We start from the raw sequence: 57671 nt of genomic DNA on the forward strand, positions 1-57671 counted from the left end.
GTCACTGACCACGATCTGGGCGACGGGCCGTCAGATCTGGGCAGCGGGGTGTTGGCGGGAACCATGTCATCGTCCACACCCGCCGTCGATGAGGCCTACTTCGATTCCCTTCGGACATTCATCAAGACCGCCAGCGAGTTCATCGAAAAGTATGGATTGCCCGTTGAAGGGAGCCAGAAATTCGATAAAACCCGGTCAATTAAGGAACTGACAGGTTCAGTGAAATCGTCGGTCACTGGTGTGTCCGTGGACGAGATGAAAGCTTGGCGCGACAAGCCGATTCGGGCGTGGCGGCTGCTGCGCCTCGCAACGCAGGTTTGGGATGACGCGGCCGACGCCGACGCCTGGATGCACCACCCGCATCCCGAACTCGGTGGCAAGACGCCGTACGAGGCCGCAGCGACTGATGCTGCCGGCGCCGCGTTAGTGGAAACTCTCCTCGGGCGAATTTTCTATGGGATCCCGACATGAGTTGCCATCGCAGTCGGGGCCGCTTCGTAACTGGTCCGCACCGTGTCTTCTCGAACCTGGAGTGCAGGAAGCTCGACACCGCGATGAACGTGATCGACGGAACACTCGGCTCGGCCCGCGTGCGTCAATGCGCCAACCACGGAGAAAGCAGATGAGCCCAGAATTGGACGCCAGGCTGCGCGCCAACTACCCGCTGATCTTTACCTCGGAGCGAATTTCCGATCCGGGCGATCCAGATCTTCCTGCTATGCCTTCGGCATTTGCATCATGGGGCTTCGAGTGCGGAGATGGCTGGTTCGACCTGATCGACGCCCTCTGCGCGACGCTACAGAATGCTACCAAGAACGGTGCCCCGCAAGTTGTCGCCACTCAAGTCAAGGAAAAATTCGGCACTCTACGCTTCTACGCCAGTGACCACGACTCAGCACAGGACGGCATGATCGAACTCGCCGAAATGCTAAGCGCGCGCCTTTGCGAGCTGTGTGGCAATCGAGGCCGTCTTTATCGAGACGAGTGGATCATCAGGACGCGTTGCGCCGAACACCAGGGGGTTTCCTTTCTGACCAGACCTGCTCGGTAGACGATCACGGAGACCGCGCTGAGAACAGGAGGATCCCATGAGCACGAAAGCAACTCTTGCACACCATGATGGAGAAGGCGACGAACCGGACTGGCACCTCTATGAAGAGGTCTTCGAATCGGGCGTGGTCTACCTCGAGATCGAGGGTATCGGCGTGGAACTGCGGACGCGCGAAGCGCACTCCGGTGATAAGCGCGGCGCAGACGTGATCTTGCGACTGCCGATTGCCACCGCGGTGCAACTTGGGCTGCACTCCATTGTGCCGGCCGGACGCTGGGAGAGCGCCTGCGAAAGGGACAAGGGCGGCGGCCTCCGCTCGCTGCGTGGCTCTGTGACACGATATGACGATCCCACGGAGCCTATCGACGAGTAGGTGCTGTTTCCTCCCGACCGCAAAATGAACCTACCTGAAGAACTCTTTCGTGGCCCTGACCTTGCGCAGGCAAATCCGTCTGTGTTCCGCCGGATGACGGAGCGGCGTTAGCTGCGGCTCCTGGCGTTATTGTGAATTATTTGCTCGGGATGATTTCTGCGGCTCGGGTGCAAGCACGCTTTGCATTGACAATTACCATTCCCACGTCAGGGGCAATTGTCTCAGCAACGTCCAAGTGGGATTGTCCAGGCCAATTGGCGGCCGCCCATTGCCGCGCTTCGGATAGTGCGGCTCGATCACTGCGGAAAGCTGCGTCCATGGCACGGTCGAATTCATCGTGTCGAGAAATTCGTCGCGCCGCGTGCGCTTGCGGTGAGTCTCGAAACCCGCTCCGCGATCGGCTGCCATCGCCAGCGTCTGCTGTTTCATTGTCTTTTTCCTTTCTCGTCGCATGTGCGCTCTATAATGCTTGACGCGCACAAGCGGCGGACTTAATCAGCATTGCCCTAACGCGAGACTTTCTTTGCCTCATCCGGAATCCTGCCAGACGATGTGTCCGTGCGGTCACCATTCTTATCGTTGAGTCGTGGTGCGGCTAGTGTCGGAGGTCGAAGCTGCTCCGGTCTGATCTTATAGGCCTGCTCGGCCCAACGAAGGGCTGCAATAATGTCGTCATGGAAGTGCGACCTCGAGAGAGGTTGCAACGCTTCGAGAAGATCGGTCGGATTTTCTACAAAAGGATGTCCGGCCAACGTCAGCACGTCTCGGATCAGCATTGAGTCGCCCTCATGCCTTGCAACGGCGGAATTGCCGGCGATGGCGGCTGCCACGACCGCGTATGCTTCTACCAGCCTGTCTACGCTCTGGAAATGGCTTTCTTCTTTATTGGTTTGCCCTTGGCCAAGCCCCTGCCCCAGTTCTTGCGCTTGTGCAGGCTCTTGCTCTTGCTCTAGTCGAGTGAGGAGGAAACCGGCTGCGTCCATCATGTCCGCGGCATCCAGACGAGACGCGACCGTCGCGTACGACCGCGCGAAATAGTTTCCGGGCGGATCGGTGCTTTCCTTTTCAGTCAGTGCACGGAGGAAAGTCGCCGCCTCCTTCACGCTCACTGTGTCCAACTCCGCTGCCACCTGTGCGTACGCCGCTACGTTGTTGACGGCCTGGTTGACGGCCTGGTAACGATCAACAGTTTGTTGTCCGATCCTTGCGCGCAGGAACGTCGCTGCGTCCTTCAAATCAGCGGGATTGGCGAGCCGCGCTGCCACTTGTGCGTAGCTCCTGGCGTCATTATCTTTTCCTTGTTTCAGTCGCATGCGCAGGAACGAGGCTGCATCAAGCATGTCACGGGTATCGGTAAGCCGCGCGGCCACTCTCGCGTACGCGTTCGGGAAATCGTTGACGACCATCCCACCAATATGCGCGGAATCGATGAGATCGAATACGCCGCGCAAGTTTGCGGCTGCGTCCTTTGCTTCGGCGGCGTCCAGACGCGCCACATCATCTGCGTACACGGTCGCAAGGTCCAGTACGGTGACAGCATCGCTCGTTTCTTTAGTCCAGCCTACTGTAACCCCGGCTGGTGTAACCCCGGCTGGTGTAACCCCGGCTGGTGTAACCCCGGCTGGTGGAACCCCGGCTGGTGGAACCCCGGCTGGTGTAGTCTCGTTTACATCTTTGTGTGCGATTCGCGCACGAAGAGCTGTGACTTCGTCCTTCAGATCAGCTGAGTTCAGCCGCGCAGCCAATTTCGAGTACGCATTTAAAATGTCGCCACCTTTGCCTTGTTCGATTAGTGTGCGGAGGTGGCTGACCTCGTCCTTCAGATCCGCTTCGCCCAGCCGCTCCGCGACCTTTCCGTATATCCCTTGGAGCACGTCGCGCGTGTTTGCATCTTTTCCTGAGAGCAGCACGCGCAAAAATCTGGCTGCATCTTCCAAGTCAGCTGGCTCAGTCAATTTCTCTGCTAGCCTCCCGTACGCAGTAGCGAGTTCGTTGGCGTCGATCCAGCCCCCGGTTGAGCTTTGCCCCTGAAGAAAGTTGGCTGCTTCCTTTATGTCCGCTGCTCCGAGCCGTGCCGCTACCTCCGAGTAGGCCGCTAATAACGGCCACGAAACCGGACGGTTAAAAAAATAGGGATCCCTTTTTAATTCAAGCTCTAGGCGCGCGCGCAGGAAAGTAGCTGCATCCTTCACGTCTCCTGCGCCCTGCCTCGCTGCCACCGATCCGTATCCTCTAAGAAGAATGTCGGCGATGGGCTTACTGACCGTCTCCTTCTCCATTCGCTCGCGTAAGAAGGTGGCTGCCTTCCTCACATCGGTTGGGCCGGTGAGCCGCGCCGCCAATTCCACGTACTGGCCCGTGAGGTTACCGACGATTGCCGAATCTCGCTCATGTTCTAGGCGCGCGCGCAGCGCTGTGATCGCCTCCAACACCCGAGCCTGTTCAAAGCCGGCGTAAGCTAGGGGCCATCGACTGCCTTTCGTTGCGTTTTCGAGTCGTGCATCGTTGTCCATTCGCAAGAGACTATAGACACGCAGTCTCACTGGCTCGGGTGCCCTCCAGAACTGCATCACGGCTTCATATTCACCACTGCCACCGAATCGGTTTATCAGCCGGTCGGCCTGCGCCGTGAGAACCCGGTCATGGTACCAAGTGCCAGTTGCCACGCAAATCAGCGCCAGGCACACCACGACAAATGCCGGCCTTATCGCGCTTATCAGTGCGTAGCTCGCTGCGTCGCCAAACCTGAGGCGCCCGCGGGCACGTTCCCAGCAGATCCGGACCAACGTGCTAACAGGAAGTATTGCCGCCAGCCGCCGTCGCCAATCCCCCACCGCATCGTCATAGCGGCGCTTTCCGTCGCGCAGAGCAACGGACCACCGGTCAGCCTGTCGCGCCTCGTTCAGGACTGCGCCGGCCAGATAGTCGTGGTCCAGTTGCCAGGCAGCGCTGACGCCAGTGCCCTCCGCTGGACGGACTATCTCGTCTCGCTCAAGTGACGCGAGGATGGATTGGGCGCGGCCTGTCCCACCGGCTAGCCTATCGAGGTCTTCCAATGACGCCCGGTTCGCCTTTGGAGGCTGATCAGGGCCGGCCGGTAGAATGAGGGCATTTAACAAGGCGCGCGCGATGCGCAAACCCTCCGGCCCGCCGCCTGCGGCATTGCTGGCATGGGTCAACGCCCGAAACACATACAACGTCTCGACGCCATGAAGCCCACCTGCTGCGCGATAGTGCCTTGGTGTCAGCAGCGGCAACTGTCTGAGGCCGAGCAGTACGATACGGACCTGCTGCATCAGAACCGCACCCTCAGCGTTCAGATCCCGCTCTAGGCGGTCGCGTAGATCGAACCAGCCGCCTTCCGGGTTACTGATGACGGGCGGATCAGCCTTTTCGGGTGCGATGTTTCGCAATAGGGGGCGCAGATAGTCAGGCGCAACGCGATCCAGAGGCCAGCCGTCTGTGCTGTCTTCGCCCGGAAATCGAACGCACGAAAGTCCAAGTGCAGTATCAGCCCTCGTGACTACCACCAGATGCAATCGTCCATCATGCAGACCGTCCCTGATCAACCGCCAGAACGAATTTGCCCGCGCGAGAACCCTCGGAGACAGCCAATTGCCCTTGCGTCTTATAAATCGATGTCGATGTTTCGTCTGGTAGTCGTCGAACTGATCCGCTATCAGTAAAGGCCGGCGGCCGAGGATGTCGACGACAGCTTGCAGGCGAGCGTTCAGTTCGGTTCTCAGCGACGGTTCATCTGCCGCCAGGTCGGGAGCAGCGTTCCAGGCGAGTCGATCCCGATTGGATTGTGGAAGCGCGTCGAACAATGCCTCCAGCGCAGCCGCTAACGGCCCCCGGACCCAGTCGTCACCCCAATCCCGGATTTCACAGGGCAACAGACCTTCGGCTGCCTTGAGTTTCGGCACCAATCCGGCAGCGAGTAAGGCAGATTTACCGCAACCGGACTCGCCGGCGATCAGGACGAGGCGCCTCCGTTTGACGATAGCAAGGAGGTTTTCTAGATCCCTTTCGCGACCGACTAGCGTCTCAGGCCCGGTAGGACGCAGGGTAAAAGCGTCAGGATTTTCTAGTCGGCTCGCGCGCGAAAATCGCCGGAAGCCTCGCCATAACAGGCCGAAAAAGAAAAGAACGGCGAGGCCAGCTCCAACGTTGGCCGTCCATTCCGGCAATACTGCGTGCAGTTCTTTCGAGACGCCTACCCAGATGGTCGTGGGCACGCCAATCAATGCGACAAGCTTGGTGCCGAGTCCTTCGGCTGTGGTTAGCCATTCGAGCAAGCGCTTGAGGTCCACGTCTCCGAACTCCAGTGTGATCACAAGCCAGTATGCGGCAGGATGGGTAAACGTCGCCCAACATCCCCTGACGTATTCTGATCCACCACTCCTTTTCGATCAACATTCAAGCGCGCCGTGGCTCAAAGAGAAAGTAATGGCGCGCATACGCGAGGCTGCGGCCCGGACCACAATCACGTAGCCCGGCAACGCAAGTAGCAAAACCATACCGACTGACGAGCGACTCGCACGGTACGTAGGGACGTCGACTAAGGCGCGCGGACTCAATCCGGCAAGTCGTCGGCCATGGCGGTCATGAGCGACGCGTTGCATTCCGCGCCCAGAGAATGATCTGTTCCGAGCGAAGCTTCGGCGGAGTCGACGCCACGCGGCCCATTCTGTCCCGAAGGTGAACGATCACCGTTAGAAATGCGTGGCGACTGGGTGCAAGCGAAGCATGCGTGTTGATGAGCGTGCAAAACTGACCCACTCGAGCTGAAAATTTGCATCGAAGATTGACCCGGATGTTCAATTCCTGCTTGGACGCCAAGCAGGAGAACCGGAGTGATTACGGTGAGCATGTTGGCCAAGATTCGGCGGATGCATTTCCGCGATGGCGTCCCGCTCAGGGACATACACGACGTACAGGGCTGTCGAGAAACACTATCCGTCGATGGTTACGTGAACCATCGACGGGCGAACCAAAGTACGCAAAACGCGTTGTCAGAAGCGTCGTTGACCCATGGGGTTCACGCGTCCTTCACCCGCGCCTGATCCAACGGCCGCTTCGGGTCGGGAGTGCGCGTTGACGACCGGCCGCTTTCGGGAAGCGAAATACGAATGACCGTACATGGACGCCCCCGGTTTTGCCAGGCTTTCAGTACGCGATGACTGGAAGGTAGATTGCAACCGTACATTCGGACTTTCGCTGCGGCTGCGCCGCTGTCCCTGATGGGTTTCGCTGGTCGGTTCCCCGTCGTCGCTTTGACGCACTCGGCCTCCATGCCAACGAGCGCCGGCGCCAGATTCGCAAAGAACGTCGCCATCTGTTCGCGCTTCATCTGCTTCTTCAGAACTACCTTGCCGTGCCCGTCGATACCGTGAAGCTGGAACACGTTTTTTGCTAGATCGATACCAATGGTTGTAGCCTTCATGATGGGCGCTCCCGTCCGTGAAGTGGTTGATATGCAACTCCACTTTGGCAGGCAGATGCCGTTTCGGGTGGGGGCGTCCATCCCATTGCTTTAAGGTACTCCAGTTCGCAAAACCGTGATTCGACTGACTGACCGCTTTGGAGGGGGGCGTCTGACCGTAGCGGGTCGACTAGAGCCGACCGCGTGGGGCAGCGGTCGGCCACTTTCGGCCGCTCACACGAGCCACTTCGTGGTCACTCGAACGGCCGGTCCACTCGGAAACCCGCCCGATGCGGGACGCACGCTTGATCCAACGACTTGGTCCGAAATCTTAGAGTCGGTGGGCGTCTCAATGGCCAGCTCTAGCCGGGGTATAACCTACTACCGCAACGCTCTAACGGTTAGTTGCGGTTACCTGGTAGTCGCGCGCCGAGGGCTCCCGGTTTGCCGCCGGGTTTAGCTAAGAGGTCGCGTTGGTCGTCCGTCAGCAGACGATCGAGCTGCGCAGCGATTTCCTTCGCCCGCTCCGGGCCCATGTGGGCGTCGAAAGCCTCGGGCGCCGACTTGCGTATGCCAAGCAAGGCGAACGGCGTCGCGGCGCCGAACGCCTCCAGCTTGGCTCGCTCTTCATCCGATAACGCCAGTCCGTCCAGAAAGCTGCTCATCGTCGTTCACGCGCCGAGCGAATAGGCTTCGGCACAATAGGCGTTGATATAGCTGTAGGGTATCGTGCCGTAGCCCGTCACGCCTACTACGGAATTGGTCGCCCAATAGCTATCCCAACTGTTGCGAATGATGAAGTGCCCGCCGCCGTTCGCGATATCGGTCGCATCATCCTCATAGCCGACGAAGCACATCGCATGACCCTCGGTTGTTGTTTCGCCGGGTATGGGGTTGGTGATAGCCCCGGTGCTTTGAACAGCGGGATTGTTCAGATACCAGGAGTTGTACACAGGAATCGAAAACGCAACGCAACGCCCGGCCGCGAGTTCCCCCTTGATGTCAGGAAGCGAGGTGGGCGGCAGTTGCCGGAAGCTCGGAACGACGTAGTTCGCCGCCTCCGTGGAGGCCCCGTCCGCGGGTGGGCTTTGCGATTCGTTACCGGGAATGATGGCCGGATCGTAAGGCCACGTGGTTTCGAGGCAGCACCCATCCGTCGTCAGACATTTCATGGCCACGGAAATCCAGGTGCCCGGTCCGTTGGGATCGTTATCGTTCTGTTTGCAATCCCAGTAGAGAAATTGGCGCGACAAGTCGATGGTCAACCCGCTTTGCATCCGGAAATAATGCTCGGCCACTGCGGTGCAAGCATGAGCGACACACGTACCCCGCTGACCTTGATCCCTGATCGGCTGCATCTGGTCGATCATGTTGACCGAGGGAGGCAATGAGGCTGCCAGTCCGGGCGGCCGCATCATCGCTGTCATCGGCGGGATGATACCCGTGAGCCGCGCACCTAGCGGCATGGCGTGAGTCACGCCCGCCGGCATTGCAGACGGGCCGGACGGCGACACCGAGCTGACGAGTTGGGTCAGGTCTTGGGGTGACGTTCCCAGATATTTCGCCAAAGCGTCCGGTGATGCGCGCAGCAGTCCTTCGAGCTGATCGAGTTGCGTGTACCCCAATGACGTCAGCTTCCTGGCGTGCCCGGCGAGTTCCGGTATTTCCTCGATTCGCTTGCTTGCTGGCATTTCGCTCTCCATGAAGAATCGTGATCGTCATGCGACAGCACGTTTCGAGACGCTTCATGCGGATTCGAAACTGTGTGTTCGCCGGGCCGACTGGAATCTAGATCACAATGCAACGAAGCTTCAAAATAGATAACACGTTATGTGACCTATCCCACTAAGCGTTTTGCCTGATCTGCGCGAAAGGTCACGGACGACCGCTTGACAGCATGGATGCGTCAACTACATTCCAGTCAAGGGCCGTGATGTCGCGCCGTTATCCAGCCATCCTGCCTGCCTGTTCGGATCCAACTTCTCGCATACAAGCCAAGTGAACAGACCCGCCAACAAGATTCCGTTAGGTATTCTTATTTTTCTTGTCGGCGCGCTTGCTTCTTCAATTGCGTGGTCGAACGTCAGAATATCTGGAACATCCCAATTCGTTGTCAATGATTGCGCAAACGACAAGCTAGTCCTGCGGCTCCTTTCGGACTCGAAAGCAACTATCGACGCTGTCCGAACAGTTGAAGTAATGGATTCAAACAATAACGCGAGTGGATGGACGTTCAACTGGGACAAGCCCGTTTTATCCGATGCGGCGATTTCGGAATACCAGAGCACTGCCACGATTCAGCAACGCTGTCCAGGATCGGGGACGTTCCGCGTCAAGCTCGAGGTGACCGCACAGGGCACTTCCTCTATGGTCGACATCGTCGTCATACGCCGGCCGGATCCCGTGCTCGACGCGCCTGCCACTGCAACATTAGTCATCAGGCAGCATCCGTTCGACTTGAGCCTTCTCGGCTTGAGCAACGACACCAGCGGGATGACGCTCTATGTTCGCGAGTCGACCGGCTCAACGCCCCTGAACCAGTTGTCCGCCTCAGTGGGGCAATTTGTCGACAGCTCGGGAAAGCAGACCCCGTTTCAACTTCGCCCTGCGGTCTCCTCGGTGGATATCGCCCCAGGCGAGATTGAACAGTTACATTTTCAGCCGCCCGCCGGCTTGTCGCCCGGTCCCTATACCACGCATACCAGTCTCAACAGTCCTTTTCTCAAGCAAGGCCAAAATGTCAATTTGAGTGTGTGGGTGAAGGTCTTCCCGGAATATCTTCTGCTAACAATCCTGCTCGGCATCGGGCTCGGCGTCCTGGTCAACGTCTACATGCAGAACAAGACGACTCTGGACGCGGCAAAGCTCGCCGCGCTTCGCACCGGCGACACGTATGCCCAGCGAGCAAGCGAGCAAAAAGACCCCGTCGTGCAGCAGCGGCTCATTGGCGTCGCATCGACCCTCAGTAACGCCGTCCACGATGCAAAAACGCTCGATGACGTGAACGCGGCGCTGAACGCCGCACAAGCGAGCGCCGGCAGTATTGAGGCACAAGCGCTCGCAACGGCAAACGCTTTTGACACGCTGCTGGCGAATCTCCGGGCCAAACTTCAACCTAATGGCTTACCGCCAGATGCGGATATTGCCGACCAACTAAGGCCGCTGAACGACACCCTGAATCGCGTCGAGCAACTGAATCAGAGCGGGCAGGTCGAAGACGCGCTCAACCAACTCCAGTCATACGGGCAAACGTTCCAGCAAACGGTCTTGCAGGCGATCCAGCCCTGGCTTACCGATGCACACCGGGCCATAGAAGAGCTTGGTGTCTGGAAGGCGCCCGCCGACGCATTGCAAAGCACTTGCAACGCGATTGACCAGAAGATCCAGACGGCCATTATCGTGCCGGATCCAGCGGCGCTCGTCAGCCAGGCGGATGGCATTGCACGCGATCTTCGCGTGGCTATCACGTTCACCGTGCCGCAATCCATGAGTACGGCATTTCGGGCGACTGCGACCATCCTGGCACAAGGCGACCGTGCGGACCTGGCTCACGCGATCAACGAACAGGCCCTATCGGTATTGCAGCCTCTCGCCGGAACCCCCACCCTGTTGGCCGCAATGGCCATATTCGCCGGGGTTCGCACGCGTACGGAAGCCCTCGTGCGAGGAGCAAGCCAATCCAGTGCGGCGGTCGCTACTGCGTTGAATCAAGGCGATTTCCCCGGTGCGGCACAGCTTGTGGTGACGCCCGCACCGCCGCCGGCCGCTGGGCCATTAGCCGTATCGGCACCGGTCGCTCCGTCATACGTGCGCGCCGCTACGGCACTGGCATCGGCCGCCACGCCAAGGGTTGGGTTGCGGGTCGTCGTCCCGCCTCAACTCCAGGTTGAACATGAAGCCCAAATCACGCTCTCCGGCATCAATGAACCCTTCGTTGGCGATGTGTCGTGGCAATGCCATCCACCCGAGGCGGGCGCACTGGCGAATTCCAGCTGGCAAGGCACAACGATTACGGCAATGCAGGCGGGATTCCTAACTATCAAGGTGGATGCTCCCGCCATGAACGCTAGCGGGAGCGCGCAAATCTACGCAGGATCCGTGTCGCGGACGAAAGTCTATGAAGATCTCGACAGGGAATCATGGGGTTGGCGCGCATGCACAACCGTGGTCACCGCATGTCTCACGACATTCGCAGGCTTCCAGATCTTTGCGCCGGCATGGTACGGAACACCTGCGGACTTCTTCTCGGCCTTCGTGTGGGGATTTTTCGGGCAGTTTGGCCTCGCTCGCGTGCGCGATTTGTCAAAGCCAATACTAAGCAAAGCGCTTTGACGGCATGCAACTCCCCTCTCCGAAGTCGGAAAACGCCTTCGCTAGTGATTGAACATCGGGTCGGTAATCTCGTCGACGAGTTCAAGCATGCATTGCCGCCACTGCTCGTAGTGGCCCAGATACTCATGAAACGGCCCTTCCCGCAAGTTTTCGTCCCATTTGCCAAGGCCTTTGAGCGCAAGGTGCAGCATACCTAGCCGGTCGAAACCGGCGAACGCCTGCGCGAGCGAACGTGCCGAGTCGAAGGTAGCGGGCAGTTGAGCGAATGGAGTCGTTAACTTGAAAGGCATCGCCAATCGCTCTAAAGGCAGTGCCCCATCAAATTCCATAAGCAGCAGATGTGCAAGCGGCACATACCACTGAGGTGTGGCCGGCCGCGCAATATGGCGGGCGAACAATACCCATGTCGGTACGCCCTTGCCCAAGCGCCTGCTCAGATACTCCGTTCCGACAACCGAAGCCGATTGGATTTCCTGCGCGAGCGAGACGACCTCCTGCCGATCGAAGCCAGGGTATGGCGTCGTATGCGCCAGCTCGATCAACATGTCGAGTTGAGAGCGGATCGAGTCCGTCACCTGCACGCCGGCGACCAGCCCGAGCCCTCCGAAGTCGCCGTTCGGCGTCAGCGCGACCAGCCAGAAGCGGTCGTTCAGGGAAAGCTCGGGGATCGACCCAATTTGTGCGGCGAACCGTTCGGGCGTCATCACGTAGGAGCGTGCGCCGGAATTGTAATAGCTGACCGCCCGCTCGAGCCGCGCGGCGGCGACGGCCAGTGGAGCGAGCGTGGGCAGCGGCAACTTCTCCGCCGCCGCCGCGTTGACCCTCTGCATGACTTCCGCCAGCACCGCCTCCGCGAGTGTACCGTTGACCTCCGGCCAGCGCTCGTAGAAGTCGGCAAACTCCAGAAGCGTACGCGTTTCAGTCGTTGAAATCTCGCTGGCGGGCCGGCTTTCAGCATACCGCTCATAGGCTTCTTTGACGAAGCCCGCCCGATCGAACACGCGCGGCGCGACTTCGAGCCGGAACGGCTCTGGCAGCAGCCGTTCATTGTTGGTGAAGAGCGTGAGCGCGCGCTCTGAATCACCGCGTGAAAGCGCCTGTTCGATCGAGTGCTGAACGTATAGCACCTGCACCGCTTGCGGGAGGATTGCATACTCGTCCGGCATCAGCACGCTGCCCAGCATCGCCTTCAGCGTCGCGCGCCCTGCTGCATCTTGCAGTTCGCCCACACACGACGCCAGTTCGTTGCGCGCCCATTGACTCCAACGTTCGGCCACCGCGTCCAGTCCGTAACCTCCCGCCAGGCGGTGATACAACTCCTCGATACGATCGCGCCTGAGCGTTTCGCCAAGCCCCTGCGCCTGACGATCCACGTAATACTCGACGGCGGCTGCATGCAGCGCGCGAACCTCCTCAGGCTTCTCTGCAGTCATCAACTCGAGCATTTGCGCACGCACGTCCGAGCGGTGCCAAATCGCGCCGGTTTCATCAATGTGGATCAGATCCTTCTGGTTGCGCAGCGCGTTGAGCGCGCGGCCGAGCTGCTCGTCGTCGAGAGGTGGCAGCCCGCGCACCGGCACGATCACCTTGCGAATCACGTCATTGTCGATGCAACGCAGCACGAGCCCTGGATGCACGAGCAGCCGCACGGTCGTGTCGCCAATATGTTCGAGTATCCGCTCATACAGTATCCCTTCGATGAGCCGTTGCTGGAACTTCGCGCGGAAGGAATCGGTGAATGAAATCTTCGTTGCCTGGACGCCGAACTCGCGCGCGAGGCGCGCGGCGAGCATCAGCGCGAGCGGGCGCCCGGTCACCTCGCGCGCGATCACCCGTGCGTCCTCGCGCTCCACGCCCCGTCGGACCAGAAATGCGCGGCGGCTTTCCTGGTCCGCAAACTCTTCGAGCGTGAGACGTTGCGCGCCGTCGAAAGAGCCTTCAGCCGAGTCGCGCCCAACGATCACCACGCGCAGATTGTCGAAGGCTTCGCGCGCAACATGCTCGAAGTTCTCCATCTGCGCAACCGCCTCTTGCCCCAAGGCCTGCGCTTCCTCAAAGGTGTCGATGACGAGCAGCACCGGTGTGTCGATGCCGACTTCCCGCAAACTGGAGACAAGTTCGCTCATGTATCGGCGAAGCGCACGGTCTCCGAGCAGCGGGATGTCCTGATCGCGCCAGTACCCGGAACGCTGTACGTCGCGTTGCTCGGCCATGGATTGACGGATGCGCTCACGCAACTGCTGGAGTGGCACCTGCAGCTCGGGATACTGCCAACCCAGTTGGCGCGCGATCTCGAGCAGGAGCGTCGCGGGTTGCGCTGCGGTGAGCGTCGAACGGTCAAGGTCGAGGTAGGTGAAAGGGAAATTCGCATCATTCGCACCCCTGTGCTGCAGTACGAATTTTGCAATCAATGTGGATTTACCAATCCCTCCAATGCCGGACACGATCAGCGTGCGCGAACTGCTACGGAACAGGCGGCCCGCGCCGCGGGTAAAGCGTTCGCCCAGGCTGCGCGACTCGAGCACATCGACGAACGCGCGCAGTCTGCGCAACTCCGCCTCGCGGCCAACGAACAGGTCTTCACCGGTAGCCGGGTCGTAGCCCGTCAGGAAGCGAAACGGCTCCAGAATCTCTTCGATTTCAATGCGCCTCAGCGCCTCGGCGGCATCGACCGGCAAGCCGCTCACCCCCTCGGGCAGCCAGCCGAGGACGGTTCGATAGTCGGCGAGCGCGTCGCGGGACAATGCGCTCGGATCGAGCAATTTTCCAGTAATCACGTTGCGGAACGTGCTCATCAGCCGGTCCGCTGGCGCGCCGGACTCTGCGAGCCGTTTGCGCACCACGTCGATCTCCGAAAGGAGCAACGTGAGGTGCTTCAGGCGCGGGAGCAGCCAGCGTCGCCGCGCGCCGGCCTTGAGCAGCCACCGGCTTGCCCGCCCTTCGGTGGCGACGGTGCAATCGCGGAGCAACTGGCGCAAGTCGCTTTCGGTCGCTTCGGGAAAGAGCCGCGAGGGGTCGAAGCCGCCAATGAGCGAAACAAAATTCGCGATGCGACTGTACGAGGGCGACGGCGACTCTTTCGATGACTCGGCCTCCGAACTGGCCTTCACATCGGAAATCAGGGACGCGAACTCGTCGGCTGTAAGGAGGGCGCGCCTACGTTTGCCGGAGGATTCGGGGATCATTGCTGCTCTCCTGCGCTGTTGGCCTGCTAGCGCTTTATGGCATACCTCTCGTCGACACGCCGGAGCAAGGCTACGAACTGCGGCAACGTCGTCAGCCCGCCCGCGAAAGCTGTGTCGGCAATCAACGCGACCTGTTCCGCCACTTGGCCTTCGTCATTATCACGGCCGTGTTTCCCGAGCGCATACGCGACGAACGGCTCAAGCGAGCGTTCGTTAGTCAGATCAAGCTCCGTGCGCCAGATTTGCGCGGGCGGCACGCTCGCCAGATCGCCTCCGTAGCCGAGCAGCACAAAGCGCAGCGGCGTGGGCATGTCGGCCTGATCGGCGATCAGCGCGACAAGCAGGTCGTGCGTCTCCTGCGTGAAGCTCACTTCGTCAAGCCGGTCGAGGATGATCCACAACGTGCGCGCCGACCGCGCCTTGCTCTTCGCATTGACGGCGGCGCGGCGCGTCCAGTCGGCCAGGCGCATTGCGATCCAGCGTGCCCGCTGGCGCGTATCAGGGGGCGCAGGCGCGTCGTCGTGCGCGGTGATTGACACTTCATCCACCAGGCGCTGTGCGAAGCGCTCAGGGGTGTCGGCCACGAAACGCTCGGCGTCGAAGAAAAAGGCGTCGTGCCCGCGATCCGTCACGAGGCTGCGGATCAGGCGGCCAGTCCAGGTCTTGCCACCGCCTTCCGGCGCGCGAATCACCATCGTCGTAAGCGCGCTGCCGGGTTCGAGCATGTCGTTGATCCGCTCGGCGATATCGAGGCGGCCCAGCACCGGTTCGCCGTCCGAAGTCACCGCCGTCATCAATGCGGGCTGCGCGGTGGAATCCGAAAGCGCGTTTGCATTCGAACTGCGGATCGCAGCGACGATCATGCTGACCGGCACGCCCTGATTGATCTTCGGCCTGCTATAGCCTGCGTTGTGCAGCGCGTAGAGTTTCCACCCCAAATTGAAGCAGGGCGCGCCCGAGGAACCCGCGATAGCCGGCGTGAGATAGCGGATACGGCATCGGCACGCCGAATGATTGCGATACAGGCCGACCGCAAGACGCAGGTCAGCCCCGCCAGGATGCTGGGCGATCAGCATTTGCGTATTCACTGCAGGCATCGCCGCGAGATCGTCAAGGTTGATCCAGCTGCGCGGCACGCCCTTGCGGTAGCGAGGCGCGCTGAGACCGATCGGCTCGTCGAGTTCGATCAGCGCGAAGTCGAGGTGATCGGGATCGATCTCCTCGAGCGGCTCAGGCTCTGTGTCTTCGCGCGGATCGGGCGGCGAGCATGCCTTGAGCCAGTCGCGCGCAGCCGCGACCCTCCTGCGGTTTTCGTCGTCCTCACCGCCCATTGGCATGATGTCGTCAAACCAGAATTCGAGCTTCTTGTAGCTGTTTGGCCGCGCCTTTCCGGTTTTGTTGACGAGCGATGCGACCGCATGGAAGGCGGTCAGCACGAGCCGGTCCTTGACCAGGAAGCCGGTTCCGCTTTTATTGCCATCCACCGACACTTTGCAAACAACCGCGCCGATCTTCTCCATGCCGATCTGAAATTCCTGCCACTTCGCAAACACGTCGTCCTGCGCCATCATGACTTGCAGCGCATGTCTCTCGGGCGGCGTGACAATCTCGATCATATCGATGCCGAAACGCCGTCTCGCGAATGCCGGATAGTCCGCGAGCGCCCGGTAAAGCGCAATGCGCGCGAACTTCCGCTGCACCTCGGGGCGCGCGGCATCGAGCAGGGCATGCACGATCGAATCGACATCGCGCTCGCTGCTCTGCAAGAGCAGCGGATCCTCCGCGCCTATCGCGAGCAGCGCTTGCCGCAGGCGCTCGAATGTCAGCCACTCCTTTGCGAACGTCGCCAGTTCGTCGTCGGTGGGACCGTCGTCGGGCGGCCGCCCACCAGGGGCAACGTTTCGAGGCGGCGTGGGCGGTTGCGGCGACGGCCGCTTCGACCTCGACCGCGACTTCGACCTCGTCTTCGACCGCGCCTTCGGCTTCGACTTCGCAGGAACGGGCCGCGGCGTAGACACTCGCCTCGCACTGCGGGACGAACGTCTGCGGGGATTGATGTCCATGCGCTGTCTCCTATCTGAAGTTGACCGACGCGAGCAGCGGATCGTTCACCAGCGCGGGCAACAGCACGGCGCTGTTGAACTCGCGGTAAATGCCGCCGTAGTGCAACCCGATCACGCGATTGGTGCTCAGATCGACAACGCAGCACCCCGAACTCCCACCGAGCGTGGAGCAGTCGTGCGTAAAGTCAGCCTTGCCGGGCGGGACACGTATGATGCGCCCCGGCGAAAGGCGCTTCTTCTCATACACGCGCGCGAAGATGCGGTCCATCTCGGCTGCCTCGTTGCGCTTGCCGTCCGCGGCGGGAAAGCCAACGGTATAGACCGTGTTCGTCGCGGCGGCGTAATCGGCATCTTTGTGCACCGCAATCGGCGTCGGCAAGCGCGCGCCTTTTACCGAGCCGATACGCAAAAGCGCGAGATCGAACTCTGGATGGATGCATTCCACGCCGGTCACTGGAAACTCGCTGCGTTCCGCCGAGCCGTATTCCTGCTTGAAATCGATGCTGACCTTCATGAACGCCTTGATCGCCCACCCCGAGCCGTCTCTCGCCGAAAACACTTCGGCAACGTGCGCGTTGGTCATGACGAGATTCTTGCCGACAACGAAACCGGTTCCCACGTAGGGCACTTCGGGAAAGCCATCGGCGATGGCAATCCGGCCAACCGCGCGAATGACGTTCATCGCGTCCGGCCGAAAGGGCGCGAGAATCTCCCAATAGCCCTCGGGAACATCGAACGTGTCCTCATGGATGAGCAAGGCCGGGCGTCCGCGCAAAAGCACTATTGCCTCGAGCGCGTTGCGCTGTTCGTGGGACAGCGCGCTGCCGGGCTCCTTTGCAAACGCTTCCTTAAGATCGGCCGAGAGTCGCTCCTCGGAGAGTGAGCCGTCAAGAAATGCGAACGCCGCGGGATCTTCGCGCGCCGCTTCGTGAATGGCAGTGGCCGCACGTTCCAGGTCTGCGTCGCTCGGCGCACGCACCCTGCCCGCGCCTTCGAGCGACTCCAGCGCATTGGCCGCCGCCGCACGCGCCAGTCCAACCCGATGCCCGAGCGCGTTGCCCTGTGCCTTGACACGCGAAGCCGCCTTCTTTGTCGCCGTCCTGGTTGCAGTCTTTCTGGATACCGTCATGCACGGGTCTCCTCTGGAGCGCAGCGAGTTCCGGTGCGCCCGCGTTCGCTTTTTCAAGCCTCATTCTGAAGACAGAATAGGATGCCGCTCACAATCAATATCAAAAATCAGCCTCGCCGATTCCGCGTTATGTGCGTTTTCGCACATATGCCCTGCGACAGTCCGATCGTCGCATGCCCGCTTGCATGCGCCGCCGCGGGTTGCGCTTGATCGCCCACGAGGCATCGTCTAGAACTTGATACGAGATCCTGACGATCCAGAATCTTTACCGTGCGAAGAGGCAACAATGAAGGAAGGCCACATCATCTTGCGCGCACCCGCGCGGCGTCATTCTATGGACTCTACGCGGTCGGCGCGTCGCACTTCGGGAGGCTTGCCCGAGACTACCGCGCTCGGCCTGGAAATGCCCGCCGCGGAATCTTTCAATGTGCAAATCGATGAACTCGATCGGCGCGACCTTGCCCGCGTTGCAAGTGAACCGGACGTCGAAGTCGTCGCACCGTTCATGCCGATGAAGCTGATAGCACCGAAGGCCACGCCGGCGGACGGCGTCTACCAGCCGAAAGAAGGCGGCGAGATCGCGTGGGGCGTCGCTGCGGTGGGCGCGGATAAGTCGACGCTCACGGGCGAAGGCATTGTCGTCGCGGTGCTCGATACGGGCATCGATGCGAGTCATCCCGCCTTCAAGGGTGTGGAGTTCGCAACGAAGAACTTCACCGGCGAAGGCGAAGCCGACACGCACGGTCACGGCACGCATTGCGCGGGCACGATCTTCGGGCGCGACGTCGCGGGCCTGCGCGTCGGCGTGGCGCGCGGCGTCAAGCGCGCGCTGATCGGCAAAGTGCTGGGTGCGGGCGGCGGCTCCAGCGAGAAAATCGTGAGCGCCGTGCAATGGGCTGTCGACAACGGCGCGCATATTATCTCCATGTCGCTTGGGATCGACTTCCCCGGCTATCAACTCCAGTTGGAGCACCAGGGGTTGCCAAGCCAGGTCGCCACCTCGCGAGCACTGGAAGGCTATCGGCAGAACGTGCTGCTGTTCGAGCGCCTCGCCTCGCTTTTGAACGCGCGAACCCTGCCGGTGTTGTTGATTGCCGCCGCAGGCAACGAAAGCGGGCGAGATCAAACGCCCCCCTTCGTACTCGCCGTTGCGCCACCCGCTGTATCCGATGGCTTTATTTCAGTGGGTGCTCTCGGGCGCGCGCATGACAAGCTGGCGATTGCTGCGTTTTCGAATTCCGGGCCAAAGGTTTGCGGGCCTGGCGTCAACATCGTTTCGGCGGCGATCGGCGGCGGCTACCGGACAATGAGCGGAACCAGCATGGCAACGCCGCACGTGGCCGGTGTCGCGGCGCTCTGGGCGCAAAAGTTGATGAAGCAGCGCAACCTGTCGGCAAACACGCTGCGCAGCAGCCTCACGGCATTCGCGTCGACCGACATGTTGAGCAGTGGCTTCGAGCCACAAGACGTAGGCAGTGGACTCGTCACCGCGCCGAAGTAAGCGCGCTTAAGACCCCACCCAGCTTCGTTCTGTGTTTGATTCGCCCGCACGCTCTTTGAGAGTCTAATCGTCGCGGAGATTCTCACCCAAATGGCATTGTTCTTCGGCGCAGTTACCTACGACCGAACTCACGAGATAGCATCCATCTCCCGCTGCGTCGTTCGGGACTTCATCACCGAAAAACATTTTCGCACCATCGCCAATTGCCCCCTTGGCGTTGCCAACTAACTCGTCATTCGGCAATCCGAACTGGCGCGCGAGGAAGGCTTAGCGCGAATACGTTGGCGGATGTGGCAGCTGGCCGTCTCGAATCTTTGCGAACATTTTTAACGCGCATAATAATAACCTGCATTCCGCCATCGTGGTGTGGTAAATCGCATATAGTCTCAACTGCATTAATATTATTTCGCCCAAACGCAAATCTCGAATCCATTTTATGACGAAAGCAAATATACGCAATTGTATTGGCATTTAAAATCGGCTCACCTGAACGACACAAATCGCAACAAAATCCGTTCGGCCGTCTCCGCAATATCATTGTGGCCAGGTAGCTGCCGTCGAAGCGTCGCTGGATTGAGTGACGGCTTCGGGTCGAGGTTGTGTGAAAATGCATGCTAATCCTTGTGTTCGAGAAACTCGCCCCTTCAGATCGCGCTGTATTGGTTTGGCAGCGACTTCGGAAGGGTAAAGCGACACCCGAAAACCGCGTAGTGTCGCGTTTTCACACATTCCATCTCGGTCGTTCTCGGCCTTAGCCTCCCCAATGGTTAAGCCGCTTACTATGGGGCGCGACAAGTCCTAGGTCAGCCAGAGCGAGGATGCGTGCATTGGATCCGGGCCACGGGCGCTGATAACGGCGACGAAGAAAAAACGCGAACCGCTGAGGTGTGGGCGTGTTGAATTGACAGACGCTGTCAGATAGTCCGTTTCAATTCGGCCACTCGTCGACGACAGTTTCGCGCACCTCATGTCCACTACCCCCTTTTACAGACGCGCTCTAAGGCCGCAGACAACCCCGCGGAGCAGGCACGACTGTAACTACATTCTCGCCCCTCGCGCATCAAGCGTCGCGGTCATCAGTCGTCGCTGCCGCAGACCTTCCAGATCAAGACGCCCATCCCAACAATCCACCACGCCCCAATCCACTGCAGGGTCCCGCGGTCAAGGTAGACGGCGTCGTGCAGCCACTTGATGACTAGGCCGCTCCCGATAATGCCACCTACGATGATTGCAGTTTTTTTCATTTGTCATCGCCGACGTGAATTTACTGTCCAAGAGTGGCGCACGAAGCAATATTGCTATTTGCAGTTGTGTAGAGTTTGGTTTGAACTATGGCGCTATTGGCTACGCTCCCGGCGCTCGTTAGGAGGGTTGTGGTGTTCCTACCCAGCGCGTCGACATCAGGGTCGGACGGCGGCGCAGCTGCCGCAGCTCCTAGCGCTTTAGCGCCTGTTTGCGGTAATCCTTGCAGAAGGGCGCTCGCCGAAGGGGCCGTGCTCGGAGTCGTTGTTGAAGTAAAGGCTCCAGTTGCTTGCGACCACGTGAGTAGCGTCCCTTTTGCCTGAGCATAGGCCTGTTGATCGATCTTAGAAAAGGTGCGCGCGATAACAATGTATCCTTGATTACCAGCCAGCATCTCGGCATTGCCATTGTTAAGTGCATTACTAGCTTGCTGTAGGGACAGTGTAGCGATATTTATTGTCTTACTTTGATCCGAAGAAGGGACGAACCCCTTCGCGATGTTTTGATTGACCTTAGAAAGGTCTGCAGAAACTATATTGATGGTCGTATTCAAGGTTCCGAGATCATCGTGCAGTTGCTTAAAATCGCGTGGTCGCGTGACTTCCATGCGCGGGGTGGATATATCGCTCGTGGCTGGCTCGAAATACGGACCGGTTGCAGTTAAGTTGACACAGAGAAGTTGATTGGATGCCAATGAAAAGGATTGCTGTTTATTTGACGCGTTTAAATTCGAGGTAAAAAGCGACACCGCACCAACACCAATACCAATTCCAGCAAGTATATTTGTAGTTGCAGCACCATGAGAAAATGCTAGCGCTGCAACACTGCCCATAGCCAACGGGATAAGCACTAGATTTGACCAGAATTCGCTGTACGCCCAGTCATTAGATCCTTTGCTATAGTTTTGCTGCTGCGCAACAATATCGCGCTGAAGTGCATTAAAATCCCCGTTAAAAACGGCGGCTGAAGGTCGCACTCCGGGAAAATTAGCGCAACCAACAAGGGATGCAATCACCGATACCGCTATCGCCCTTCTGAGAATATTTTTCATTCTTGTAGTCGTTTTAGGCCGCCGTTGGTTCTCGGACAAAGTATCCAAAAAAAGGCAATACTTTCAAGCGCAACGATAGGGCGAATGTGTGCGAGCGCGCATACCGACCCTTATTTTAAAATTCAGACATTTGCCGGATATCTGGACTGCGGGCGATCTCACACAAGATGCGCCGAACGAAAGCGTCCTTGATTTATCGTCGCACGAAGAACCTCCGGGCTGTCCAGTTGCTGCTCGGCCATACGAAACTTGAAAGTACAGTGCGCTACCTCGGCATTGAGGTAGATGACGCACTTGAAATGGCGGAACAGACTGAGGTGTAGATGCTCGGGCGGCCGGCTAGCGAGCGGTCGCTGACCGGCCACAAGGGCCATTCGCTTCGCTGGTCCGAACGACCGAAGTCCAGCAGACATGCGACACTAAAGTAAATATGCGCTCACACGCTGTAGAGCAAGTCGTTCGATAATTTGGGAGGGGTTCGTTCGAGTTTTAGTTATATACAGTTGCGTTATGCGCGTTGAAGCCTGTCCGCCGAACGCGGAAAAGCCGCTGGCTTGAGCAAACGTCTCCCACGAGTGCAACTGAACATCAACATCACCATTGGGACTCCCAACGCCGCTTGCCGATACGGTCATTCCGTCATGCGCCTGCGTTCGTCGATGATTCGCGCAATCGCGATGAGCAATTCGTTAAATTCGGCGTCGAACCCGACGACGCCGGCGTTGTGATATTCGCTACGGGCCAATAGGATCGCTTCCACTGCTTCCTCAAGATGGGCCGTGCTGTTTTCCCGCTCGCCCAGCCTTTTGAGCGCAAGCGCGAGGATGATCTGGGTGTCCGCCCACAGTCGCGGGAAGCGCTCGCGCGTGCGTTCGGACAGCGCCGCCCGGTACGCCTCCACCGCTTCTCCCAGCCGGCCCGTGCCAACTTCCCGCTCGCCCAACCTTGTAAGTGTGTCGCCGAGACTGTGCTGGGTCATCGCCCAATCCAGGGGGACGCGCTCGCGCGTGCGTTCGGTCAGCGCCGCGCGGTACGCCGCCACTGCTTCTACCAGCCGAGCTGTGCCGCTTTCCCGATCGCCCAGCCTTGTGAGCGCGAGCCCGAGGTTGTGTTGGGTCGCGGCCCAATCCAGTGGAGCGCGCTCGCGCATGTGTCCGGTCAGTGCCGCCCGGTACGCCACCACCGCTTCTTCTAGCCGGGCCGTGCCACCCTCCAGCGCGCCCAAGGTCGCGAGCGCTGTGCCGAGGTTCATTTGCGTCCGCGCCCACTCCAGCGGAACGCGCTCGCGCGAGCGTTCGGTCAGCGCCGCGCGGTACGCCTCCACCGCTTCTTCGAGCCGAGCTGCGTCGCGTTTCTGACCGCCCAGCTGCGCGAGTACATTGGCGAGATCGTGCTGGGTGATCGCCCAGTCCAGCGGGCCGCGCTCGCGCGTGCGTTCTGTCAGTGCCGCCCGGTACGCCTCCACCGCTTCTTCCAGCCGGGCCGTGCTCATTTCCCGCTGGCCTAGGAGCGCGAGTGCGGTGCCGAGGTTGTGCTGGGTCTTGGCCCAAATCAGCGGAATGCGCTCGCGCGAGTAGCCGGTGAGAGCCGCGCGATACACCGCCACCGCTTCTGCCAGCCGCGCCGTGCCGCTTTCTCGCTCGCCCAGCCTCAGGAGGGCGTTCCCGAGGTTGTTCTGCGTCATCGCCCACATCTGCGGCCCGAGCTCTCGGGTGACTACGGTCAGCGCCGCGCGGTGTGCTGTTACCGCTTCTTCGAAACGCGCCGTGCCAGTCTCGCGCTCGCCCAGCCTCGTGAGGGCGTTGCCGAGATTGTTCTGCGTCATCGCCCACGCCTGCGGGTCACGTTCGTGCGTGCGTTCGGTCAGCGCCGCACGGTACGCGTCCACCGCTTCTTGCAGCCGAGCCGTATCATTCTCCCGCTCGCCCAGATTCGTGAGGGCGTTGCCGAGATTGTTCTGGATCCCGGCCCACTCCTGCGGCCCAAGCTCTCGGGTGACTACGGTCAGCGCCGCACGGTATGCCGCAACCGCCTCTTCGAGCCGCGCCGTGCCACTCTCGCGCGCGCCAAGGGTCGCGAGCGCGGTGCCGAGGTTAGTCTGCGTCCGCGCCCACTCCAGTGGAACACGCGCGTGCGGACAGAGATCCAGCACTTGGCGATACTCTCTGATCGCCTGCAAAAGCGCGACGTTATCGCCTTTTTCATCCCCATGGCGACACAGTGCGTTGGCGTATCGATGTAAATAGTTCGCTCGCAACTCGTCCTCTTGAGCGGGAAGCTGGTCGGCGGCAGCCTTGAAGTGCAGCGCGGCCTGCCGGTAGTCCAAACGCGTCAGACTCAGTTCGCCGCGTTCGAGCCGCGTACTCGCCGCATTGATGCGTCGCCGGTTGGCGGCAGCCTGGGCCTCCTGGGCGAGCGCTTCAGCTCGCTGGATCGCCTGCAGATCTAGTGCTTCCGCTTCTCCGAGCAGCCGGTCAGCCCGATCGTAGGCTGCGTCGGAGTCGGCCCGCTCGATCACACCGCGGGCTTCGTCGATGAGCGCGCTGATTGCCGGGTCCTCAGAATCGAGACTGTCGAGCCGCTTGATCAAATCCCGGTGACGCTGGGCGATCTCCGCGAGGGTGTGTGCCAATTTTTCGGGTGGCACCTCATTGACGTTGAGGATACGGAAGAATCCGACAAGGGCCTCCGAGCTGACTTGCAGTTGTTCGCCCAGGTCCTTGAGCGCCTTCTCGCGCTCGGCATCCCTCCTCTGCTCGACTACCATCAAACCAAGCTGCCGCAGGCACTCCGGTGTCCAGCCGATAGTGACGCTTGCCGTCCCACCGGGGGCGGCCTGCGCAATGCCGGAGCCAATTGCCTTTTGAACAGGGTCATCGCTGACCCCTCGCATGCGTTGGATCAGTTCCCGGATTCGCTCCATGAAGCGGATCAGCGCCTTGCGCGCAATGTGGCGCCGCTTGACCTGTATTCCGGGTTCGGGCTCAGCCATCCTTCTTACTTTCTTCTTTACTACCCTGCCACCCCGTCACGTTGACGGTGGCAGTGCCGCCTTCACTGGCCTGCGCGATGTTGCTTCCCTGGGCCACTTGGATGTGATGGACGCCGCCTGGCTGGCTCTTGATCTGTTGGAGGAGTGCGGTCGCAACGCCGATGAGGTCTGCGTCCGCGGGCACGCCAGCCTCCGACAGCTCCTCCACCATCACCTGTTGACGGCCCGCGGAATCAGGCTTGCTCTCCAGCTTTTCGACTGCCACCACGACGTCACTGTCGGTCCCGAATTTCTTCTTCAGCAATGCCTTGAGGCCGTCATAACCGTCTGCAATGGCTTTCTTTGCCACCTCGGGGATTGCATTGCTGGCCCCAGCGGAAAGGGCTGCAATGATGGCGGTCGTAACGGGGTCCATTGAGCGCTCCTCATGGATGGCACAGGTCTTGGGTTCGTATTTGTCGCAAGAACGCGGACATACGGCTACCGCTATAGAACGAGCGAGCATCAACTCTTTTGAAACGACAGGGCAATGCACGCTTGTGAAATAGCATCGACGGCCCCCAATATCGCGGACTTACAGACAAACTTGCACATTCAATACAGAATGTTTTTCGCGAGCAGGACAACCATGGACCGGCGACATCCATTTACGTCCGAAGGCAGAAGTGGGTCAAAGCGGCCGCTCTCAAGCGAGGTCGGGACATTCGCAGAAACTAGTTGAAGGGCCGGAACGGGTCGAACTGAGCCGGACATGTGGGACCGGGTTCGGGGACTTTGATCCGCCGCGTGGCTGCGCAAAAGCTGCCGAAGGCCATTCACATGAGAGAATCCGAGAACGCACCATCCTCCAAGCCCAGCATGCCCTCTCAGTGTCCGTTTTGCGTACTGCCGGTCGGCAGGATCGTTGATCGCAACGATGCAGGCGTTGCAGTACGCGACGCTTATCCTGTGTCCCCGGGCCACACGCTGATCATTTCCAGCCGGCACGTGGGTTCCCTGTTTGAATTGTCGACACCTGAACGCGAACAGCTTTTCTCTCTAATTGACCGCGCAAAAGGTGTTCTGGACGAGCAGTACCGGCCCGACGCATACAACATCGGAATCAATGACGGTGTCGCCGCTGGTCAGACAGTGCCGCACCTTCACATTCACCTGATACCTCGTTACAAAGGTGACCTTCCCGACCCGCGTGGAGGCGTGCGATGGATCATTCCGAAAAAGGCCGACTACTGGAGCAAGCGCGGTTGAACTCGACCGTACCGCCACCGACAGCCGAGGCGCAACTGGCCTTCCTTGCCAAGGTTCAGCGCCTCTTTGCCGAAGGCGATTTCACAGCAACCTACAAGTACGCGCTGCTCATTTCGCTCGCCGACCTCGCCGTCGAGGTCGGATCGGACGACGGCGCGGAATTGACCCTGACCAATCGGCAAATTGCAGAGCGTTTCATTCAGCTTTACTGGCGGCACTCCACTCCCTATGGAACTGGTCGCACGGACACACAGCCTGGCGTGCTCGTCCAAAATCTTGGGGATCAGGCAGCGGTGTTAACTGCTATCTGCCAGTACCGGGAGTCGACGCCCGGAATTACTATCCAGCAGGCTCGTAAGGAGCCAGGCTATGCCGCATTGCTGACCAAGGTGGCTACGGTTGTCTCCGCACAGCCATTGAACTATCTGCAAAACTTCGGCGGAGTCACTGACACATTCCTTTACGAGCGGGCAGGTCGCGGTGGGATCGCACTGAAACCCGGCGTTGCCTACTGCCTCCGGCGCTTTTATACGCTGGTACAACAGCTTTCTCGCACGCATTGGGTAGATCACATCAAGACCAACCGGCGGAACCACTTGATCCTCGGCGACGCTAGTGATCTGGAAGACTTTCTATTTTCAGCCTCGCGACAGTCTTTGTCCATCGTTGGTGCGGAACTGCGCAAGCTCGATGGGCACCGGTGCTTCTATTGTGGGCGCAACCTTACCGGTGCCGACGTCGATCATTTTGTTCCGTTCTCGCTCTATCCGAGAGACCAGGCACACAATTTTGTACTTGCACACCCTGAATGCAATCGAAGCAAATCGGACACACTGGCAGCGAAGCCGCACCTTGAAAAGTGGCTGCAAAGGCTGGTGACAAGAACCGACGAGCTTCGGGAGATCGGCGTTAAGGCCGGTATGGCCAGTGACGGCGTCACGGCAAATCGGGTCGCGGCTTGGGGCTATGCGGCCGCGAATGCCGCAGGAGGTCGAGCTTGGCTGTCCGCCGCCAGTTACGAGCCCGTAACACAGGACTATCTTGTCCTTTTGAACACCTTAGTTGTTGGCGATTTTGTGCAGGAAACATGGACCGTACACCCGTTACCCTAAGCTGGCTCGGCAGCTTCCGCTGCAAAGCGGGAATCGGCCAATGAGGCTCGAACGACATCAACGGGTAGAGAGCGATCTATTGCCCTAGCCAATTCTGGGCCATGAGTCACCCATCCAACTCCGAACCATCGACCTTAGCCGCCGGCAGCAATCCAACTTCTCGGAGCGCATATGTCGAGCGATATGCATTCGGCTCATTTTCCAAAAGGTTTGCCTTGATCACGGCGGCGTCCACGCCGATTTCGTGCAACAACACAGCGTGATACAGATACGCGAGAGCCTCGGATTTCTTTACGAGGTCGATCATAAATTCCTGGTAGTCGCTCCCCTCTCGCTGACCGCCGAAATGCGACATATCGTTCCGGCGGTCGGCGCATGATTTGCAAAAGACTTCAATCCGCTTTCGCTCGAAGCCGAATGGCAACGAGGAAAGGACGTCCATTAATCGTTCTTTCAACGACGGCTCACCTGCGTGTTTCAGTTGGCCTTCGAGCCATCGTTTGTCATTGCTGCCACTAACTTGGTCCAGTATCCGCTGGATCTTGGCATCGAGCTTGGTTTCCTTCGCTTTGTCTTTGTTCTTCCGGCGGTGCAACGACTCCAGCCCCCAGATCAAGTTCACAAATCGGTGCTCGACATACATTTTCATGCCCCGCCGGATGCCCAGATAGAGATAGAACCCTGGTCCGAGCTCCTCACGCTTACGACGCAGCGCGGTCACTATCGAACCGAAGTTGCTCTTCACCTGGATGTAATTGACCCAGCATTCGTCCCAAGTCGGAGCCTTGGTTGATCGCTCGAACCCCTCGTAATAGTAGCGATAGGCCGTCATCCCAATGATCAATCGCGGCCATTCCAACGAAAACGTCGTTCCGGTCAGCAGGATAAATAGTTCCTGCAACCGCGCATATTCATCTCGCATCTCGAGCAGCGTGCGTGCCCGCTGGATTTGCCCCTGCATCCCCGGACACCGCCTCACACTTGAGTTGATGAATCGGTCCTGCGCCTGAATTCGCGTGGCGAGCGATACTTCAGGGCGCTATGAGGGTGCTGCTCGTTGTAATGCTCGAATGCGATGGCGAGATTACGCGCTGCGGTCGCTGCATCTGGTTTTGGCATGAAGGCAACATAGTCGCGCTTCATCGTCTTCACGAAGCTTTCCGCCATACCGTTACTTTGCGGGCTGCAGACGGGTGTGGTCAATGGCTTCAAGCCAATGTCAGAAGCAAACGTCCTTGTTTTCTCTGCCGTGTAACCCGAGCCATTGTCGGTCAGCCATTCGATTTCCGACGGCGCCTTCAGGACGTCACCGAACCGGTTCTCAACGGCGGCCAGCATGACGTCGCGCACTACGTCGCCACTGTGGCCGCCGGTCGTCGCCGCCCAGCTCATCGCTTCGCGGTCGCAGCAATCCAGAGCGAACATGACACGCAGCGGTTCGCCGTTGTCGCAACGAAACTCGAAGCCATCAGAACACCAACGCTGATTGCTTTTCGCCACCGCGACCTTGCCATCGTGTCGACGCTGAGGGCGCGGCGGTGCCGTGCGGCGTTCCATCAGCAGACCGTGGACGCGCATTACCCGGTACACCCGTTTGGCATTGACGGGCGCCGCGCCATGATTCTCCCGCTGCCGACGCAACAGGCCCCACACACGACGGTAGCCATAGCTGGGCAAATCAGCAACGGCCAGTCGAATCTCTTCCACCAGACCAGCGTCGTCAGTGCTCCGGGCCGTACGTCCATCCCGCCAGTCAGCCGGCCGCGCCAGCTTGTCCGCCACATTCGAGCGCGCTACACCGAGAACCTCACAGACCCGCTTCACTGGTCGTCCCCTGGCAATGAGGGTGAGCGCGCAATCCATTTTCGCGACTTCGCTACCTCCACCGCTTCACGGAGAATCTCGTTCTCCATCGTCTTCTTCCCGAGCAGTCGCTGAAGCTCTCTGATTTGCTTGAGTGCATCGTTTAGCTCCGATGCCGGCACGACTTCCTCGCCAGAACTGACAGCCGACAGGCTGCCGTCCTGATACAGCTTGCGCCAGTGAAACAGCTGATTCGGATTGACGCCGTGCTGGCGTGCAACCATTGAGACCGACTTGCCCGGCTCGAAACTCTCCCGCACCATTGTCAGCTTCTCTTCCGCTGACCACCGCCGCCGGCGCTCCGGCCCCGTCAACACTTCCATCACTTCTTGCTTGTTGTTAGTCAAAAACACAGTCGTATGCCTACCCGCTATTTTAAGTGGGAGACTGTGTCCGGCGATTCAGGGGGGCGTTCCACCCGCTTCGGCTTGACCCGAAGGTTCACGCTTTCCACAAGATTGAGCTTGTCCATGCGACGCACATACTTTCCGGGCCACGGGCCAGTGATGTCGTAACGCATCGTCAAAGTACCATCATCCAACTCATGAATATCCGCCTTGGGCACCCGATGTTTGGCCGAGATACGTTGCCGGGTTCGTTTGACTTCGATATTTCCCAACCGCAACCACTCTTCCAAGCCTGTTAGCTCGACGTCCAGCGCGCTAAATCGGAGCGCGTGTGTAGCCGGTGGAAACGATCGATCCGTCACAAGGCAATGCGAGGCAGCAAACCCCTCGTGCGAAATGCCGTTGAAGCTAAGCCGGCCGCCATGTCTTCGCAGACCTAGCAACAAAACGTTTCGGCCACTAGCCTTGAGCTTTCCTTGGATACCTTTCTTTAACGGGAACTGTTGTCCCTGCTCCAGGATGTCCGCCATCGAACCGCCTTCCCTGGTTTCGAAAAAGCCATCCAATTCAAGATACGCCGCACCGTTCTCTTCAACGGTCAGAGTGCCAACAACGCAGCTGTCCGGGGCAAATTGATTTGCTGGCAGAGGATCGTCGTGCCACCAGAACACTCCCCGCTCTTCGAGTATTTTTCTTGTCATGTGCATCCCCGAATGATGCCCAGAAAATGGACAGGTATTTTATTGAGAATTTGCGACGCGTTTTTTTATTCGTTCATTTTTGCACATCTTACGACCGTCCGCTTCGCATCACGGTGATTGCCTCTTCTGGGTTGACTTCGGCCGATTGCATCGGGCAGCGGTTGGGTCAAGAAGCAAGCGGGTCTTCACGAGCCGTTGCGAGAGCCCGCTCATCAGAGGCAGCGCTTCATCGAGTCCGCCGGTGCCGGCGGCGACTCAGACAGCGCGCCAAACCGGCAATATTAAGAATATGAGAACAATATTTCGATAAATAATCGCTGCGTATAACAATAAACCGCATATCTGCAAGTTCTCGAATTTTTATTTGCACTTTGGTGGAGATGGACTATTCTCCACATCGTGGTTGCTCGTGTAACGGAGTGACTACGCGAGGTGTGCGTTCAACCATGCTTACGGAGAAAAGCAAATGGTCACACGAGAAAGAGCGGAGCTTTCGGAAGAATGGATCGTACTCGCGCATCACCGGCCCCATGGGGATGCTCCCAGAGACGTTCGTGTGAAATCAACGGCTCACCAACGTGATAACCGGACACTTCCGCACAGTATGGATAACGACGGGGAATTTGACGAAGCTCACGCAAGTAGAGCGGCGATGACTGGGCATAGAAAATCGATAGCCCAGCTTTTGCTTATAGCCACAATAACGGGACTTCGGGTGAACGAAATTGCAGCGTACCTTAGCCACACCGCCGTCATACTCTCGACTGGGCATCTACGCGCGCCCCTAACAGGGACGTGTTTCCATAACGACGAAAGGTACCGTCTATCGCCTTGTAGTCCCTGCATAGATACATCTTTTTTCCGCAAAAGCAGCAACATCACTAACTCTACGTCGGAGACTGCGGGAAGTAATTGCGCGAACTCGTCGTTCTTACGCCTTTACTCGGACATGAACAAGCCAGAAGCACTGCAAATGCATCTCTCCGCGCTCGAGGACAACCTCGGGTAAAAAAAACGCTAGACGCAGCCCATGAGTGGAATCGTAAGTTGACCAGTAAAGGCAACCACTCCAGACCAGACTGTACTTATCCATTTATCCAGCGTTTCGAACAGAAGCCCGCCCCGTACTTCAAAATTCCGGGCGTTAAAACGTAAGCGTGGCCCCAGCAACGTCTTGACTGACGATCGGGATCTTCAGACCACGGTGCGGAGCTGATCGGAGACGACCCACGGCGCGAGTTCGTCGATGCGGTTGATCGCTTGGTCGGCGATGCGTGCGAGCACGAAGCACAGATACGCCTCTGGATCGATGCCATTGAGTCTGGCGATTTGTGCCGTGACCCGAACTATGCCGAGCGGGTGCCCTTTCGGTCAGGCTCAACATAAGCGTAATGTAATGGCCTCGGCATAGTTAGTCTTGTATCTCCGCGTTCAACAACGGAGGACAGGGCCATGATTGCGGAAGAGTATTTGAGCAGTGCAAAGAGCGGTTGGTATTTTAGGATGACTTTTCCAGAAGCAAAAGTAAGTCTTCTTGCAAACGGACCGCGGCGCTAATTGTCCGGTCTACCGTGCGTCCAAGTGACGACGTGCGAAAGGAGTTTACTCCGATGGACGTTATGGATTCATTCGTGCTGGCAAGTTCGCTATCAGCGCGTCGAAGAGAAATGCTTTTAGCGCCGTCTTTGATTCGAACGCTAGTATGGCCCCGCAAGCATGCTATCGAATGCATAAGCCCGGGCGCTTACGCGGAACTGAAACAGGCGATTCTCGTTTCTACGAAGTCGCAACGCACCGTAGCGTGCCCGCTGCTCCTCAAAATGTTAGAGGCCTATTTAGCGACAACGGGACAAGCGCTGGCGTTCACAAACAATCGGTTCAAGTCAATCGACATCCTTGTCGGATTTGTTGGAGCATTGTATTCGGACAAGTTTCTTTACGCGAATTTGCTGACTCGATACCGATGGGTGCATGCCTGGAGAGCCACTTTGGCGCTTGCGTACCGCCCTGCTTACTTGTGCATCCCACCGCCGTCTTCCACCACGATCTCCGAGTGGTTCGACGACGCAAGGTTGGCGTTTGAGAAGCTTGAGTTACGGCCCGAGCAGGTCGATCTATGGAGAGGGTGGCCCGTACCGAAATTGGACCAAAGAATAGCTTGGCCAGACCTTCGGAAGATCTATCTAAGATACGGAAAAGATTTCGCAGAAGCCTTCGCCGTAGCATTAGGTGGGTACGCGGCGGGACGACAAATTAGCAGCCTGGGCACTGAGGTGGTCTTCAGTGACTTCATCGCAAATCTTCCAGACGAATGGGAAAAGAACGATTTTTTATCGCATCTCAAGCTAACGTCCTTGCTTACAAATTTTTTAATATTTCTAGCGGATAAGCACGGCTGCGCCGAACATCAATTCTCTACCCTTTTAAGACTTTGGAATGAATTTGTAAGATTCGCGGCTTCATTTCTCTGCACCGGCGGCTTTTTTGCGAAGCTCTCGAGAAATGATTTTCCCGCATTGCCATCCCATTGTTCTGACCATCCTAGGACCCATCGACGGACAAACAGCAACGGCGAAACGTACATCACGAAGTTGCTGATCGACATCCCGCTGCACCTTAGTCACGAGGACGCGACCGAGCTAATCTACTTCAAAATTCAGGCCCACTTGGAATCAGTAAAAGGTTGGGCGGAATCCGAAGTCAATGCTCTGTGGAGTCGCTTCCAAAGGCGGCGACAACTCGCAAAGGTGGGGGAAGTGAAGATGGTATTGTCCCCGCAATTCTCCGACGGACGGAGCGCCCTAATTGACCGACAGAATCCGGACTGGGAGGCACACACTTGCGCCACTTTCGAGTTTCACGGGTTTCACGGGAGATGCGACGGTCGCAATCGAACGCTCTATCCGCATCCGTTGGAAGATATTGCATCCGACATCCTCGCTCTTCCAGTCGCCGGCGCGCTCATACCCCACTTGACCTTACTCGTCATCGAGCATCCGCAGCTAACTCCAGGATTCTTCGAGAATCTTCGCCTTTACGACAAGGACAATCAGCTTTCCGGTCTCGTGGAGACCGACACCGGATGGCTACTTGACGGCGATAAATTTCGGCGCGGACCCGAGAATTCGGAACAGAAAATACACCTCTCAGAGCGAAGTCAAATAATCTTGGCCCAAGTGCTTGCACTCACGCAACCACTGCGTGATTACTTACGTACAAAAAACGACCCCAATTGGAGATACTTGTTCCTCGACTGTGGAAAGGGTTTCTCGAATCCTACTCGAATGAGAGTCTCTCATACGATTTACAGATTACGAACTTCCGGCAACCTTAAGGCTCGGTTTATCGCGATTGGCAAAATGCCCAAGGTGCACGCAGAGGCCTTGGGCGCTCGCTTTTCTCTCGGTACTTTACGGGCAACGGCAGGCGTGGTTGCCTATATCAAGGAGCCCGACTTGCAAAAGCTCGCTCGGCTTCTCGGTCATAAGGAGCTCGACATTCGATTGTTGGAGAGGTACATCCCAGCACCATTGATGAGGTATTTCGAAGAGCGCTGGGTCCGACTCTTTCAGTGCGGAATCTTGGTGGAAGCGCTAAAAGGAAGTAAATACCTCCTCCCGTCTGTAGGATTCCGAAGTCTTCACGACCTGAACCAGTTCATCTCACATCACGCACTCAGGTGGGCGGAGCGTCCAGGTTTGATCGAAGAAGGAAAGACGGGTCGTCTTTTCGACTCGGTGGTGTTCGTCATAAATGAAGAGATATTGACGGTGCTGATTGGCGTACAAGTGGCTGTAGCCAATGCTCAGAGGGAAGTATCGAAGCTCGCTGTCATGTGGAACGGTTATGCAGAAAAGTTGTTCGCATATATCGAGCACAGCTCGCCGCGCCGCGACGACTTCAGAATAATGCTTGCGACTGCGCGGAAACGAGACTGCTCAGGCCTGATCTCACCTGAGGCGATTTATGCTTAAGAACATGCCGGAAGGCTTGCTAGAACGGCTCGAATCCATGTTGAGTCCGCGAGCGTCTGCGCTCCAGACTGCCACGTGGCTGAAAAGCCCGTTCCCTGCGAATACTTGGATTCTGCGGTTTGGCGAACATACGCGCACCATAGACTGGTCGGTGCCCTTTGGGAAAGGACGGCTGACAGATAAGCCTCACGAAAAAATTCTTGAGACATTCAAGTTAATGCTCACGGGTCGGGCCCACCCCGCCAGTATGAGAGGAAGAGTGCTGGATGTCCTGACGACGAAGCAGTTGGTCTATCGAGCATGTCGGTTTGTCGACTTCTTTCTGCTCCAAAAGGACAGATTTAAGCTTGACAGGTATGGTTTCACTTTAGTCACTGAAGCGGATTTCGATGACCTTCTCTTCCGCTGTGCTGTCGGGCCTACGGATGAGGAAGTCGTTTATCGTTGGTCCGAGCTGCTCGCCGAATGGCTCGACAAACGAGTTCATGAACATCAAAATGAGGTCCAGCTGCTGCTGGAACGACACAAAGTCTTCAGCGAGATTCCTATACCAGAAGAAGATTGGACCCTGACGGCAGACGATCAGCAACTGGCTTCCTGGCGAGCGGTGCTTTGGCTACTGGGTATGTATCGCATCCCGGGCTCTCATGACTATCGTTATATCCCGTCCGTCACCAAACTGTCTCAGATTATCTATGCTGATACGATTTTTGGACACGGGAAGAAATCGGTACACGATGAGCTTTGTCTCTATCCGGTCGACAGGTACCGCCGCGAATGTCGAGGTGTCGATGTCCGCACAATCGAAAGAGACAGACCTTCGATGAAATATGTGGAGATGTGGCGAGCGACCATCTTGAGCCTTTCAACATTAGCTACTGCAGGGGTCGATTTACCTTTTGACGCCGTGGAAGCTATCCGTGAAAAGGATAGCAGCCGCTACGAGGCGAACACCCCTGGTCGCTATCGAAATCCGCCGGTGTGGCAAGTGTTGGATGGCATAAAAAACGGTGTCGAATTCGCGCTAGACCACGGCGAAGCGTTGCTCCAAAGCTACGTAAACCTCATTGGGGCGGCCAAGGCCGAGAATATTTCTATCAACGCACTTGTCCGCAAAAGAGATATTCGGCAATACATGACGAAAGGGGCGCTCAATATGGGCGTTTCCACGTTTTGCGTTAGGCAGGAGGCCACAAACTGGCCTCATCGTTTCGAAGGTTGCAACAGCAGGTGGACACCGAGCAAATTTTTCGATGATCTGCGAAATGGGTGTGGGTTGCTGCAAAACATCCACGTATTTTACGGCTCCCTAATTCATGTCATCGGTGCAGTCACAGCAAGGCGACAGATTGAACTCCTCAAGTTGCCAGTCAGCGGCTGCCTAGACTCGACAAGAGCGTACATGGTGTTCAGGAACGCGAAATCTGGAGCCAACGGAGTACGTCAGGAGGAGCTTCGTCCAATCCCGCCCATCGTTGAGCAGATGGTCTCACTTGTAGAATCTTTCCACTCGAGCCTCATTCAAGTAGGAGCGCTGACAGATTTCGGAGCGCTACTTAGTACGCCGGGGCACTATGGTATGCGTGCTTCTTGTGTCAGTGCATTTAACCTCGCCTTGGACGTTTTTTGTGACTTCTTCTCTACGGCATTGGACGATAACGGACGCCGCCATTACCTAAGAGAGCACCAACTGCGGCGATTTCTTATTATTACTTTCTTCTTCGCTGCGCGCAAAGGTAGTCTAAACACACTTAGATGGTTCGTTGGCCACGTAGATGCCGCACATTTGTGGAACTACTTGAGCAACTCGGTCTCCGGTGATATGAAAAGAGAGGCGGCCGCGTATTTTTTGATGGATGAATTGCGCCTCCCGGAAGAGCAACAGATCATTGAACTCCATGAGCAGGTGCGCCGCGAACTCAGCGACTTTGCCGAAGCGCAGTTTGGAACTCGGAATTTCTCTCTTATTGATGCTGACGCGCTCGAAGACTACCTAAATCTGCAACTCAAAAAAGGTCTTGTGGTAGAACCGGTCTTCCTCTCGGGGACTGGAGAGTGCCAATACAAGATTGTCGCTCGACTTCGGAGGATGCAATGACTGCCATGCGTGAAGCTCGCACACCGAATGAGAAATCAGTCGTTGTGCTTCATGTGCTCTTGAGTCAAGTGATCGGGAACCCACGAGCATACGTCGGAGACACCCACCTCCTTTCGGCGTTGAAGCGACAGAGTCGCTTGGCAGAGTATTCGAGTGCTGCACGCGGGATCAAAGCGACTTCGAGATCCACCGTGGCACGACTAGCTGATGAAGTGATTGACGGAGGATTTGAACAACTTGACTCTCTTCGGAGGGCGGCCCTAATCGCCCTCGAAGAGGAAACGAGGCAAAGCCTGAAGGCGAAGCGTCGCACGAAGAAGCGCCTCGCTGAGGATTTGAAAACTGTCAAATCCGAAAGAGTTCAGACTATGGTTGACCTTTGGCATGTGACCACCGCATTCCATCACGCTCTAGCTGCAGCCCGGCGACTAGCGAATCGCTCTCGAAACCCTGGTTTGACCGAGCTATGGGATAAGGAGGAAGAGAGGCTGCTAGCGATATTTGACCTTGCAAACCGACCTGTCGTCGAAATCGGTAGCGACACCGAAGCGTGGCTCACACGATTGAGGCAAGTATGAGCCGCGGACAGGGGCGGCGCCAGTTATTCTTACGCGCGCCAACGGGCACCGAAGCATTTCTTTCATACCAGCAAGGCACAGTACGCAAGATTGACATTGGCGGACTGCCCTTATCGACGTGGCCGGACGGGCGATGGTGCATAGAAATCGCCGAGTATCTGGGGGATCTCCTATCTCAGCGCCGCTCGTTATTTGACCGGGGTGGGACGCTCGGAACATACAACTCGGAATTGAGCCCTATAGTGCGCTATTGCTATGCAAACGCTGTTGATTTCCATTGCCTGACGGACGCACACTTTGTGCTGTTCATCCGTGGCCTAGCCGCGGAAAAAAGAGTGGATGGTGAGCAGGTGAAGAGCAATGCCACAATTCTTCGAATCGGACGACGTACACTCAGCTTTCTCGACTTTGCCGGAAGGAGACGCCACATCGCTGACTACTTGTCACCAAATGGCGCGTTCATACAAGCGTATAAGAAGACGTTCACGAAGAAGCTGTCGGGGAATCGGTCCGTGCACGTGGAGTATTGGCACCACGCGTGTTTCCCGTGCAGCAGCGGAGTCAATCGGTGCAATCCGGTGACGGAACACAACGTCAATTTACTGCGTCGAGCGGCGGCAACGACCAGTCATTCGTCGGCACAAAAAATCCGCCGACTAGCCATTCTTCGGTTTCTTGAGGCAACAGGAGCACGACGAAGTGAGTTAGTCAATCTGAAAGTAACTGATGTTAGAAAGGCTAAAGAGATGGACCGGCCCTTCATAGACCTCATAACCGTCAAGCGCAGAGGTCCGCCGGAAGTTCGCAAGGTCCCGATTTCGCATGCAGAGTTGGATTTTCTTATTGATTACATCGACCTGTACCGGGCACCCATAGTCGAAAGGCGCTTTGGAATAAACGATCACGGACTCGTTTTTATCAACATTAAAACTGGAGCCGGCATTCGCCCGAATACTGTTACGCTTGAACTTCATATCCTGAGAAAAGCCGCAGGAATCAAAGAGAAGGCCCACCCCCATCTGTTTCGGCATCGATTCTTTACGATGAAAGTCTTTCGGTTTATTGTTGCCAATAAAGTTCGCGATGCGCAGCAATTTTTCGAACTGTGCATGCAAGTTGATCATCTGAAATTTGAGATCATGCAAGAGACAGGACTAAAGTCCGAAGACACTCTGCATCGGTACGTCGACTGGGCGTTTGCGTTGATGCCGCTACTTAAAGAAGATCCGTCACCTTCTATTGATATGCAGCGAATCGCGAGGGAGGGACGAGCCGAAGTAGCCGAACTGCAGGCGGAACGCGATGCGCTCGATACGTTCGAGTATGCGAACAGGGTGGAGCGAGCATTAGTCCGCCTAGTTGGCGAATTGTCGCGAGCTGAAGGTTACGAAAGCGAACGAAACGCAAGCAGCGCAATTCTCGCAGAGGCTGTTGGTCTACCCAAGCGCTGAGTAACAGAGCCCACGCACAAGTCGAAGGAGGCACCGGTAGCAATCGGGAAATGGTTAGACCAGTCTAACTAGGACCGGCAGGGCTATGGAAAACCAAGACAAAACCTCCGGTCCGCCCCGTGTGCACAACTTTGCTGTCCACACCACAAGGGTGTGGACAGCCGCCTGACAGCGGTTCCAAAGTTGCACACACTCGACGCTGACGCGCCGGCTACGCCGGCTTGCCTTCTTTAAAGATTTTTTACTGACCAAGCAGCTCGAGCCAGCTTGCCGCGGCAGCCTGTGCGGGCGACCGAGTCGCGAAAAATATGAGCAACTTTCGACATATTTTGTGCCGGAAAGCAAAATTCCCGAATTCGATCGCGTGGTGCTCGAAACGCTGCGCGAGCCGCTCGAAGCCGGCCGCATCACGATCTCGCGCGCCGCCTGGCAAGCGGACTTCCCCGCCGCCTGCCAACTGATCGCCGCAATGAATCCTTGCCCGTGCGGCTGGCGCGGCGACCCGGGCGGGCGCTGCCGCTGTACGCCCGAAGTTGCGGCGCGCTATCTGCGTAAATTGTCGGGACCGCTGCTCGACCGCATCGACATCCAGCTCGAAATTCCAGCACTGACCGCCACCGAACTCGCGGCCCGCGCCGCCACCAGCGGCGAAGCAAGCGCGGCGATCGCACACCGCGTGAGCGCTGCGCGCGAACGGCAACTGGCCCGGCAAGGCAAGACCAACCGCGAGCTGGACGGGCGCGAAGTCGACGATGTGTGCCGCCCGGACGCGGCGGGCGAGGCACTGTTACGCGAAGCCGGCGAGCGCTTTGGCTGGTCGGCGCGCGCGTATTACCGGGTGTTGAAGGTCGCGCGCACCGTCGCGGATCTAGCCGGGGCGGCGATGCCGAGCGCGGCGGAGGTCGCCGAGGCAATCCAATACCGCCGCGCTTTTGGCTCGTTATGAGTAGAAAAATCTACTGTCAAGACTTGACTTATTCACACGCCCACGATCCTGTTAGATTTTGATACAACTCGAAAGCGTGCAGACAGGCATCTCGCGAAGCCATTGATTTCATTGATGTTTTTAAAACGCCCTACGCTCGTTGATTTTGGCGAAAGGCCCGTCTGATGGGCTTTTGCGGCCTTTGAGGGCGACTTCTCAACAGAGTTATCCACAGGTTGTGCGCGTAACTCAAAAAGCTCAACGTAAACCGGTAATTAGCTCGCAAACCTGCGAAGGAACTTTCACTGCATTTGGCGTTCTGAGGCGCGTCCGTTCGGCCAAAAATACCGCGCTCAATATAGCTGGAACGACGAAAAAAACTGGTCCACCTGGTCTTGCGGCAGCGGTTGATCGGCGATGATCGCCGCCTGGTACACGTGCCGGCCGCGCGCGACGAGCCGCGCATACACGGTGCGCGTTTCGTGTTTGGCGCCCGCGGCGCCACTCACCGTCATTTCCTGCCCGGGAATCTTGCCGCCCGCCGCCAGCGGGATCTGCACCGCGTGCGCATCGGGCGTCGCGCCGACGTTGCGCGCCAGTCCCGAGCGCAGGAAATCGAGTGCCGCGCGCTGCGTCGCGTCGCTATCGTCGGGCAGCATCACGGTGCCGACCGCGAAGACCGCATTGCCCGCTTCGGCAGTCTGCATCGCCATCTGCATGGGTGTGCCGTCGATCTGCACCGCGCGCTGGTCGTTGCCCGGCTTGGCCGGGAAGTCGACCGTGTAGCCCTTGTCGTTGTTCATCACGGTGCGCCAGTCGAAGGTCGGCGAGCAGGCGCTGAGCGCGACGCCGAGGGTCAACGCGGCCGTCACCGCGCCGAGCACGGTACGGGCGTGACCGGGTCGCGTGAAAGCGCGGAGGAAATGGCCCGCCGGCTGGACGACGTCCGCAAGACGGGCGGAAATTCGGCTGATCAACGGAACACGGCACGAAACGCGGGCAACTGAGCGGCAGACGCGAAGAACAGTTTGGAGCATGGGGCGGAAGAGATCGGGCTTGCGCTGCATAAAACGCCATTATCCGCTGATCGGCTGCCGGCCCGTCGCGGCAAAGCCGCGCCCTCCGGCCATTTCGGCGCAGCCGCCGCATTGCAGCTACAATAGAAAAGCTCTTCAGCACCGGCCCGAGCGCCATTGCACCGACCCATTGTTCCGCGCCACGCGCGACCACGAGGTTCCGTCCATGAGTTCCAATTCACCGACCGCCGCCCGGCGCACGAACCCGCTTCGCTATCTGATCGCGGTGGCCGTGGCCATTGCGCTCGCCGTCGCCGGTTACTTCGCATTTGCTGGACAGCAGCGCGTGCCCGATGCGACCTTCACACTGCTTTCGGGACAGAAGCTCACGACCGCGGACCTGAAAGGCAAGGTTTATCTGGTCAATTTCTGGGCAACGAGTTGCGACACCTGCATGAAGGAAATGCCGCAGATGGTCGAGACCTATAACCGCTTCAAGGGCCAGGGCCTCGAATTCGTCGCGGTGGCGATGAACTACGACGCGCCGATGTACGTGACCAACTACACGCAAACGCGTCAGCTGCCGTTCAAGGTGGCCATGGACGACGGCTCGGCCGCCAAGCAGTTCGGCAACGTGCAGCTCACGCCGACCACCTTCGTCGTCGATAAAGACGGCAAGATCCTGAAGCGCTACGTCGGCGAGCCGCAGTTCGCGGAACTCGACCAGTTGCTCGCGAAAGCGCTAAAAGCTGGCGCGGCCTAAGCCAGGTCACGCAGATCCGCAACGCGCCGGCGCAATCTCTCGCCGGCGGCGCCCTCCTCACCGCTCCCCCTCTCCTTTGGCCGCAAGGCCATATCGCTTGATCTTCTCGTAGAGCGTCGCCTTGCCGAGCTGCAGCCGGTCCGCCGCGACAGCGACCACGCCGCCCGCCTGTTCCAACGCCTCGGCGATCATCGCGCGCTCGAACTGCTCGACACGCTCCTTTAGCGGATGCGTGGCCCCGTCGTCTTCGTCGAACGACAGCACCGGTTCGTCGGCGATGCCGAGCACGAAGCGGTCGGCGGCATTGCGCAGCTCGCGCACATTGCCCGGCCAGTCGCGCTGCATCAGGCTCGCTCGCTGGCGATCGGTGAGCATCGGCGCCGGCCGCTGATAACGGACCGCCGCATCGAGCAGGAAATGCTCGAACAGCGGCACGATGTCCTCGCGACGCTCGCTCAAAGGCGGCAGCGCGATCGTTACCACGTTGAGCCGGTACAGCAGATCGCGCCGGAACGAGCCGTCCGCGACATGCTCGGCCATATCGCCTTTCGCGGCCGCGATCACACGGCAATCGACGCGAATCGGCTGGTTTGAGCCGAGCCGCTCGAGCACGCCGTCCTGCAGCACACGCAGCAGCTTGACCTGCAGCGCGAGCGGCATGCTCTCGATCTCGTCAAGAAACAACGTGCCGCCCGACGCATGTTCGAGCTTGCCAATCCGCCGCTTGGCCGCGCCGGTGAACGCGCCCGGCTCGTAGCCGAACATCTCCGATTCGAACATCGGCTCGGGCAGCGCGCCGCAGTTCACCGCGATGAACGGCTTGTCGCGCCGCGGCGACAGCTCGTGCAGGCTGCGTGCAATCAGCTCCTTGCCTGCACCGGTATCGCCGTTGATCAGCACGGACGCATCGGTCGGCGCGACGTTGGCGATCAGCCGCCGCACCTGCTCGATCGCCGGACTGCGGCCGATGATGCGCGGCGCGACCGCGTTCTGCCCAGCCAACTCACGGCGCAGCGCCAGGTTTTCGAGCACGAGCTTGCGGCGCTCCATTGCGCGCCGCACCGTTTCGATCAGCCGCTCGGATGCGAACGGCTTTTCGATGAAGTCGTAGGCGCCGTCGCGCATTGCCTGCACGGCCATCGAGATATCGCCATGGCCAGTGACCAGAATCACCGGAACGTCGGGCGCGCGCTCGTGGCACTGCGCGAGCAGATCGAGGCCGCTCGCGCCGGGCAGCCGGATATCGCTGACGATCACACCGGAAAAGTCCGCGCTGATCAGCTTCGCCGCCGCCTCGACCGATGCATGGCCGACCACGTCGAAGCCGGCCAGCTGCAGGCTCTGCACGCTCGCGCGCCGCACCAGTTCGTCGTCTTCGATATACAGCACTTGCAGGCCGTCGTTCATTGCGTGTTCCGGGTGATGCGTCAGTGTGAATTCAGGAGCCCGCCGTCAGCGGATCGTGCGAAGGACTGGTCTGCACGCGCGCGCGACGCAGCGTCAATACGAATGATGCACCGCCTTGCGGCGCGTTGCGCGCGACCAGCGAGCCGCCGCAATCACGCGCGATCGACGACGAAATCGCGAGGCCGAGGCCGAGCCCCTGGCCCATTTCCTTGGTGGTGAAGAACGGTTCGAACAGGTGGGGCAACACGTCGTCGGGAATGCCCGGACCGTTGTCGCCGACCGCGATCGACAGGTTCGCGGCGCTTGCCTCGACCTCGACCGTGATACGCGGCGGGTTCATGCCGGCAGTTGCGTCGAGCGCGTTGCCGAGCAGGTTGATCAGCACCTGTTCGAGCCGCAGATCGTCGCAGTTCGCGACCAGCTCCGGATGATCGTCGGCGAGATTCAGCGGTGCGCGCGCGCCGCCTGCCGCCGCGGCGGGCCCAACGTCGGTGTCGACCTCGGCATCGATCAGCACGAATTCGAGCTCGACGCCCTGCAGACGCTTCTGCAGCAGCGCGACGACGTTGCGCAGCGCCCGCACGATCGACGCGCGCGCGCTGCGCGGCCGCGCGCGGCCGACGAACAGCTTCAGCTGGTTGGTGATCTTGCCCATGCGCTCGGTAAGCGCCGCGATCGCTTCGAGATTCTCGCGCGCCGATGCCTGATCGCCGCGTTCGAGCAGCACGCGCGTGTTGTCGGAGAAACTGCGCAGTGCCGCGAGCGGCTGGTTCAGCTCGTGCGTGATGCCGGCCGCCATCTGGCCGAGCGCGGCGAGCTTGCTCGCCTGGATCAGTTCGTCGTGGGCGGCGCGCAGCTCCTGCTCGGCGCGGGTGCGCTCGGCGACTTCCTTGTGCAACTGCTGGTTCGCCTCGGACAGATCCGCGGTGCGCTCGGCGACGCGCTGGTTCAGCTCCGCATACGCCTTCTGCAGCAGCGCGCGGCTGCGCATCACTTCGCGCACACGCGCGCGCCGCATGCGCCAGTAGAACGCGAGCAGCACCAGCGACACATAGCCGAAGCCGGTGACGATGGTCGCCTTGAGCGCGTCGGCATCGACGGGATCGACCGGCGACATCGTGATCAGATGCCAGTCCGGCTCGCCCATCGCGTGCCGCGACGCGAGGTAGCGCGGCGCCAGGTGCCCGCCGCCGATGCGCAGGATCTGCGCATTGCCTTCGAGCATGCGCTCGACCGTCACCGGCAGCGGCTCGAGCGGCTGCTGCGCGTACTGGCGCGCCTGGTAGATCGAATCGGCGATCCGGCCGGGCAGCGGCCGGATCGTGTGGTACTTCCATGCCGGCACCGACGACAGGAAGATCACGCCATGATCGTCGGTGACCACGAGCGGCTCGGACACGTCGACACCCTGAAACCATTCGAGATCGAGCTTGACGACCGCGACACCGACGATCTTGCCGTCGCGCCGCACCGGTTGCGAGATGTAGTAGCCGGGCGCCTGCGAAATCGTGCCGATGCCGAAGAAGCGGCCGACGCCGCCATTCATCGCATCGACGAAATACGGCCGGAACTGATAGCCCGCGCCGACGAAGCTGCCCGGGCCGCGCCAGTTGCTGGCGGCGACGCAGTAGCCGTCGAGCGAAATGATGTAGGTGACCGTCGCGCGCGCGTGGCGGTTCAGGTCTTCGAGATAGAGGTTCGCGCGCTTGACGTTGGCGGGAGTCGGATCGATCAGCACGTCCTGCACGATTGGATGCTCGGCGAGCAGGTAAGGCAGCGATTCGTAACGCTCGAGCGTGCTCCTGAGCGCACTCGCGGTGCGCTCGGCGCGCACGGCGGCGTTGCGCCGCAGCGTGTCGATACCGCTTTTCCACGCAAGGCTGTAGGTGAGCCAGCATGCCGCCGCGAGCCCGGCTGCGAGCGCGAAGAGAATCAGCAGGCGGCGGGTCACGTTGGCAAAGTCCGATCGATGGGCATCGGACATTGTGGCATAGGGCGGCAAGGGATCGCCGCCAGAGGTAAGCGTCGCAAGCTCCGGGAACACCGGAGCGACGACAGACGCCTCGGAAGGATGCGCGGACGCCGGTTTCATGCTTAGGCGTCCGCGCTGGTCACGACAGGGTTGGCGAGGCGCGGCTCAAACGCCGGCCGGCTCTTTGACCGCCACATCGCCGCGCAGCACCTTGTTCAGCCTGCTGTGATCGAGCTCTTTTTCCCAGGCCGACACGACGACCGTCGCAACGCCGTTGCCGACGATGTTCGTCAGCGCGCGGCACTCGCTCATGAAGCGGTCGATGCCGAGGATCAGCACCATGCCCGACAGCGGAATCGTCGGCACCACGGCCAGCGTCGCCGCGAGCGTGATGAAGCCCGCGCCGGTCACGCCGCTCGCGCCCTTCGAGGTCAGCATCGTCACCGCGAGCAGCGTCAGCTGCTGGCCCCACGAGAGGTCGGTGTTGGTCGCCTGGGCGATGAACAGCACCGCCATCGTCATGTAGATGTTGGTGCCGTCGAGGTTGAACGAGTAGCCGGTCGGCACCACGAGGCCCACCACCGAGCGGGAGCAGCCGAGATTTTCGAGCTTCTGCATCAGTTGCGGCAGCGCGGCTTCGGACGAGCTCGTGCCGAGCACGATCAGCATCTCTTCCTTGATGTACGCGACGAAACGCAGGATGTTGAAGCCCACCATGCGTGCGATCGCGCCGAGCACGACCACCACGAACACGATCGAGGTCAGATAGAACGTGCCGATCAGCTTGAGCATCGGCAGCAGCGAGCCGATGCCGTACTTGCCAATGGTGAAGGCCATCGCGCCGAATGCGCCGATCGGGGCGAGCTTGGTGATGATGCGCACCATGCCGAACAGGATGTGCGAGAGCCCTTCGATGAAGTTCGTGACGGGCTTGCCCTTCTCACCGGCCGTCGCGAGCACGGCGCCGAACAGCAGCGCGATCAGCAGGATCTGCAGGATCTCACCCTGGGCGAACGCCGACGACAGCGTGTCCGGAATCAGGTGCATGAAAAAGTCGACGGTCGACTGGCCGTGCGCCTTCGCGGCATACGACGCGACCGCGCGGCTATCGAGCGAGGCCGGGTCGACGTTGAAGCCGGCGCCGGGTCGCAGCAGGTGCGTGGCGGCGAGGCCGAGCACCAGAGCGAACGTCGAGACGATTTCGAAGTACAACAGCGCCTTGCCGCCGACGCGTCCGACCTTCTTCATATCTTCCATGCCGGCGATGCCCGTCACGACCGTACAGAAGATGATCGGTCCGATCACCATCTTGATCAGCTTGATGAAGCCGTCGCCGAGAGGCTTCATGTCGGTGGCGAGATTCGGGTAGAAATGTCCGAGTACGATGCCGATGATGATCGCCACGATCACCTGGACGTACAGCACTTTATGGATAGGTTTCTTCACGATGGTTCCTGCGAGGGATATGAGCGAATGACTTGCCGCGACGCGCGACACGCAAACGAAACATCGTCACGTGCGCGCACGATAGCGGGCCGCTGCAAAGACGACGAATTCAGAAATACCGGGAAGGGAAATCGGACATCGTTGTCTCCTTGCTTTTTTGTCGGGCCGTGGCGGCCACGCGTTTTAAATTGCAAGCTCGATGCCAGTTTGAATTCAGACTGAGAGCCTTGATTTTTATGGGTTTTTGGGCAAGGCGCGGCGCGTGCCGTCCGGGATTCCGGAAATCCGGACGAGTGCTGTCGGGGAATCCGGAATCGTGGGCGCGCGCGGTTGCGGGAAAACCCGCAGGGGTTTGAAGCTCGCGAGCGCGACTTCAGCTCAACAGATCGATCCGGTCGGTGCAAATCATGTCTACACCCCATTCTTCCAGCACCCGCGCGCGCGCCGGATCGTTCACCGTGTAGGCGAGCACGCGCAGCCCGGCCGCGCGGATCTGCGCGACCAGCGGCTCGCTCAGATAACGGTGACTCGCGTGCAGCGATACGCAGTCGAGCTCACGCACGATGCTCAGCCAGTCCGCCGGCACCTGCTCGAACAGCATGCCGCGCGGCAGCGACGGCGCGGCCGCGCGCGCGGCGGCGAGCGCGTCGAACGAAAACGACGACAGGAGCGGCGGCGTCCGCCCTTGCCAAAGCTCGAGCGCGCCTTGCGCGACCAGCGTGCCGGTGATGACTTCGCGGCCCGGACACGGCTTGATCTCGATGTTCGCGGCGATGCCGTCGCGCGCGCAACGCCCGGCCGCGTCGGCCAGCGTCGGCAGCCGCGTGCCGGCGAACTCGGCGCCGCGCCACGCGCCGGCATCCAGAGCGGCAAGTTGCTGCCACGTGTGCATGGCAGCAGGCCCGTGGCCGTTGGTCGTGCGATCGAGCGTGTCGTCGTGCAGCAGGAACAGTGCGTTGTCGGCGGACAGCTTCGCGTCGAATTCGACCATGCGATAGCCGTAGCGCACGCAGGCGTCGAAACCGGCCAGCGTATTTTCCGGCGCGAGCGTGCCGCCGCAGCGGTGCGCGATCAGCCGCGGATAAGGCCATTGTGCGGAGGTGCCGCGATCGATCCCAGTTGCCACGTGTCGTTTCCTTACTGATAGATGAACGGTTCAAAAAAAAGCCCGCACATCGGCGGGCTTTTTCGTTTTTGCGGGTGTGAAGCGACGCAACAGCGGCGAGGCGCCAGCGCGTCAGACGACGCCGGCTCCATGCGCCTGCACGTCGGCGTGATAGCTCGAACGAACCATCGCACCCACCGCGGCGTGCGTGAAGCCCATCTTGTACGCCTCTTCCTCGTACATCTTGAAGGTGTCCGGATGCACGTAAGCGCGCACCGGCAGATGGTGCTCCGACGGCTGCAGATACTGGCCGATCGTCAGCATGTCGACGTCGTGATCACGCAGATCACGCATCACCTGCAGGATTTCCTCTTCGGTTTCGCCGAGGCCGACCATCAGGCCGGACTTGGTCGCGACGTGCGGATGCAGCGCCTTGAAGTCCTTCAGCAGCTTCAGCGAATGCGCGTAGTCCGAACCCGGACGCGCTTCCTTGTACAGACGCGGCACCGTTTCGAGGTTGTGATTCATCACGTCGGGCGGCGCCGCGTTCAGGATGCCGAGCGCGCGGTCGAGCCGGCCGCGAAAGTCCGGCGTCAGAATCTCGATGCGCGTTTCCGGCGACAGCTCGCGCGTCTGACGAATACATTCGACGAAGTGCGCCGCACCGCCGTCGCGCAGATCGTCACGGTCGACGCTGGTGATCACCACGTACTTCAGCTTCAGCGCGGCGATGGTGCGCGCGAGGTTGGCCGGTTCGTCGGCGTCGAGCGGATCGGGACGGCCGTGGCCCACGTCGCAGAACGGGCAGCGGCGTGTGCACTTGTCGCCCATGATCATGAAGGTCGCGGTGCCCTTGCCGAAACATTCGCCGATGTTCGGGCAGCTCGCCTCTTCACACACGGTGTGAAGATTGTGCTCGCGCAGGATCTGTTTGATCTCGTAGAAGCGCGAGTTGCCGGTGGCCGCCTTCACGCGAATCCAGTCCGGTTTCTTCAGCTTTTCGATCGGGACGACCTTGATCGGGATGCGCGCGGTCTTGGCTTGCGCTTTCTGCTTCGCGGTAGCGTCGTAGGCGGCGGGGGCCGGCACGCCTTCGGGCGCGGGGGTGGCTGCTGCGGAGTTCGCGGTTACGTCAGTCATTCGTTCGATCCAGTCAGGCGGTGAGCGCACCGGCCTGCGGTTGGGCGACGGCCGCGGGATTGCCGTCGAGGTTTGCGGTGAGACTTGCTGCGAGGGTACGGGCCACGTCGTCCCAGCCGGCGGCGGCGCCGAGCGTCGCCATGTCGACTGTCTCGAGCCCCGCGTAGCCGCATGGATTGATCGCGAGAAACGGCTGCAGGTCCATGTTCACGTTCAGACTCACGCCGTGATAGCTGCAACCGTTGCGGATTTTCAGGCCAAGCGCCGCGATCTTGGCGCCCGCATGCGGCCCGGCCTCGGGCCCGGGCGCCACGTAGATGCCAGGGGCGCCCGCCTTGCGTTCTCCGGCGAGATTATACGCCGCCAGGGTGTCGATCACGGCCTGCTCGATCCGCGTGACCAGCTCGCGCACCATCAGCTTGCGCCGGCGTAGGTCGAGCAGCAGATACGCGACCACCTGGCCGGGCCCGTGATAGGTGATCTGCCCGCCTCGGTCGACCTTGACGAGCGGAATGCTGCTGTCGGCCGCAAGCAGGTGTGCCGGATCGCCGGCCTGGCCGAGCGTGAAGACGGGATGATGTTCGACGAGCCAGATTTCGTCGGGTGTGTCGGCGGTGCGCGCTTCGGTGAACGCGCGCATTGCGTCGAAACTGACTTGGTAGGGTTCGCGGCCGAGCCAGCGCAGCGTGGGCGGCTCGATGGCTGCTAGAGGAGACGGAGAAACCGGGGTGGCGCACATGATCCCGGGAGTTTACCGAAATCTCGGAAACCGCGCCCGAGGGGACGGGGAACTCGACACAGCGGGGCCGGCGTGCCGCCAGCCCCATCGCAAGTCACGGCGTTGCCGCCGCATCCACGCTCAAACGGTGCGCCAGCCGCCGCGTATGCGCATCATCCAGCGCTCGCCGATGCGCGCGAACCAGTTCAGCGCGCGCTTGTCGCAGCGGGTCGGCACCGAGAACGTGACCTTCGCGAACGTGGCGCCCTCGGCGCTGAGCCAGAGCCGCTCGCCGCGCCGCAGATGCAGTGTCTGGCCGGGCTGCAGCCAGTAGTCTTTGGTGTCGTCGCTGCGCGTGACCCACACCGCGCCGCCGCGCACGGTCAGCTTCGTGCTGCGCGCGACCTTCAGCGGCAGCGTGTCGCCAGTGCGGATTTCATATGCAATGCTAGAGGAAATTTCTCGCATGAGGCCCTCGCCAAAAATGGTTTCCTGACTAGAATCCTAGGTGCAGCAAGGACTTGGGCAAAACGATCAATTTTCACGTCTATGTGAGAAATATTCCGATGGACCTGCGTCAACTCCCCGCCCTGAACGCGATCAAGGCGTTCGAAGCCGCCGCCCGCCACGAGAGCTTTTCGCGCGCCGCCGACGAGCTCTTCGTCACGCACGGCGCGGTCAGCCACCAGATCCGCGCGCTCGAGGCCGAGCTCGGCGTGTCGCTGTTCGCGCGTGACGGCAAGCGCGTGCGCCTCACCGAAACCGGCCGCCGCTACGCCACCCAGGTGCGCGCCGCGCTGCTGGAACTCGCCGACGCGACCCGCGCGATCCGCGCCGGCGACCGCGAGCGGCGCCTCGTGATATCGATGCTGTCGTCGTTCGCGGCGCGCTGGGTGACGCCGCGCATCGGCAGCTTTATCGAGGCGAATCCGCAGTGGGATCTCGAGTTGCTGACCACCAATGCGCTGACGGACTTCGCGCGCGACGACGTCGACGTCGCGATCCGTTTCGGCTTCGGCAAATATCCCGGACTGCACGCGGAGCTGCTGCTCGACGAGATTTTCTTCCCGGCCTGCTCGCCCAACTTCAACGGCGGCAAGCTGCCTCAAACTCCGGCCGATCTCGCCAAAGTCCCGCTGCTGCGCTCCGACGACGAGCTATGGCGCCCATGGTTCGACGCCGCCGGCCTCACCGACTGGCCGGAGCCGAAGCGTGGCGTGTTGTATCAGGATTCGTCGAATCTGCTGCAGGCGGCCGTCGACGGCCAGGGGGTCGCACTGACGCGCCGCTCGCTCGCGATGCACGAAATCGCAGCGGGCCGGCTCGTGCGGCTCTTCGATGTGGATGGGCCCAGCCCGTGGCAATACTATCTGGTCTGCCTGCCGCAGACGCTGGAGACTGCGCGAGTCAAGGCGTTTCGCGACTGGGTGTTCGACGAGGTGGCGCGCTTCAGGCAGTTGTTCGATCTCGCCTGCGCGGCGGGGCCCGAGGCGAGCGCACGCCTCGCGGCGCAGGGGGCGACGGCGGACGCGTTGCGCGTCACGCCGTGAGGTGAAAAACGCGCGCGGTGTTACAGCACGACCTTGACCATCGGATGGCCGGTCAGCGCGCGATAGATGTCGTCGAGATGCGCGCGGCTCGTCGCGCGCACGTGGACGGTCAGCCCCGTGTAAGTGCCGCTGCTCGAGGGCCGCGTCTCGACGCGCGACGCATCGACCTCGCTATCGAACTCGCGCACCACTTCGACGATCGTCGCGGCAAACTCGGGGTGCGATTTGCCCATGATCTTGATCGGGAAATCGCAGGGGAATTCAAACAGTGAGTCGTTCTCGGGATTCATTCTCTACTCCTTCTTGCGCCGCGGCGGCTTCGGCCGCCTTGGCTCGCTGATACGCCGCATACAGCGCCGCAAACACCGCGCCCGGCTTGCCCGCGCCGACCGGCGCGCCGTCGAGCCGAGTGACCGGCAGCACCTCCTTGGTCGCCGAGCTGACGATGATTTCATCGGCCGCGCGCACTTCGGCCTCGGTGATGTCGCGCGCCTCGAAGCGGATGCCGCATTCGGCCGTCAGCTCCTCGATGAGCCCATAGCGGATCCCTTCGAGAATCTTGTTGCTGCGCGGCGGCGCGGCCAGCACGCCATCCTTCACGACCCACACGTTCGACGACGACCCTTCGGTCAGCAAACCATCGCGGAACTGCAGCGTCTCGAAGGCGTCGTTTTCGGCCGCGTATTGCGCCATCAGCACGTTGCCGAGCAGCGACACCGACTTGATGTCGCAATTGAGCCAGCGACGATCCTCCGCGCTCACGCACGCAACACCGCTCGCGCGCTGCGCGGCGCCGGGCAGATTCAGCGCGGTGACCATCACGAACACGGTCGGCTTCACGCCGGCCGGAAACGCGTGACCGCGCTTCGCGACGCCGCGCGTCACCTGAATGTACGCGATCGCGTCCTGATCGGCACGCAGGCCGCCGTCCGTTTCGTTGGCCTCGACCACGCGTTCGATCAGCTCGCGCCAACCGGCGTCGTCGAGCGGATTGGCGATGCCGATCTTGCCGACCGAGCGCGCCAGACGCGCCAGATGCTGCTTCAGACGAAACGCGGTGCGGCGACCGCTCGCGTGCGCGTACAACGGCGCCACTTCGTAAATGCCGTCGCCGAAAATGAAGCCGCGGTCGAGCACCGGGACGCGCGCTTCGGACAACGGCACCAGCTCGCCGTTCAGATAAACGATCGGGTCCGGCGAAACTTCGGAGACAGCGGTCATTGCGACGTAGCCCTTACTTCTTCTTGTTGAACATCAGCATCAGCGAATCCCACACGCGGCCGACCACGCCGGCTTGCGGCACCGGCTGCAGCGCGACCACCGGGAATTGCGCGAGCACCTTGCCGTCGGCAACGAGCTTGGCCGTGCCGATCTGCTGGCCGTTCGCGATCGGCGCGATCAGCGGATCGTTCAGTTCGATCTGCGGCTTGGCCTTGTCGCCGGCGCCCTTCGGCAGCGTGATGTACTGGTCGCTCTTCACGCCGACCTGCACGCTGTCCTGCGAGCCCTTGTAGACGCGCGGCGTGGCCACGACCTGGTTCGCCTTGTACAGACGCGTCGTGTCGTAGGCGGTGTAGCCGTAGTTCAGCATCTTCAGGCTGTCCTGCACGCGGTCGTGCTCCTTGGTCTCGCCCATCATCACCGAGACGAGACGGCGCGACGCGTCGGTCGTGCCGGGCAGCGGACGCTTCGCGCTCGCGATCAGGCAGTAGCCGGCCGCTTGCGTGTGACCGGTCTTCAGACCGTCGACGCTCGGATCGATCCACAGCAGACGATTGCGGTTCGGCTGCTTGATCTTGTTGTACGTGAATTCCTTGACCGAGAAGATGTTGTAGTAGTCCGGATAGTCGCGGATCAGGCGCGCCGACAGGATCGCGAGATCGCCCGCGGTCGTGTAGTGCTGCGGGTCGGGCATGCCGTTCACGTCGGCGAAATGCGTGTTCTTCATGCCGAGCTTCTGCGCTTCCTTGTTCATCATGTCGACGAACTGCGCCTCGCTGCCGCCCACCAGTTCGGCGAGCGCGATCGCCGCGTCGTTGCCCGACTGCACGATCATGCCGTACACGAGGTCGTGCACGGTCACCGGCTTGAGCGCCTCGATGAACATGCGCGACTCGTCGTTGCGCACGCGCCGCACGGCTTCGCTCGGCTCGATGCTCTGATCCATCGTGATCTTCTTCGTGGCGAGCGCTTCGAACACGAGATACGCGGTCATCAGCTTGGTCAGCGATGCCGGTTCGACGCGTTCGTCGGCATTGGCGGACGCGAGCACCTGGTTGCTGGTCGCATCGACGAGCACCCACGAGCGCGCGTTGACGCCCGGCGGCGGCACCTGCGCGAACGCGGTGCTTGCAACCAGCGTGGCCGGCAGCACGAGACCGGCGGCGATGGCGCGATTGAGCGAAGTGGGAACGAAAGAAGCGAGAGACGGGAAGGACGTGCGGCCAGAGGAGGAGAAACGCATAGGGTCGATTGGTGCGGAAAAATACGTTGCGCGACAGCGCGGAGTTGGGGGAGCCGGTCGGCGGGGCATCTGGCCGTAAAACGGCGGGCGCCCGTTGGACTGATGGCGACGCAATCGGTTCGCGAGCACAGCGCTGAGCACCCGGCCGCGCCCTCCCGCGAAATGACTCCGCGGCGCGCGATTCTGCCGGCTGGGCGGCGCTGTGCCCAAAAAAAGAGCGCTCATTATACGCGCGCTGCCTGGTCAACTTCGCGCATGTGTCGTCGATTTGCACACGTTTGCGCGTACCTGTCCCCCGCAAAACGCGCGTCGCGCGTTTTCAGCGCCAGGCGTCGACGATGATGCGCTTCAGGATGTGAAGCTTACGATGCAGAAAGTGCTCGGCGCCCGGAATCACGACGACCGGCAGTTCCTGCGGCCGCGCCCAGTCGAACACGGATTGGATCGGAACGGTCTCGTCGACTTCGCCGTGAATCACGAGCGTGCCTTCGGGCACCGGCGCGACGTCCCAGCGGCTCGCCGCAGTACCGACGAACACGATGCGCTCGATTTCCTTGCCTTCGTCGCGCAGCTTCGCCGCGACGTGCGACAGCACCACGGTGCCGAACGAAAAGCCCGCGAGCACGAGCGGCAGATCGCCATAGTCCGGATCGGCGCGCATGTGCTCTAGCACCGCGCGCAGATCGTCACGCTCACCGACGCCCGCGTCGTGCTCGCCCTGGGTCTGGCCGACGCCGCGAAAATTCGACCGGTAGGTGACGTAGTTCAGTTGCACGAGCGTGCGCGCGAGCGTCTGCGCGACCTTGTTGTCCAGCGTGCCGCCAAACAGCGGATGCGGATGCGCGACGAGCGCAATGCCGCGCGGCGCGGCGCTTTTATCGCGCACGTCGTCGGGCAGGTCCAGCGCGACCTCGATCTTGCCGACCGGGCCGTCGATCAGATACTTCTTCGTGTTGACGTTCATCGGGATGCCTGTGGACCGTTTCGTGGTTTGCGTTATTGATCGATCTTCAGACGCTCGACGATCTTGCCGTTCACGAGATGCGATTCGACGATCTCGTCGATGTCGCTCTCGTCGACGTAGGTGTACCAGACCGCCTCGGGATACACGACGAGCGCCGGGCCCAGTTCGCAGCGATCGAGGCAGCCGGCCTTGTTGATGCGCACCTGGCCGGGACCGGCGAGACCGAGTTGCTTCACGCGCTTTTTCGCGTACTCCTGCATCGCCTGCGCGTTGCAGTTCGCGCAGCTCGGACGCTCGGCGCCGGGGTCGCGTTGATTCAGACAGAAGAAAACGTGGTGCTTGTAGAAGGAATCCATGATGTTCTGGAGGCGAGCCTGAAAGGAAGTGCAGTGGCGCCGTCGGCATCCGGTATGCCGCAGCGCCCGTCGTGCGGACGATTATAGCGACCGCGCTGTGCAGGCGCCGGAGCCTCGCGGCCGGCCCGCAAGCACGTCAGGCCGGCTTCGCGCGCCGCTTCAGCCATGCCCGCTCGACCGCGAACGCGAGCCACACCAGCGCCGCATAGGGCCACATCCACGCGAGCCAGCGCGCGAGCCCGTTGAAATGCAGGTAGCGCCCCTGCCGCCAGTCGGCGAGCACGGCGTCGAAATACGGATTCACCGGCAGCAGATTGACGAACACGAGTGCGATGACGAGTGCGACGCCCGCGAGCGTCGCGCGCACGCGCCGCCGCAGCGGCAGTGCGACGAGCGCCGCGACGGTGCCGCACCCGAGTCCGAGCAACGCGCCGGGCGTCGCCCAGTCGAACGCGAGGCCCGATTGCGATTGCAGGAACGTCGCGCCGGCCTTCACGCACAAGGTCGTGACGATGAACACGAGCAGCAGGCGCACGCGCGGCGCATGACGGCGCATCGGCAGCGACGCAAGCGCGAGCGCCGCGAACAGGTTCAGCGTCGTGATCAGCGCTTCCCACGTGTCGTCGTCCAGCCACGCGGCGGCCGCCGCCGGCCATGCGCCGACGTGCCATGCAGACGGCGTCCACGCGAGCAGCGCGTCCTGGGTGGCCGGATCGACGCTCAGCCACAGCGCGCGCGGCCAGTTGCCGAGACCGAACAGACGTGGCGCCGGAAACATCGTCGCGAACGGCCACGCGGCGACGACGCACGCGAGCGTCGCATGGCCGCGCTCGAACCACAGCAGGCGCAGACGCCTGAGCAGGCCGCGATCGAGCAGCGCGCCGGTCAACGGCGACATCATCGACGCACCGACGAGCGCGCCGAGCGTGTTGGCGGCAAGGTCGAGATTGGAGGCGACGCGGGTCGGCAGATAGGTCTGCACGGCTTCCATCGTGCCCGACAGCAGTCCGCCCAACACGAACGCCAGCGCGACGGCCAGCGTGCCGCGCCAGCGCGGATACACCGCAAGCACCACCAGCGCGCCGAACGGCATATAGCCGAGCACGTTGGTGACGACGTCGAATGCCGTCAGGTACTGCGGCATTGGATCGAACAGATAGGCGAACGGCGCGATGCCGAGCGAGCGCCACCCCGAGAACGGATACCACGATCCGTACACGATCAGCGCCGCGTACAGCAGCAGCGCCCGACGGGCCAGCGTCGACGGGCGGCGCAGCCAGGGGCGTTCGCTCATGCGGCGCTCCTTTGCGTGCGCTGCCCGCCCGTCATTGCGCGGCGACCAGCGCCTGCGAGCCGAGCCACGTGGCGATCTGCGCGACGAGGTCGTCGCTGGCCGCGGCGAGCGCCCGTGCGCCGCCGGCCGCATCCGCCGAATGCGCGGGCGCGCGCGCGACGAAGGTGTGCTGGCCGACCACCTTGCCGCCCTGCATCAGCGTGGCGCGCGCGGTGATCGCGCCGTGGCTGTCGGTCGGGCTGGCGAACACCTGCTCGAACTCGGTCAGATCGACGCGCAGCACCGGCGCGCTCACGCCGTCCGCGCCCGTCAACACGGTGCCCCGCTCGCTCAGCACGTTGCGCAGGCGCTGCGTCAGCAGTTGCGACGGCATCATCGTCCAGTGGCTGTTGGCGTAGGCGGCCGTCTGCTGCGCATCGGCGTAGCTCAGCCGGTACGTCAGCCGGTCCGATTCGAGCACGGACGGCGCGCTGACCTCCAGCACCTTGACGGCCGGCAGCCGGCTCGCGGCGGCGCTCTGCGGCGGCGGTCCGAAATCGTAGCGGACGTCCGACACGACCGCGGACGTGCCCGCGCAGCCCGCCGCCAGCACGCCGAACGCGAGCAGCGCCGCGAGCGCGGCGCGCGAGGACAACAGTCGGTGAATCGAGCGTGACATGGGCATCTTCCTTTGTTCTAGCCTGCGAATTTAATGGGCTGCGGGGGCTGCGGGCGCGGCGGCGGCGGGCCACGCGAAGCCGGCCTCGCCCGGACCCGGCGCCGCACGCGGCGCGCCGAACAGCACGCTGCGCGGATTGGTATTGAAGGTGTCGGCGGCGCGATCGATCGATTGCGCGGCCGAGCGCACGTCCTCGGTCAGCGAATTGACGCGCGGCAGCGTCTCGAAGCCGACCCGCGCGGACAGGTCCTGAATCGTCGTGTTCATCTGCGCGAGCGCATCGCCGGCCTGCTGCGCGGCCGTGCCGACCTTGTTCAGATTGCGCTCGAGGGGCCCGTCCGGACGGTTCAGGCCGGTGATCATCTGGTTGGTCGACGCGAGCGTGTGGTTCAGCTGGTCGATCGTGCCGGGCAGCTTGCTGGCGACCGGCGCCATTTCCCGAGTCAGCGTCGCGACGCCCGAAGCCGCCTGCGCGATGCTCGCCGCCGTCTCATGCAGCTGCTCGACCATTTCGGGCGACAGCATGTCGTTCACGTTGTCGGTGACTTTTTCGAGCTTGCGCAGCAGCACGTCGCCGCGTTGCTGCAACTGATCGAGCAGACCGGGGCGCATCGGCAATTGCGCGACCTGGTGCGCCGACGAGTGCAGCGGCGTCAGGTCGCGCCCGGTATCGTCGAGCTGGATGAACGCGATGCCGGTCACGCCCTGCAAGCCGAGGCTGCCGAACGTCGAATGCGTGATCGGCGCGTGCTCGTCGACCATGATGCGGATCAGAATCTGGCCCGGATGGGTCGGATCGAACTTGATCGACTGTACGCGGCCGACGTCGAGCCCGCGAAAGCGCACCGCCGCGTCCGCAAAGAGGCCGGTCACATTGGTGCGCGCGATCAGGTCGTACGGCACCCGCACGGTGCGGTCGACATTGAACAGATACGCGGCCAGCGCGATCGCCGCCGTCAGCACGACCGTGAAGAGTCCGGCCCAGAACGCATGTGCTTTGTTTTCCATTGTCAGTTTTCCTGGTTCATAGCGGCCCGCTTCGCGGCGGCCGGCCTCACAGCGACAACTCGGACGACGCCGGCTCGAGCGCCGCCCGCGGCAGCTTCGCGCGACGCTCGGGCGGCAGCGCCTGCAGCGCGCGGCGCCCGCGCAGGCCGAGGAAATATTCGCGGATGAACGGATGGTCAACGCCCGCGGCCTCCTCGACCGGCGCATTGACGAGCACTTTCCGATCGGCGAGCACGGCCACGCGCGTCGACAGCGCGACCATCGTGTCGAGATCGTGCGTGATCATTACGACCGTCAGACCGAGCGCGCGATGCAGCCCCGAGATCAGCTCGACGAATTCGTCGGATGCCTGCGGGTCGAGGCCGGCGGTCGGTTCGTCGAGGAACAGCAGTTCGGGTTCCAGCGCGATCGCGCGCGCGATGCCAACCCGCTTGATCATGCCGCCCGACAGCGCCGACGGCATCTTCGACGCGTGCTTGCACGGCAGCCCGACCATTTCGAGCTTCAGCATCACGATGTCGCGCAGCAGGTCTTCGGGCACCTTGCCGAGCTCGCGCACCGGTTGCGCGACGTTGTCGAACACGGACAGCGACGAGAACAGCGCGCCGCGCTGGAACAGCATGCCGGAGCGGCTGCGCATCAGCAGCGCGGTCTCGGGCGAGATCGTGGCGAGATCTTCGCCGAACAGCTTGATCGTGCCCCGCGACGGCCGCTCCAGGCCGAGAATCTGCCGCACCAGCGTGGTCTTGCCGGAGCCCGAGCCGCCGACGATCGACACGATCTCGCCGCGCCGCACGTCGAGGCTCAGATGCTGATGCACGATGTTGCGGCCGTAGCGCTTGGTGATGTCGATCACCTCGATCACCGGCTCGGCGATCGACGGTACGGGTTGGCCGCGTACGGCTTCGGTTAGTGGCGCGATCATCCGAGCCCCACGTTCTGAAAGAGGATTGCGAACACCGCGTCCGCGAGAATCACGATGGTGATCGATGTGACCACCGAGGTCGTCGTGCCTTCGCCGAGACTCTGCGAATTGGCCTTGATACGGAAGCCGAAATGACAGCCGGCGATCGCGATCAGCATGCCGAACACCGCGCCCTTGCCAAGCCCGATCCACAGGTTAGCGATCGGCACGACGACGGGCAGTTGCCGCGCGAAGAAGCTCATGT

At 60.7% G+C, this 57671-nt stretch carries 43 protein-coding genes and 6 pseudogenes (2 of these 49 cut by a window edge); 15 read left to right on the forward strand and 34 right to left on the reverse strand.

Going from position 1 to position 57671, the window contains the following annotated elements; genetic code table 11:
- From VSR82_RS13850 to VSR82_RS13860, 3 genes are all read left to right on the forward strand, one after another.
- Window positions 1–471 carry the 3' portion of an antitoxin Xre/MbcA/ParS toxin-binding domain-containing protein gene (locus VSR82_RS13850; RefSeq protein WP_498857748.1) on the forward strand. It extends 219 nt beyond the left edge of the window, so the window shows 471 of its 690 coding nt (coding positions 220–690); the start codon falls outside the window, past its left edge; it ends in the stop codon at window positions 469–471.
- Between the two features lie 151 nt (window positions 472–622).
- Window positions 623–1051 carry a hypothetical protein gene (locus VSR82_RS13855; protein WP_498857749.1) on the forward strand — a complete coding sequence of 143 codons (429 nt, stop codon included), beginning with the start codon at window positions 623–625 and terminating at the stop codon, window positions 1049–1051.
- Between the two features lie 37 nt (window positions 1052–1088).
- Window positions 1089–1424 (forward strand): hypothetical protein, encoded by a 336-nt coding sequence (locus VSR82_RS13860; protein WP_498857750.1) that lies wholly within the window; start codon window positions 1089–1091, stop codon window positions 1422–1424.
- Window positions 1425–1667: 243 nt separating this feature from the next.
- Here VSR82_RS13860 and VSR82_RS13865 read toward each other — a convergent pair.
- Window positions 1668–1853 (reverse strand): annotated as a pseudogene (locus VSR82_RS13865) (transposase); the annotation flags it as partial.
- Between the two features lie 77 nt (window positions 1854–1930).
- The gene (locus VSR82_RS13870) at window positions 1931–5737 is read right to left on the reverse strand and encodes an ATP-binding protein (protein WP_498857751.1); all 3807 of its coding nucleotides are present in this window, start codon (window positions 5735–5737) and stop codon (window positions 1931–1933) included.
- 552 nt (window positions 5738–6289) lie between these two features.
- On the opposite strand from VSR82_RS13870, the pseudogene VSR82_RS13875 reads away from it, so the two are divergent.
- Window positions 6290–6474: pseudogene (locus tag VSR82_RS13875) on the forward strand (helix-turn-helix domain-containing protein); the annotation flags it as partial.
- A 237-nt stretch (window positions 6475–6711) separates the two neighbouring features.
- Here the strand turns inward: VSR82_RS13875 and VSR82_RS13880 are convergent.
- The 3 genes and pseudogenes from VSR82_RS13880 to VSR82_RS13890 form a co-directional block, all read right to left on the reverse strand.
- A pseudogene (locus tag VSR82_RS13880) lies at window positions 6712–6870 on the reverse strand (IS110 family transposase); the annotation flags it as partial.
- A 380-nt stretch (window positions 6871–7250) separates the two neighbouring features.
- Entirely contained in the window at window positions 7251–7514 is a 264-nt protein-coding gene (locus tag VSR82_RS13885; RefSeq protein ID WP_498857752.1) for a hypothetical protein, read from the reverse strand.
- 6 nt (window positions 7515–7520) lie between these two features.
- Window positions 7521–8540 carry a C1 family peptidase gene (locus tag VSR82_RS13890; RefSeq protein WP_498857753.1) on the reverse strand — a complete coding sequence of 340 codons (1020 nt, stop codon included), beginning with the start codon at window positions 8538–8540 and terminating at the stop codon, window positions 7521–7523.
- A 307-nt stretch (window positions 8541–8847) separates the two neighbouring features.
- Here VSR82_RS13890 and VSR82_RS13895 point away from each other — a divergent pair, with 307 nt between their 5' ends.
- Window positions 8848–11181 carry a hypothetical protein gene (locus VSR82_RS13895; RefSeq protein ID WP_498857754.1) on the forward strand — a complete coding sequence of 778 codons (2334 nt, stop codon included), beginning with the start codon at window positions 8848–8850 and terminating at the stop codon, window positions 11179–11181.
- Between the two features lie 41 nt (window positions 11182–11222).
- Here VSR82_RS13895 and VSR82_RS13900 read toward each other — a convergent pair whose 3' ends face one another.
- From VSR82_RS13900 to VSR82_RS13910, 3 genes are all read right to left on the reverse strand, one after another.
- The gene (locus VSR82_RS13900) at window positions 11223–14366 is read right to left on the reverse strand and encodes an ATP-binding protein (RefSeq protein ID WP_498857755.1); all 3144 of its coding nucleotides are present in this window, start codon (window positions 14364–14366) and stop codon (window positions 11223–11225) included.
- Between the two features lie 26 nt (window positions 14367–14392).
- Window positions 14393–15886: a trypsin-like serine peptidase gene (locus VSR82_RS13905; RefSeq protein ID WP_498857756.1), complete on the reverse strand. Its 1494-nt coding sequence runs from the start codon at window positions 15884–15886 to the stop codon at window positions 14393–14395.
- Between the two features lie 553 nt (window positions 15887–16439).
- The gene (locus VSR82_RS13910; RefSeq protein WP_498857757.1) at window positions 16440–17558 is read right to left on the reverse strand and encodes a trypsin-like serine peptidase; all 1119 of its coding nucleotides are present in this window, start codon (window positions 17556–17558) and stop codon (window positions 16440–16442) included.
- Window positions 17559–18069: 511 nt separating this feature from the next.
- Here VSR82_RS13910 and VSR82_RS13915 point away from each other — a divergent pair.
- On the forward strand, window positions 18070–19059 hold the full coding sequence (locus VSR82_RS13915) for a S8 family peptidase (protein WP_498857778.1): 990 nt from the start codon (window positions 18070–18072) through the stop codon (window positions 19057–19059).
- Window positions 19060–20135: 1076 nt separating this feature from the next.
- On the opposite strand, the gene VSR82_RS13920 is transcribed toward VSR82_RS13915, so the two are convergent.
- Together VSR82_RS13920 and VSR82_RS13925 are read right to left on the reverse strand one after the other, a co-directional pair.
- The gene (locus VSR82_RS13920; protein WP_498857758.1) at window positions 20136–20303 is read right to left on the reverse strand and encodes a hypothetical protein; all 168 of its coding nucleotides are present in this window, start codon (window positions 20301–20303) and stop codon (window positions 20136–20138) included.
- A 20-nt stretch (window positions 20304–20323) separates the two neighbouring features.
- Window positions 20324–21352 (reverse strand): hypothetical protein, encoded by a 1029-nt coding sequence (locus VSR82_RS13925; RefSeq protein WP_498857759.1) that lies wholly within the window; start codon window positions 21350–21352, stop codon window positions 20324–20326.
- 158 nt (window positions 21353–21510) lie between these two features.
- Between VSR82_RS13925 and VSR82_RS13930 the strand changes: the two are divergent.
- Window positions 21511–21675, forward strand: a pseudogene (locus VSR82_RS13930) (integrase); the annotation flags it as partial.
- Between the two features lie 308 nt (window positions 21676–21983).
- On the opposite strand, the gene VSR82_RS13935 reads toward VSR82_RS13930, so the two are convergent.
- Both VSR82_RS13935 and VSR82_RS13940 read right to left on the reverse strand, forming a co-directional pair.
- Window positions 21984–24344, reverse strand: coding sequence for a tetratricopeptide repeat protein (locus VSR82_RS13935; protein WP_498857760.1), 2361 nt, complete (start codon window positions 24342–24344; stop codon window positions 21984–21986).
- Window positions 24337–24759 (reverse strand): Het-E N-terminal domain-containing protein, encoded by a 423-nt coding sequence (locus VSR82_RS13940; RefSeq protein WP_498857761.1) that lies wholly within the window; start codon window positions 24757–24759, stop codon window positions 24337–24339. The genes VSR82_RS13935 and VSR82_RS13940 overlap by 8 nt, the downstream gene beginning before the upstream one ends.
- 404 nt (window positions 24760–25163) lie before the next feature.
- On the opposite strand from VSR82_RS13940, the gene VSR82_RS13945 reads away from it, so the two are divergent.
- Both VSR82_RS13945 and VSR82_RS13950 read left to right on the forward strand, forming a co-directional pair.
- Window positions 25164–25592, forward strand: coding sequence for an HIT family protein (locus tag VSR82_RS13945; protein ID WP_498857762.1), 429 nt, complete (start codon window positions 25164–25166; stop codon window positions 25590–25592).
- Window positions 25547–26704: an HNH endonuclease gene (locus VSR82_RS13950; protein ID WP_498857763.1), complete on the forward strand. Its 1158-nt coding sequence runs from the start codon at window positions 25547–25549 to the stop codon at window positions 26702–26704. Before VSR82_RS13945 ends, VSR82_RS13950 begins: the two co-directional genes overlap by 46 nt.
- Window positions 26705–26810: 106 nt before the next feature.
- Here the strand turns inward: VSR82_RS13950 and VSR82_RS13955 are convergent, their stop codons facing one another.
- The 4 genes and pseudogenes from VSR82_RS13955 to VSR82_RS13970 form a co-directional block, all read right to left on the reverse strand.
- Window positions 26811–27665 carry a HEPN domain-containing protein gene (locus tag VSR82_RS13955; RefSeq protein WP_498857764.1) on the reverse strand — a complete coding sequence of 285 codons (855 nt, stop codon included), beginning with the start codon at window positions 27663–27665 and terminating at the stop codon, window positions 26811–26813.
- Between the two features lie 14 nt (window positions 27666–27679).
- A protein-coding gene (locus tag VSR82_RS13960; RefSeq protein ID WP_498857779.1) for an IS3 family transposase occupies window positions 27680–28890 on the reverse strand; the annotation gives its coding sequence in 2 pieces (ribosomal slippage) (window positions 27680–28572 and window positions 28572–28890; 1212 coding nt in all).
- Between the two features lie 47 nt (window positions 28891–28937).
- On the reverse strand, window positions 28938–29615 hold the full coding sequence (locus tag VSR82_RS13965) for an ApeA N-terminal domain 1-containing protein (protein ID WP_498857765.1): 678 nt from the start codon (window positions 29613–29615) through the stop codon (window positions 28938–28940).
- A 1194-nt stretch (window positions 29616–30809) separates the two neighbouring features.
- Window positions 30810–30941, reverse strand: a pseudogene (locus tag VSR82_RS13970) (transposase domain-containing protein); the annotation flags it as partial.
- 284 nt (window positions 30942–31225) lie between these two features.
- Here VSR82_RS13970 and VSR82_RS13975 point away from each other — a divergent pair.
- The 4 genes and pseudogenes from VSR82_RS13975 to VSR82_RS13990 all read left to right on the forward strand — a co-directional run.
- Entirely contained in the window at window positions 31226–33589 is a 2364-nt protein-coding gene (locus VSR82_RS13975) for a site-specific integrase (RefSeq protein ID WP_498857766.1), read from the forward strand.
- The gene (locus VSR82_RS13980; RefSeq protein ID WP_498857767.1) at window positions 33582–35687 is read left to right on the forward strand and encodes a hypothetical protein; all 2106 of its coding nucleotides are present in this window, start codon (window positions 33582–33584) and stop codon (window positions 35685–35687) included. Before VSR82_RS13975 ends, VSR82_RS13980 begins: the two co-directional genes overlap by 8 nt.
- A 550-nt stretch (window positions 35688–36237) precedes the next feature.
- A complete protein-coding gene (locus VSR82_RS13985; protein WP_498857768.1) occupies window positions 36238–37716 on the forward strand; it encodes a tyrosine-type recombinase/integrase in 1479 nt (492 codons plus the stop codon).
- Window positions 37717–38062: 346 nt separating this feature from the next.
- Window positions 38063–38662 (forward strand): annotated as a pseudogene (locus tag VSR82_RS13990) (ATP-binding protein); the annotation flags it as partial.
- A 332-nt stretch (window positions 38663–38994) separates the two neighbouring features.
- On the opposite strand, the gene VSR82_RS13995 reads toward VSR82_RS13990, so the two are convergent.
- Window positions 38995–39678: a hypothetical protein gene (locus VSR82_RS13995; RefSeq protein ID WP_368587205.1), complete on the reverse strand. Its 684-nt coding sequence runs from the start codon at window positions 39676–39678 to the stop codon at window positions 38995–38997.
- 205 nt (window positions 39679–39883) lie between these two features.
- On the opposite strand from VSR82_RS13995, the gene VSR82_RS14000 reads away from it, so the two are divergent.
- Window positions 39884–40420: a TlpA disulfide reductase family protein gene (locus VSR82_RS14000; RefSeq protein WP_410848215.1), complete on the forward strand. Its 537-nt coding sequence runs from the start codon at window positions 39884–39886 to the stop codon at window positions 40418–40420.
- 57 nt (window positions 40421–40477) lie between these two features.
- On the opposite strand, the gene VSR82_RS14005 is transcribed toward VSR82_RS14000, so the two are convergent.
- From VSR82_RS14005 to VSR82_RS14035, 7 genes are all read right to left on the reverse strand, one after another.
- On the reverse strand, window positions 40478–41827 hold the full coding sequence (locus tag VSR82_RS14005; RefSeq protein ID WP_429461066.1) for a sigma-54-dependent transcriptional regulator: 1350 nt from the start codon (window positions 41825–41827) through the stop codon (window positions 40478–40480).
- Window positions 41828–41858: 31 nt separating this feature from the next.
- The gene (locus VSR82_RS14010) at window positions 41859–43919 is read right to left on the reverse strand and encodes a sensor histidine kinase (RefSeq protein WP_429461068.1); all 2061 of its coding nucleotides are present in this window, start codon (window positions 43917–43919) and stop codon (window positions 41859–41861) included.
- Window positions 43920–43964: 45 nt separating this feature from the next.
- A complete protein-coding gene (locus VSR82_RS14015; protein ID WP_368583351.1) occupies window positions 43965–45245 on the reverse strand; it encodes a dicarboxylate/amino acid:cation symporter in 1281 nt (426 codons plus the stop codon).
- Between the two features lie 373 nt (window positions 45246–45618).
- Window positions 45619–46371 (reverse strand): glycerophosphodiester phosphodiesterase, encoded by a 753-nt coding sequence (ugpQ, locus tag VSR82_RS14020; RefSeq protein WP_368583350.1) that lies wholly within the window; start codon window positions 46369–46371, stop codon window positions 45619–45621.
- Window positions 46372–46482: 111 nt separating this feature from the next.
- A complete protein-coding gene (gene lipA, locus VSR82_RS14025; RefSeq protein ID WP_410848218.1) occupies window positions 46483–47490 on the reverse strand; it encodes a lipoyl synthase in 1008 nt (335 codons plus the stop codon).
- 13 nt (window positions 47491–47503) lie between these two features.
- Complete coding sequence (gene lipB, locus VSR82_RS14030; protein WP_429461073.1) at window positions 47504–48229, reverse strand: lipoyl(octanoyl) transferase LipB; 726 nt, start codon at window positions 48227–48229, stop codon at window positions 47504–47506.
- A gap of 120 nt (window positions 48230–48349) precedes the next feature.
- Entirely contained in the window at window positions 48350–48676 is a 327-nt protein-coding gene (locus VSR82_RS14035) for a DUF2917 domain-containing protein (RefSeq protein WP_429461075.1), read from the reverse strand.
- Window positions 48677–48774: 98 nt separating this feature from the next.
- Between VSR82_RS14035 and VSR82_RS14040 the strand changes: the two genes are divergently transcribed.
- Window positions 48775–49758 (forward strand): transcriptional regulator GcvA, encoded by a 984-nt coding sequence (locus VSR82_RS14040; protein WP_429461077.1) that lies wholly within the window; start codon window positions 48775–48777, stop codon window positions 49756–49758.
- A 20-nt stretch (window positions 49759–49778) separates the two neighbouring features.
- On the opposite strand, the gene VSR82_RS14045 is transcribed toward VSR82_RS14040, so the two are convergent.
- The 10 genes from VSR82_RS14045 to VSR82_RS14090 form a co-directional block, all read right to left on the reverse strand.
- On the reverse strand, window positions 49779–50048 hold the full coding sequence (locus VSR82_RS14045; protein ID WP_013088246.1) for a DUF493 family protein: 270 nt from the start codon (window positions 50046–50048) through the stop codon (window positions 49779–49781).
- Entirely contained in the window at window positions 50020–50979 is a 960-nt protein-coding gene (locus VSR82_RS14050; RefSeq protein WP_429461079.1) for a D-amino acid aminotransferase, read from the reverse strand. The genes VSR82_RS14045 and VSR82_RS14050 overlap by 29 nt, the downstream gene beginning before the upstream one ends.
- 13 nt (window positions 50980–50992) lie before the next feature.
- Window positions 50993–52222, reverse strand: coding sequence for a D-alanyl-D-alanine carboxypeptidase family protein (locus VSR82_RS14055; protein ID WP_368583345.1), 1230 nt, complete (start codon window positions 52220–52222; stop codon window positions 50993–50995).
- A 319-nt stretch (window positions 52223–52541) separates the two neighbouring features.
- Entirely contained in the window at window positions 52542–53186 is a 645-nt protein-coding gene (locus VSR82_RS14060; protein WP_429461083.1) for an alpha/beta hydrolase, read from the reverse strand.
- A 32-nt stretch (window positions 53187–53218) separates the two neighbouring features.
- Window positions 53219–53542, reverse strand: coding sequence for a (2Fe-2S) ferredoxin domain-containing protein (locus VSR82_RS14065; RefSeq protein ID WP_013088242.1), 324 nt, complete (start codon window positions 53540–53542; stop codon window positions 53219–53221).
- A gap of 136 nt (window positions 53543–53678) precedes the next feature.
- The gene (locus VSR82_RS14070) at window positions 53679–54836 is read right to left on the reverse strand and encodes a VanZ family protein (protein ID WP_429461085.1); all 1158 of its coding nucleotides are present in this window, start codon (window positions 54834–54836) and stop codon (window positions 53679–53681) included.
- A 31-nt stretch (window positions 54837–54867) separates the two neighbouring features.
- A complete protein-coding gene (locus VSR82_RS14075; RefSeq protein WP_368583342.1) occupies window positions 54868–55494 on the reverse strand; it encodes an ABC-type transport auxiliary lipoprotein family protein in 627 nt (208 codons plus the stop codon).
- Between the two features lie 30 nt (window positions 55495–55524).
- Window positions 55525–56502, reverse strand: a complete 978-nt coding sequence (locus VSR82_RS14080) for an MlaD family protein (RefSeq protein ID WP_368583341.1) — start codon at window positions 56500–56502, stop codon at window positions 55525–55527.
- Between the two features lie 46 nt (window positions 56503–56548).
- Complete coding sequence (locus VSR82_RS14085) at window positions 56549–57427, reverse strand: ABC transporter ATP-binding protein (protein ID WP_368583340.1); 879 nt, start codon at window positions 57425–57427, stop codon at window positions 56549–56551.
- Window positions 57424–57671, reverse strand: partial view of an MlaE family ABC transporter permease gene (locus tag VSR82_RS14090; protein ID WP_368583339.1) — the 3' end only. Its footprint extends 886 nt past the window's final position; only the last 248 of its 1134 coding nucleotides appear in the window; its start codon lies off the right edge, out of view — the gene reads right to left on this strand; it ends in the stop codon at window positions 57424–57426. Before VSR82_RS14090 ends, VSR82_RS14085 begins: the two co-directional genes overlap by 4 nt.

The organism is Burkholderia sp. JPY481, assembly GCF_038900515.1.
GTDB classification, from domain to species: Bacteria; Pseudomonadota; Gammaproteobacteria; order Burkholderiales; family Burkholderiaceae; genus Paraburkholderia; species Paraburkholderia youngii.

Excerpts from the sequence above, each read along its gene's own strand:
- VSR82_RS14075 (WP_368583342.1), bottom strand. The coding sequence starts at position 55,494 with ATGTCACGCTCGATTCACCGACTGTTGTCCTCGCGCGCCGCGCTCGCG.
- VSR82_RS14010 (WP_429461068.1), bottom strand. The coding sequence starts at position 43,919 with ATGAAACCGGCGTCCGCGCATCCTTCCGAGGCGTCTGTCGTCGCTCCG.
- lipA (WP_410848218.1), bottom strand. The coding sequence starts at position 47,490 with ATGACTGACGTAACCGCGAACTCCGCAGCAGCCACCCCCGCGCCCGAA.
- VSR82_RS13905 (WP_498857756.1), bottom strand. The coding sequence starts at position 15,886 with ATGGAGAAGATCGGCGCGGTTGTTTGCAAAGTGTCGGTGGATGGCAAT.
- VSR82_RS14065 (WP_013088242.1), bottom strand. The coding sequence starts at position 53,542 with ATGGATTCCTTCTACAAGCACCACGTTTTCTTCTGTCTGAATCAACGC.
- VSR82_RS13980 (WP_498857767.1), top strand. The coding sequence starts at position 33,582 with ATGCTTAAGAACATGCCGGAAGGCTTGCTAGAACGGCTCGAATCCATG.
- VSR82_RS14080 (WP_368583341.1), bottom strand. The coding sequence starts at position 56,502 with ATGGAAAACAAAGCACATGCGTTCTGGGCCGGACTCTTCACGGTCGTG.
- VSR82_RS13945 (WP_498857762.1), top strand. The coding sequence starts at position 25,164 with ATGAGAGAATCCGAGAACGCACCATCCTCCAAGCCCAGCATGCCCTCT.
- VSR82_RS14055 (WP_368583345.1), bottom strand. The coding sequence starts at position 52,222 with ATGCGTTTCTCCTCCTCTGGCCGCACGTCCTTCCCGTCTCTCGCTTCT.
- VSR82_RS13995 (WP_368587205.1), bottom strand. The coding sequence starts at position 39,678 with ATGCTCCAAACTGTTCTTCGCGTCTGCCGCTCAGTTGCCCGCGTTTCG.
- VSR82_RS13950 (WP_498857763.1), top strand. The coding sequence starts at position 25,547 with ATGGATCATTCCGAAAAAGGCCGACTACTGGAGCAAGCGCGGTTGAAC.
- VSR82_RS14005 (WP_429461066.1), bottom strand. The coding sequence starts at position 41,827 with ATGAACGACGGCCTGCAAGTGCTGTATATCGAAGACGACGAACTGGTG.
- VSR82_RS13885 (WP_498857752.1), bottom strand. The coding sequence starts at position 7,514 with ATGAGCAGCTTTCTGGACGGACTGGCGTTATCGGATGAAGAGCGAGCC.
- VSR82_RS13925 (WP_498857759.1), bottom strand. The coding sequence starts at position 21,352 with ATGAAAAATATTCTCAGAAGGGCGATAGCGGTATCGGTGATTGCATCC.
- VSR82_RS14085 (WP_368583340.1), bottom strand. The coding sequence starts at position 57,427 with ATGATCGCGCCACTAACCGAAGCCGTACGCGGCCAACCCGTACCGTCG.
- VSR82_RS14060 (WP_429461083.1), bottom strand. The coding sequence starts at position 53,186 with ATGAACGTCAACACGAAGAAGTATCTGATCGACGGCCCGGTCGGCAAG.
- lipB (WP_429461073.1), bottom strand. The coding sequence starts at position 48,229 with ATGTGCGCCACCCCGGTTTCTCCGTCTCCTCTAGCAGCCATCGAGCCG.
- VSR82_RS13935 (WP_498857760.1), bottom strand. The coding sequence starts at position 24,344 with ATGGCTGAGCCCGAACCCGGAATACAGGTCAAGCGGCGCCACATTGCG.
- VSR82_RS13955 (WP_498857764.1), bottom strand. The coding sequence starts at position 27,665 with ATGCAGGGGCAAATCCAGCGGGCACGCACGCTGCTCGAGATGCGAGAT.
- VSR82_RS13890 (WP_498857753.1), bottom strand. The coding sequence starts at position 8,540 with ATGCCAGCAAGCAAGCGAATCGAGGAAATACCGGAACTCGCCGGGCAC.
- VSR82_RS13965 (WP_498857765.1), bottom strand. The coding sequence starts at position 29,615 with ATGACAAGAAAAATACTCGAAGAGCGGGGAGTGTTCTGGTGGCACGAC.
- VSR82_RS14040 (WP_429461077.1), top strand. The coding sequence starts at position 48,775 with ATGGACCTGCGTCAACTCCCCGCCCTGAACGCGATCAAGGCGTTCGAA.
- VSR82_RS13975 (WP_498857766.1), top strand. The coding sequence starts at position 31,226 with ATGGACGTTATGGATTCATTCGTGCTGGCAAGTTCGCTATCAGCGCGT.
- VSR82_RS14070 (WP_429461085.1), bottom strand. The coding sequence starts at position 54,836 with ATGAGCGAACGCCCCTGGCTGCGCCGCCCGTCGACGCTGGCCCGTCGG.
- VSR82_RS13860 (WP_498857750.1), top strand. The coding sequence starts at position 1,089 with ATGAGCACGAAAGCAACTCTTGCACACCATGATGGAGAAGGCGACGAA.
- VSR82_RS13920 (WP_498857758.1), bottom strand. The coding sequence starts at position 20,303 with ATGAAAAAAACTGCAATCATCGTAGGTGGCATTATCGGGAGCGGCCTA.
- VSR82_RS14050 (WP_429461079.1), bottom strand. The coding sequence starts at position 50,979 with ATGACCGCTGTCTCCGAAGTTTCGCCGGACCCGATCGTTTATCTGAAC.
- VSR82_RS13855 (WP_498857749.1), top strand. The coding sequence starts at position 623 with ATGAGCCCAGAATTGGACGCCAGGCTGCGCGCCAACTACCCGCTGATC.
- VSR82_RS13940 (WP_498857761.1), bottom strand. The coding sequence starts at position 24,759 with ATGGACCCCGTTACGACCGCCATCATTGCAGCCCTTTCCGCTGGGGCC.
- VSR82_RS14035 (WP_429461075.1), bottom strand. The coding sequence starts at position 48,676 with ATGCGAGAAATTTCCTCTAGCATTGCATATGAAATCCGCACTGGCGAC.
- VSR82_RS14000 (WP_410848215.1), top strand. The coding sequence starts at position 39,884 with ATGAGTTCCAATTCACCGACCGCCGCCCGGCGCACGAACCCGCTTCGC.
- VSR82_RS13910 (WP_498857757.1), bottom strand. The coding sequence starts at position 17,558 with ATGACGGTATCCAGAAAGACTGCAACCAGGACGGCGACAAAGAAGGCG.
- VSR82_RS13900 (WP_498857755.1), bottom strand. The coding sequence starts at position 14,366 with ATGATCCCCGAATCCTCCGGCAAACGTAGGCGCGCCCTCCTTACAGCC.
- VSR82_RS14045 (WP_013088246.1), bottom strand. The coding sequence starts at position 50,048 with ATGAATCCCGAGAACGACTCACTGTTTGAATTCCCCTGCGATTTCCCG.
- VSR82_RS13915 (WP_498857778.1), top strand. The coding sequence starts at position 18,070 with ATGAAGCTGATAGCACCGAAGGCCACGCCGGCGGACGGCGTCTACCAG.